This window comes from Streptomyces maremycinicus (assembly GCF_001184025.1).
GTDB lineage: Bacteria > Actinomycetota > Actinomycetes > Streptomycetales > Streptomycetaceae > Streptomyces > Streptomyces maremycinicus.
The window spans coordinates 456,426-503,991 of record NZ_BBYG01000016.1; the positions used below are offsets into that span (position 1 = coordinate 456,426).

A 47,566-nucleotide genomic window follows, 5' to 3' on the forward strand; every position below is an offset into this window, starting at 1 on the left:
CGCGACCGCGGGACGCCGACCACCGAGGCCCCTCCCGGGTCGGGGCCCGGCCCAGGGCCCGGGGCGGCCGCCGGCCGCGTCGCGCCACGCGCCCTCGGCATGCTCCTCGCCCCCCTCGGCGCCGCCGGATACGTCCTGTGGGTCGGCCACCGCACCGGCGGGGGCCCGCTCGGCTACCTCGACGTCCAGGCGGGCTGGCGCAACGGCTTCGACGGCGGCTACGCCTTCGCCCGCTTCGTCGCCGACAAGTTCACGTCGTTCCCGTCGGCCCTCGCCGGTCTCGGGCTGATCGTCGGTGTCGCCCTGCTGCTGTGGCTGTACGTCGTCTGTGTGCGGCAGCGCCAGCCGCTTCCGCTGCTGGTGTACGCGGGTACGGTCCTCGCGCTCGCCCTGTGCGCGTCGAGCTACTTCGGCTCCAAGCCGCGCCTGCTGCTGCCCGGCTTCCCGCTGCTGCTGCCGCTCGCGCTGGCGCTGGCCCGGCTGCGGACGTCCAGGTCGGCGTCGGTGGTGGTGTGCCTCGCCGTGGTGTCGGCCGGGTACGGCGCGTGGTGGCTGAACGGCAGCGGTCCGCCGTAAGGGAATCCGGCTTTTCGGTGAACCCTTTCATACGTTCCCTAAAACTATCTCCTGGAATGATCAAAGGAATTGAAGGGAACAGTGTTCGACGATTAGCGATTCCACAGGAATTAGTGCCCTCCTGAGAGCAATCCCACATCACATCGTCATCACAAACCAGCGGAATCGGCCGGGTCTCGAGCTCACTCGCTGTAACGTCGTTTAGGTGCGTACCGAACAAAACCTCACCCGTCTGGACCGGGTGTTCGCCAGGCTCGACCGGGAGCCGGAACGACCGGCCCACATCGATGTGCCGAAGATGAGCAGGCACCGGGTCGCGCTGTTCCTGGCGACCCTGGCCTTCTATCTGGCGATCGTGTGGCTCGTGGTGATCACCTCGTGGCTGGTCCGCCTCGACTGGCTGGTCATGTTCTTCCGGCCGTACCAGCAGTGGTCCGGCATCCACTGGTTCGTCGACTACTACGTGGTCCTCGGCCAGCGCGGCCCGACCGCCGTCATGGTCGCCGCCTGGCTCGGCTGGAGATCCTGGCGGCAGCACACCCTGCGCCCGCTGCTCACGCTCGGTGCCTCGCTGCTGCTGCTGAACCTCACGGTCGGTGCCGCCAAGCTCGGCATGGGCCGGCTCGGACCGCACTACGCGACCACCATCGGCTCGAACGAGATGGGCCTCGGCGGCGATATATTTCCCAGCGGCCATACCGCCAACGCGGTCGTGACCTGGGGAATCCTGGCGTATCTGGCCTCCACCCCGAGGGCCCGCCGCTGGCTGTCCGCGCTCTCCGCGGTGACCTCGCTCGGCGTCGGCCTCGCCACGGTCTACCTCGGCACGCACTGGCTCAGCGACGTCGTGCTCGGCTGGGCCGCGGGTCTGCTGATCCTGCTGGCGCTGCCCTGGTGCGAGCCGCTGATCGCGCGCGCCGAGGTCGCGATCTTCGACCTGCGCGACCGCTGGCGCGACCGCCGCGCCGCTACGGCCCCGGCTCCCGCCCCGGCCCCGGCCCCGGCCGCGCCCGTCGCCGTGCCCGTGCCGTTCGCCTCGGGTGCGCCCGCCCAGGAGGAGGCCTCCGCGGCCCGCGAGCCGGCCGCACCGGCCCGTTCGCCGCGCGCGCCGGTCTATCTGGCGCCGGGCCCGCACACGACCCGCTCGGAGCGCACCCCGGTCACCCCGGTCGGCAGCCGCCGTCCACCGCACGCCGACCGCCTCCCGCGCGGCACGGCGGCCTCCGCGGCCCGCCCCCTCCCGGGCGGCTGACCTGCCAGGACAGCGGGACCCCGGTACGCACAACCCGGTTCCGCACCCGAAGGCCCCGGTTCCCGACGACGGGAACCGGGGCTTTCGTCGTCCTCGTCCGGCCTCCTCGGGCTCTCAGCCCTTCCAGGCGCGGGCCACGATCCCGTCGCTCACCTCGAGGTTCAGCCGCCCGAAGCGGTACTCCATGGTGACGATCGTCCCGGGGGCCAGCGCACGCACGGTCGACCACCCCCGTTCCCGCGCGAGCCGCTCGGCGCGGGAGGCCTCGAGGCCGACGTATCCGTCCGGATTGTCCTGGGGCTCCGCTGGCGGAGTGGGATTCGGTGCCATACCGCCACGCTAGGCGGCGAGTCCCGCTCCGGGAACCCCGGACGGGCGATACGGATCACTCCGGTCACACTTCTGTCACAGGATCACGACAGGTGTTTCGGCCACCGTCACATCGGCTTCCGTGCCGTGGTCCCTCATACGGACGAGCGGTTTCGTGCGCCTTCCGCGCGAATTCGAACGTAATTCCCGCGTGTCGCCCGGGCGCCCAGAATAAGCCGTCGGAAAGTTCGCGGGGTACCGTCCCAGGACGCCACCGCATTACCATTCCGTGCGGGATCACGGGAGCTGACTGCTCATAGGAAATACACGGCTCCCCCACACATCCTCCGTACGCACCCGGGACGTCGGCGGGCCCGGGACAGGGCGAGCGAAGGGGCGAGCGATGGGGACGCAGACCGTGGCGGCGGCGCGGGCCGGGGACACCGGGCCCCGCGGCGGTCGGGTGGTCGTCGACTGGCTGACCACCACCGACCACAAGAAGATCGGCCACCTCTACCTGATCACGTCCTTCGCCTTCTTCCTCGTCGGCGGGGTCATGGCGCTGCTGATGCGGGCCGAACTCGCCCGGCCGGGGCTCCAGATCGTGGACAACAACCAGTTCAACCAGCTGTTCACGATGCACGGCACGATCATGCTGCTGCTGTTCGCGACCCCGTCCTTCGCGGGCTTCGCCAACGAGCTGATGCCGCTCCAGATCGGCGCCCCGGACGTGGCCTTCCCGCGGCTGAACATGCTCTCGTACTGGCTGTTCCTGTTCGGCGGGCTGACCGTGCTCGGCTCGCTGCTGACACCGGACGGCGCGGCGGCCTTCGGCTGGTTCGCCTACGCGCCGCTGAACAGCGGGCAGTTCTCGCCGGGGATCGGGCCCGACCTGTGGATCATGGGCCTGGCCCTGGCCGGCTTCGGCACGATCCTCGGCGCGGTCAACTTCGTCACCACGATCATCGGGATGCGCGCGCCCGGTATGACGATGTTCCGGATGCCGATCTTCACCTGGAACACGCTCTTCACGTCGATCCTGATCCTGATGGCGTTCCCGGTGCTGGCGGCCGCGCTGCTGGTGCTGGAGGCGGACCGGCGGTTCGGTTCGCAGGTGTTCGAGGCGGCCAACGGCGGGGCGCTGCTGTGGCAGCACCTGTTCTGGTTCTTCGGGCATCCCGAGGTCTACATCATCGCGCTGCCGTTCTTCGGGATCATCACCGAGATCATCCCGGTCTTCAGCCGCAAGCCGATCTTCGGCTACCTCACCCTGGTCGGCGCGACGATGGCGATCACCGGGCTGTCGATCGTGGTGTGGGCGCACCACATGTTCGTCACGGGCGCGGTGCTGCTGCCGTTCTTCTCCCTGATGAGCTTCCTGATCGCCGTCCCCACGGGCGTGAAGTTCTTCAACTGGACCGGGACCATGATCAAGGGCTCGATCTCCTTCGAGACGCCGATGCTGTGGGCCACCGGGTTCCTGGTGACGTTCCTGTTCGGTGGTCTGACCGGGGTGATCCTGGCGTCGCCGCCGATGGACTTCCACGTCTCCGACTCGTACTTCGTGGTCGCCCACTTCCACTACGTCGTCTTCGGCACGGTCGTCTTCGCGATCTTCGGCGGCTTCTTCTTCTGGTGGCCCAAGTTCACCGGCAAGCTGCTCGACGAGCGGCTCGGGAAGATCCAGTTCTGGACGCTGTTCGTCGGCTTCCACACCACGTTCCTGGTGCAGCACTGGCTGGGCGCCGAGGGCATGCCGCGCCGGTACGCGGACTATCTCGCCGCCGACGGGTTCACCGCGCTCAACACCCTCTCGACGATCGGCTCGTTCCTGCTGGGGCTGTCCACCCTGCCCTTCCTCTACAACGTCTGGAAGACCGCCAAGTACGGCACCAGGGTGGAGGTGGACGACCCCTGGGGCTTCGGCCGTTCGCTGGAGTGGGCGACCTCCTGCCCGCCGCCCCGGCACAACTTCACGACGCTGCCGAGGATCCGCTCGGAGTCCCCGGCGTTCGACCTGCGCTATCCGGAGTACGCGGCCGAGATCCCGCAGCCCGAGCCAAAGCGCCATCAAGCCGGTCACGAGCCGTCCTGATCGCCTCGATCAGCTCCACGGGCTCCAGCACCTCGAACTCGAAGCCCGCCATCATCACGTGGATCACCATCACGTCCAGGCTCGCGGCGCCGGTGCGCAGCACACAGGCCCGGTCGCCGTCGGGCTCCAGCGTCCCGGCCGAGGGCGAGATCCGCTCGGCGGCCTCGGCCAGCGGCACGAACAGCCGGACGGTGGCACGGGTGGCGTACGCGCGCGTGGAGACGCCCCGCGAGACATAGGCGGCGAGGTCCTCGGCGGGCGGCTCGCGCGGGGTGAAGCGCGGCCCGTGCGGCGGCCTCGGCGTGAGCCGGTCCACACGGAACGTGCGCCAGTCGGCGCGGTCCACGTCCCAGGCCACCAGGTACCAGCGGCGCTCGGTGCACACCAGGCGGTGCGGTTCGACGGTGCGGCGGGTCGCCGTACCGTCGTGCCCCCGGTAGTCGAAGCGCAGCCGTTCGGCGTCCCGGCACAGATGCGCGATCTCGGTGAGGACGGCCGGGTCCACGGCGGAGGACCGCGGGCCGCGCAGCATCGGCACGGTGAAGGCGTTCAGCGCGCCCACCCGGCGCCGCAGCCGGTGCGGCAGCACCTGTTCCAGCTTCGCCAGGGCCCGTACGGAGGTCTCGCCGATGCCCTCGATGCCCTGCCCGGCGGCCGTCCGCAGCCCCACCGCCACGGCGACGGCCTCGTCGTCGTCCAGCAGCAGCGGCGGCAGCTCGGCGCCGGCGCCGAGCTGGTAGCCCCCGCCGGTGCCGGGGCTGGCGTTGACCGGATAGCCCAGCTCCCGCAGCCGGTCCACGTCCCGGCGCACCGTGCGCGCGGTGACACCCAGCCGGTCGGCGAGCTGGGCGCCCGACCACTCACGGTGGGCCTGGAGCAGGGACAGCAGGCGCAGCAGTCGGGCGGAGGTCTCCAGCATGCGCCCAGTGTGTCCCACGAGGCTGAGGGGCCCCACCCGGCCGTCCCGCCGGACGGGGCCACCGTGGCCCGGAGCGGGAGCGGCTCAGAGCGTGAGGCGCTGTCCGGGCACGATCAGGTCGGGGTCGCCGCCGACGACGGCCTCGTTGGCGGCGTAGACCCGCTGCCAGGTCAGCCCGTGGCGGGCCGCGATGGTGCTGAGGGTGTCACCCGCGCGGACGGTGTAGTCACCCCGGCCGGTGCCGCGCGAGGTCTGGCCGGTGGGGCGGTCCGGGGCGTTCGAGGAGCCCGACCGCGCGGAGTTCGCGCTGCCGGAGTCCGCGGCACCCGGCGCCGAGCCGCCCGGCTTCGACGAACCGGAGCGCGACGAACCGGACTTCGAGGAGCCCGACTTGGCGGAGGACCCGGCGGCGCCCGACCCGGAGGAGGACGATCCGGCCCCGGGTGCGCTGCCGGACGCCCCGGCGCGCGCCGAGCAGGTCGGCCACGCGCCCCACCCCTGGGCGTTCTGCACCTTGGTGGCGACGGAGATCTGCTGTGCCTTGCTGGCCTTGTCGGCGGTCGGCGCATAGGCGGTGCCGCCGTACGCGCGCCAGGTACCGGCGGAGAACTGGAGCCCGCCGTAGTAGCCGTTGCCGGTGTTGATCGACCAGTTGCCACCGCTCTCGCACTGGGCGATGCGGTCCCACACCCCGCTGTCGGCCGCCGAGGCGCTGCCGGTCGCGGAGAGCAGTCCGAGGGGGGCGAGCAGGATCGCCCCGGCGAGGACCGCCGTCTTGCGCGACGAGGTGCGGGTGTGGATATCGGCACATTCGGACATGTAGATCCCTCTCTACGGACCCGGGCTCCCCCTGGCCGGACGGTGGCGATCGCGCAGGGACGCGGTCGACACGCCTGGCCCCGTCCGTCGGCGGTGGTGCTGCGCGGTGTCTGGCTCTGCGCGGCCGGCGGACGTACCCGAGCGGTGCTCGTTGCACACGGCGGAGGAATCTAGGCAGCAGAGGGACCGATATCAACCAACTCCCCGTCTTCCCAGGCCAGTTGGCAGTTACCGTAGGTAGCGGCGATTTCCGGCCACCTACTTCGTTCCCTCATTTCCTGATTTGTCGACCAGAGCCCCGAGCGGACTGTGAGTCAGCTCACCGGATCAACTTCCGTGACCTCTCCGTTACTTGACTTGGAGTGGCGGATTCCGCACGCATCGTGACCCCGCGCGCAGGACGGTTCGATTCCGTTCGCCTTCCGGCGTGACCCCGGCCACAGATCGCCCGTTGTCTCTTCATGAGCCGGGGACCGCCCGGACCACGAGCCGGGGGCCACCCGCCTCGCCCAAGCACCGCATCCGAGGGAGTCACCCGTGCCGCGCATGCTCGACGTCAGCGACGAGGTACGCGCCGAGATCGGCAACGAAGAAGCCGACCGGCTGCTCGCCGGAGACAACGCCCCTGGCAGTTACGACTGCACGTCCTGCCGCACCCCGGGCGACTCCGAGAACGAGCGCACCAGCACCGTCCTGTTCATCGGGGACGAGACCGCCGTCCTCGCCTTCGCCCACTCCACCTGCCTGCCCTCGCAGGTCGTCCAGGTCACCGAGGAGCAGCTCCAGGGCGCCGTCCGCTCCATCAGCGGCGACACCGTCGACCTGGACCCCGACAAGGTCGCGCCCGAGCAGGCCGTGCTCGGCGTCACGAGCGGACTCGTCCTGATCGCCGGGGAGTTGCACCCGGCCCTGGTCGTCGAGCCGACCGCGCCCATCGTGCGGCCCGGTACCACCGGCGCCGGGGACGACTTCCTGCCGCTGCTCATCGAGCAGGGCTTCATGCCGCTGTCCGAGCTGACCGAGGTGCCGCCGGTGCAGCACGGCTGGTCCGTCCTGCTCGCGATGGGCCAGCTGCACGCGGTGCTCCAGCCCTCGGCCAACGGCGGCCAGCCGGTCGCCTGGTGGCAGGCGCACCAGCCGCTCCAGGTGACGGAGGGCTGGCGGGCCGCCGCCAACAAGCACCAGCAGGTGCTGATGTTCGCGGCGCCGGTGGGCTCCATCGGGCGTCAGCCCCGGGAGGACCTGCTGCGCGACGCGCTGGACAAGGCCGCGGCCAACGGGCAGTTGGTCGGCGCGGCGCTTCCGCTGGCCGGCACCTGAGGCAGCGCCACGGGCGGGGACTGCGGTCGTACGGCGGCTCGACGGCCGTCCGCGGACGCAGCCCCGCGCCCCTGAGGAGCGCCTGCCGGGCCGCATCCCTTCCCGTGCCGCGTCGTTTGGACATACGTGCACACCTACGACGTTCCCCGCCGCCCGTCCTTCCAGTCGATCCCGTCCGCTCGACCGGCCCAGGACGCGTCCGGCGGCCCATCGGCCACGCCGATCTACGACGCGCTCTACGCCGAGTACGTCAAGACGTTCCGTTCACTGCCGGGCGATCGCAGCGGCGAGGACGAACTGGGGTTCACCGCCTTCGGGAACATCCCGCACAACCACCGGCCGAGTTCCTACCCGGCGCCCCGCCCGGGGTCGTTCAGCAGCTCCTACAGCGCGTACAGCGCGGGGGCGCAGAGCGCGCGGGTCGGACAGCAGTCGCAGTGGCAGCGGGTCGGGCCGCTCGGCCAGCAGCCCGCGTCGACCACGACGCAGCACGTCCCGGCGGCACTTCCGCCGGCCCCCCGCAGAACCTTCTGAGCACTGATAACGGCTGGAGGGCGGCACCCATGACGGGTGCCGCCCTCCAGCCGTGTCGCCGTTACTTCTTCTTGTTCGTGCCGCGCTTCTCGCGCACCCGCACCGAGATGTGGATCGGGGTGCCCTCGAAGCCGAACTCCTCGCGCAGCCGGCGCTCGATGAAGCGCCGGTAGCCCGCCTCGATGAACCCGGAGGCGAAGAGGACGAACCGCGGGGGCTTGGTCCCGGCCTGGGTGCCGAAGAGGATGCGCGGCTGCTTGCCGCCGCGGACCGGGTGCGGGTGGGCGGCGACCAGCTCGCCCAGGAAGGCGTTGAGACGGCCCGTCGGGACGCGGGTCTCCCAGCCGGCCAGGGCGGCCTCGATCGCCGGGACCAGCTTCTCCATGTGCCGGCCGGTGCGCGCCGAGACGTTCACCCGGGGCGCCCAGGCGACCTGGGCGAACTCGGTCTCGATCTCCCGCTCCAGGTAGTAGCGGCGCTCCTCGTCGAGGGTGTCCCACTTGTTGTAGGCGATGACCAGGGCGCGGCCCGCGTCGACGGCCATGGTGACGATGCGCTGGTCCTGCACCGAGATGGACTCGGAGGCGTCGATCAGGATGACCGCCACCTCGGCCTTCTCCACGGCGGCCGCGGTACGCAGCGAGGCGTAGTAGTCGGCGCCCTGCTGGAGGTGGACGCGCTTGCGGATGCCCGCCGTGTCGACGAACTTCCAGGTCACGCCGCCGAGTTCGATCAGCTCGTCGACCGGGTCGCGGGTGGTGCCCGCGATCTCGTTGACGACGACGCGCTCCTCGTTGGCCACCTTGTTCAGCAGCGAGGACTTGCCGACGTTCGGGCGGCCGATGAGCGCGATGCGGCGCGGGCCGCCGACGGCGGTGCCGAAGGTCTGCGCGGGGGCCTCCGGCAGCGCCTCCAGGACGGCGTCCAGCATGTCGCCGGTGCCGCGGCCGTGCAGCGCGGAGATCGGGTGCGGCTCGCCGAGGCCCAGGGACCACAGGGCGGTCGCGTCGGCCTCGCCGCTCAGACCGTCGACCTTGTTGGCGGCCAGTACCACGGGCTTGCCGGCCTTGCGCAGCAGCCGGACGACCGCCTCGTCGGTGTCGGTCGCGCCGACCTTGGCGTCGACGACGAAGACGACGGCGTCGGCGGCCTCGATCGCGTACTCGGCCTGGGCGGCCACGGAGGCGTCGATGCCGAGGACGTCCTGCTCCCAGCCGCCGGTGTCGACGAGCTTGAAGCGTCGGCCCGACCACTCGGCCTCGTAGGTGACGCGGTCGCGGGTGACGCCCGGCTTGTCCTCGACGACGGCCTCGCGGCGGCCGATGATGCGGTTCACCAGAGTCGACTTGCCGACGTTCGGGCGGCCGATGACGGCGAGCACCGGGAGCGGCCCGTGCCCCGCGGCCTCGATCGCCCCCTCGACGTCCTCGATGTCGAAGCCCTCGACGGCGGCGAGCTCCATGAACTCCGCGTACTCGGCGTCGCCGAGCGCCCCGTGATCGTGCTCGAAGGCTTCCGAGCCGTCGGGCTGGATGTGGTCGTTCATGAAGTCCGTACCTCGTCGTTCATTCGTGGTGATCGGTGGAGCAGCCGTTTTGTTCGGTTTGATCCACTACTCGGTATTCAGTGTCGCTCAGCGCCCGGTCAGGCGCCTGGCGTTTTCCAGGTGTGCGGCCAGTTGTTTCTGGATGCGTTCGGTGGCCGCGTCCAGCGCCCTGCGGGTCCGCAGCCCGCTGCCGTCGCCCGCGTCGAACGGCTCGCCGAAGACGACGTCGACGCGGGAGCGCAGCGGGGGCAGTGCCTTGATCAACCGTCCGCGGCGCTCGGAACTTCCCAGCACGGCGACGGGCACGATCGGTGCCCCGCCGCGCACCGCGAAGTACGCGAGCCCGGCGCGCAGCGCGGCGAAGTCGCCCTCGCCGCGGGTGCCCTCCGGGAAGATCCCGAGGACCCCGCCGCTCTCCAGCACGCCCAGCGCGCGGGTGATGGCCGCCCGGTCGGTGGTGTCACGGTCGACCTTGAGCTGGCCGATGGCGGTCAGGAACGGGTCGAGCGGGCCGATGAACGCTTCCTTCTTGATCAGGAAGTGCGTCGGCCGGGGCGCCACGCCCATCACCATCGGGCCGTCGACGTTGTGCGAGTGGTTGATCGCGAAGATCAGCGGGCCGCTCGCCGGCACCTTCCAGGCACCCAGCACCCGCGGCCTGAACAGCCCGTACATCAGGCCGACGCCGATGCGCCGCCCGACCTCGGCGCCCTTCTCCGAGGGCACGGGAGCCGTACTCACTTCGCGGCCCGCTTCTCCTCGACGAGGGTGACGACGCACTCGATGACCTGGGCCAGCGTCAGCTCGGTGGTGTCCACCTCGACGGCGTCGTCCGCCTTGGCGAGCGGGGAGGTCTTGCGGGAGGAGTCGGCCGCGTCCCGCTTGATCAGCGCCTCGCGGGTGCTGCGGACGTCCGCGCCCTTCAGCTCGCCGCTGCGCCGGGCGGCACGCGCCTCCGGGGAGGCGGTGAGGAAGATCTTCAGGTCGGCGTCGGGCAGCACGGTCGTACCGATGTCCCGGCCCTCGACGACGATCCCCCGCTCGGTGGCGGCCGCCAGCGAGCGCTGGAGCTCGGTGATCCGGGCCCGCACCTCCGGAACCGCGCTCACCGCGCTCACCTTGGCGGTGACCTCCTGGGTGCGGATCGGTCCGGCCACGTCGACGCCGTCGACGGTGATCGTCGGGGCGGCCGGGTCGGTGCCGGAGAGGATCTCCGGCTTGCCCGCGACGGCGGCGATCGCCGTGGGGTCCTCGATGTCGATCCCGTTGGTCACCATCCACCACGTGATCGCCCGGTACTGGGCGCCGGTGTCCAGGTAGCTCAGCCCGAGCCGGGCGGCGACGGCCTTGGACGTGCTCGACTTGCCCGTGCCCGAGGGGCCGTCGATGGCGACAATCACGGGCTGGGCGGCGCCGTTTTCCACGGGGGGACACCTTCCTGGTGCGAGGCGGTGGGTGTGCGGGACGCGACCGCGCCCCGCACAAGGTTACCGGCCGCGCGTCACTCGTCCGGCCGGTACCTGGTCCGCGCCGGGCGCCCGGGGCCGTGGAACGCCCTACTGCCGGATCGCCCAGCCCCTCTCGCGCAGCGCCGAGGACAGCACCACCGCGGACTTCGGCTCGACCATCAGCTGCACCAGACCCGCCTGCTGCCCGGTCGCGTGCTCGATGCGGACGTCCTCGATGTTGACGCCCGCCTGTCCCGCGTCCGCGAAGATGCGGGCCAGCTGACCGGGCTGGTCGTCGATGAGCACCGCCACCACCTCGTACGCCCGCGGAGCGGCTCCGTGCTTGCCGGGGACGCGGACCTGGCCCGCGTTGCCGCGGCGCAGCACGTCCTGGACGCCGTCGGCGCCCGCCCGGCGCTTGACGTCGTCGGAGGACTGGAGGGAGCGCAGGGAGCGGACCGTCTCCTCCAGGTCGGCGGCGACGTCGGTGAGCAGGTCGGCGACCGGCCCCGGGTTCGCGGACAGGATGTCGATCCACATGCCGGGGTCGGAGGCGGCGATCCGGGTGACGTCCCGGATGCCCTGCCCGCACAGCCGTACGGCGGCCTCCTCGGCGTGCTCCAGCCGCGCCGCGACCATGCTGGAGACCAGGTGCGGCATGTGGGAGACCAGCGCCACCGCGCGGTCGTGGGCGTCGGCGTCCATGACCACCGGGACGGCACGGCAGTGCGAGACCAGCTCCAGGGCGAGGTTCAGCACCTCGGTGTCGGTGTCCCGGGTCGGCGTCAGCACCCAGGGGCGGCCCTCGAAGAGGTCGCCGGTCGCGGCCAGCGGGCCCGACTTCTCCCGGCCGGACATGGGGTGGCTGCCGATGTACGCCGACAGGTCGAGGCCGAGGGCCTCCAGCTCCCGGCGCGGCCCGCCCTTCACGCTGGCCACGTCGAGGTAGCCGCGGGCCACCCCGCGGCGCATGGCGTCGGCGAGCACGCCGGCCACGTGCGCGGGCGGCGCGGCGACGATCGCGAGGTCCACCGGGCCCTCGGGCTCCGCGTCGGTGCCGGCGCCGAGCGCCGCCGCCGTCCGGGCCTGTCCCGGGTCGTGGTCGGTGAGGTGCACGACGACGCCCCGCTGGGCGAGGGCCAGCGCGGCGGACGTGCCGATCAGCCCGGTCCCGATGACGAGCGCGGTCCTCACTGGGCGATGTCCCTGCGCAGGGCGGCCGCGGCACCGAGGTAGACGTGGTTGATGTCGGCGCGCGCCTTGTCGGACTCGACGTGCGCGAGGATACGCACGACCCGCGGCATGGCGCCCGCGATGTCGAGTTCCTGGGCGCAGATCAGCGGCACGTCGACGATGCCGAGCTTGCGGGCCGCGGCCGCCGGGAAGTCGCTGTGCAGGTCGGGCGTGGCAGTGAACCAGATGCTGATCAGGTCGTCGGCCGCGAGCGAGTTCCGCTCCAGGACGGCGGTGAGCAGGGCTCCGACCTGCTCGTCCATGTGGCCGGCCTCGTCCCGCTCGAGTTGGACGGCTCCCCGGACCGCTCGTACCGCCACGGCGCTGCTCCTTGCTGACGTACCGACTGCCGACTACGGCTCCTGACGCAGCCAGCCTAGTCAGCCCGCGCCGGTCCGGGGCGTGCCGCCCGCGTGCCGAGACGGGAACGCCTCCGTACGCCCTTTACTGCGGGTGCGGCCTGCGCTCTCATGACACTCTGACGGCAGGACACCCGCATCGGGGAAGGCCCGACATGAAGCGTCCAGGACCCCTGCTCACCCTTCTCGCGGGACTGGTGCTCGGCCTGTTCCTGCTGACGCTCAACGCGACCACGGGGACGAGGACGGCGTCGTCCTCGTACGAGGAGAGTTCGCCGAGCCCGGCCCCCGTCGCGAGCACGGCCTCCCCCGCACCCACGCACACCCCGTCCCCCTCCCGGGTGCCGGCCGTCGACGCCGACTACGCCGGCCGCACGGACGACGACGCCGCGTCGGTCGCCGTCTCGGTCGACGACGGCAAGGCGATCGCGTACTACTGCGACGGGCGCACGGAGGAGTCCTGGCTCAAGGGCGACGTCGAGGACGACGGCACGCTGCGGCTCACCGGCAAGGACGGCGCGAAGCTCGACGGCACCCTCGAGGACGGCGAGCGCGTCGAGGGCTCGGTGACCGTGGGCGGCGGCCGGCACGCCTTCTCGGCGGACCGGGCGACGAAGCCGTCCGGCCTGTGGCGGGCGACGGCCACCGTGCGCTCCGCGAAGATCGACGGCGGCTGGATCGTGCTGAAGGACGGCACCCAGGTGGGCATCGTCACCCGCGACGGCAAGCCCTCCCCCGCGCCCCGCATCGACCCGGAGACCGGCGCGGTGACGGTCGACGGACAGCAGCTCACGGCCCGTCCCGCCACGCCCTGACCCCTTCGAGCAGGGAGCCATCATGACCGTCGACCCGAACGCCGCCACCCAGGGTTTCCCCGGCCCCGAGCCCGCGCGGCACGACCCGGGTGCGGCCCGCTATCTGGTCCCGGCGCTGGTCGCCGCCGCCGTGGCGGTCGTCCTCGGCGTGTACGGCAAGGTCCACGACCCGGCCGGGACGGCCTTCAACCTGGCCGGCTTCAGCAGCACGGGCGCGGTCAAGTCCTGGCTGGCGACGGCCGCGATGTTCTTCGCGCTGGTCCAGCTCGTCTCGGCCGCGATGCTGTACGGCAGGCTGCCGGGGCCCGCCTGGTCCGGCACGCTGCACCGCTGGTCGGGCCGCGCCGCCTTCCTCGTCGCGGTCCCGGTTGCGGTGCACTGCCTGTACGCGCTTGGCTGGCAGACGTACGAAACGCGCGTGATGTGGCACTCCCTCCTGGGTTGCTTCTTCTTCGGCGCATTCAGTGCCAAGATGCTGCTGCTCCGTTCGGAGCGACTCCCGGGGTGGCTGCTGCCGATCGTCGGCGGGCTCGTCCTCGCCGTACTCACGGTCATCTGGCTGACCTCGGCCCTCTGGTTCTTCCGCACGTTCGGAGTGACGACATGACCCTCCCCGCGACACGGCGCACGGTTCTCCTGGCGACGGGCGGCGTGGCAGCCGCGCTCGCCACGGGCTGCGGCGAGTACGGCAACGAGGACGACACCTCGTCCGAGCAGTCCCCCAAGGCCTCCGCCGGCCAGGAGCTGGCGAAGACCACCGACATCCCCCTCGGCGGCGGCAAGATCTTCGCGGAGGAGAAGGTCGTCGTCACCCAGCCGACGAAGGACGACTTCAAGGCGTTCTCCGCGGTCTGCACCCACCAGGGCTGCACCGTCGGCAGCGTCGCCGACGGCATGATCCACTGCCCCTGCCACAAGAGCGAGTTCCGCATCGCCGACGGCTCGGTGGCCGGTGGCCCGGCGACGAAGCCCCTGCCCGCGGAGCAGATCACGGTCCAGGGCACTTCGATCAAGCTGGCCTGAGCCCGGGGAGGGCCACCGGCACCGGAGCGCGGGTCACTGGTCCCAGAGCGCGCCGAGCGTCACCAGCTCCCCCTGGTACTCGATCCGGTCCGCCCACTCCCTCGGCCAGGCGTCGGCCCCGGCGTACGCGCCCGCGAAGGCGCCGGTCAGACAGGCGATGGAGTCGGAGTCCCCGGAGGAGCAGGCGGCCCGGCGCAGCGCGGTCACCGGCTCGTCGGGGAAGAGCAGGAAGCACAGCAGACCGGTCGCCAGGGCCTCCTCGGCGATCCACCCGGCCCCGGTGGCGAGGCACGGGTCGTTCTCGGGCGCGGGGTCGCGCAGGGTCTCCTGGAGGCGGTCCAGCACACCGAGGCACTCGTCCCAGCCACGCGCGATGAAGTGCTCCGGGCCGGGGTCCTGGCTGCGGGTCCACAGGTCGCCGAGCCAGCGGTGGTGGTAGCGGGAGCGGTTGTCGACGGCGTAGGCCCGCAGGAGGCCGACCAGGGCGGCCGGCTCGGCGCCCTGGGTGAGCAGCCGTACGGCGTGGGCGGTGAGGTCGGAGGCGGCGAGCGCGGTGGGGTGCCCGTGGGTGAGGGCGGACTGGAGCTGGGCGGCCCCGGCCCGCTGCTCCTCGCTGAGCCCGGGGACGAGGCCGACGGGGGCCACCCGCATGTTGGCCCCACAGCCCTTGGAACCGATCTGGCTCGCGTCCCGCCAGTCGCGCCTGTCGTCCTTGAGCAGATTGCACGCGGTCAGGCAGGTCCGCCCGGGGGCACGGTTGTTGTCCGGCGACTGGTACCAGTCCACGAACTCCGCGCGCAGCGGCCGCGTCAGGGACGTCGGCACGAGCAGCCCCCGGTCCATGGCCGTCCGCAGGGCGCGCCCCACGGCGAGGGTCATCTGGGTGTCGTCGGAGACGAACGCGCGCTTCGGCAGGTCCATGTCCCGCCAGGGCCCGCACTTGGCGAGGATCGACGGAACGTCGTCGAACTCGGTGGGATACCCGAGCGCGTCCCCCAGCGCGAGTCCCAGCAGGGACCCGGTGGCCCGCTTCCTGACGGTGGTCGAGGTGGTCATGCGGATCGTCCTTCCCGGGGCGGTCGCAGCAGGGGCGGGTGGAGCGCGGTGGCGGCGCCCGCCCGGTAGAGGGCGGCGGGCTTGCCGCGGCCGCCGGTGAGGCGCGCGCCACCGGGCACGGGCTCGACGAAGCCCGGGGTGGCCAGCACCTTGCGGCGGAAGTTGGGCCGGTCCAGGCCGGTCCCCCACACCGTCTCGTAGACCTGCCGGAGCTCGCCGAGGGTGAACTCCGGCGGGCAGAAGGCCGTGGCGAGGCAGGTGTACTCGAGCTTGGCGCCGACCCGGTCGTGGGCGTCGGCCAGGATCCGGTCGTGGTCGAAGGCGAGCTGCTTCGCGTCGTCGTACGGCAGCCAGCGCGCCCGGGCCGCGTCGCCGCCGCCCGTCGGCTCGGGGGCGTCGGGCAGCAGCGCGGCGAAGGCGACGGACACGACCCGCATCCGGGGGTCGCGGCCGGGTTCGCTGTAGGTGCGCAGCTGCTCGAGGTGCAGTCCGGAGACGTCCTTCAGGCCGGTCTCCTCGGCGAGTTCCCGCCGGGCGGCGGTCTCGGCGGACTCGTCCGGCCGCACGAATCCCCCCGGCAGCGCCCACCGGCCGGCGTACGGCTCCTGGCCGCGCTCGACGAGCAGCACGTGCAGGCTGCCCGCGCGCAGCGTGAGGACGGCGAGGTCGACGGTGACGGCGAAGGGTTCGTGGGCGTACTTGTCGTAACCCCGCACGACGAACACCCCCTTTTAATAGTCACCACGACTATAAAAAGGGGGTGCGGTCCCGCACAAGCCCCGGGAGCCCCCGGAAACCTGCCGGATACGGCCTAGAGCTCGACTTCCTTCATCAGCATGCCGACCTCGGTGTTGGACAGCCGGCGCAGCCAGCCCGACTTCTGGTCGCCCAGGGTGATCGGGCCGAAGGCGACGCGGACCAGCTTGTCGACAGGGAAGCCGGCCTCCGCCAGCATCCGGCGCACGATGTGCTTGCGGCCCTCGTGCAGGGTGACCTCGACGAGGTAGTTCTTGCCGGTCTGCTCGACGACCCGGAAGTGGTCCGCCTTGGCGTACCCGTCCTCCAGCTGGATGCCGTCCTTCAGACGCTTGCCCAGGTCACGCGGGATGGGGCCCACGATGTGCGCGAGGTAGACCTTCTTCACGCCGTACTTGGGGTGGGTCAGCCGGTGCGCCAGCTCGCCGTGGTTGGTGAGCAGGATGACGCCCTCGGTCTCGGTGTCGAGCCGCCCGACGTGGAACAGCCGCGTCTCGCGGTTGGTCACGTAGTCGCCGAGGCACTGACGGCCCTCGGTGTCCTCCATCGTGGAGACGACGCCGGCCGGCTTGTTCAGCGAGAAGAACTGGTACGACTGGGTGGCGACGGTCAGGCCGTCGACCTTGACCTCGTCGTTCTCCGGGTCGACCCGCTTGCCCTGCTCCAGGACGATCTCGCCGTTGACCTCGACCCGAGCCTGCTCGATCAGCTCCTCGCAGGCGCGCCGGGAGCCGTAGCCCGCGCGGGCGAGGACCTTCTGGAGCCGCTCGCCCTCCTGCTCGGCACCCGGGAAGGTCTTGGGCAGCTTGATGTCCTTCTTGCCGGCGTACCGGTCCCGGTTGCGCTCCTCGGCCCGCGTCTCGTACTCGCGGGAGCGGGCCGGCTCGGTGCGTCCGCCACGCTGCTGGCCCTGCCGGGGGCCGCCCTTGGCGCCGCCCCGGGCCGCGCCGCCGCGCCCGGCCTTCGGGCCCTCGTGGGTGGCGTTGGGGCCTACGTCGTAGCGGCGCTCCTCGGGACGCGGCTTGCCGGGACGCTTCGGCCTGTCGTCACGGCCTCCCGCGCCCGTCGGCCTGTCGTCACGGCCTCCGGAGCCGCCCCTGGACCTGTCGTCGCGGCCTCCCGAGCCGCCCCTCGGCTGGGAACCGCCCCCGCCGGTCCCCCGGGGCTTGCCGCGCCCGTTGTTCCTGCCACTGCCACTGCCACTGCTTCGCATCAAAGTTCCGTCGTCGTCGTGTCGTCTGCATCTGCATCCGGTGCGTCCGGATCGAACGACGGGACCCCTTCCAGCATCTCGGCCTCGATCGCCTCCGCCTCGGGGAGAAAGGGCGCGAGCTCCGGGAGCTCGTCCAGACCGCGCAGGCCCATCCGCTCCAGAAAGTAGTTCGTCGTCACGTACAGGATCGCACCTGTTTCGGGTTCCGCGCCCGCCTCCTCGACCAGACCGCGCTGGAGCAGGGTGCGCATCACGCCGTCGCAGTTCACTCCGCGCACCGCGGAGACCCTGCTGCGGCTGACCGGCTGGCGGTACGCGACGACCGCCAGGGTCTCCAGCGCGGCCTGGGTGAGCCGGGCCTGCTGGCCGTCCAGCACGAAGCCCTCGACGGCCGCCGCGTACTCGGGCCGGGAGTAGAACCGCCAGCCGCCCGCGATGAGCCTGAGCTCGAAGCCGCGCCCCTGCACGGTGTACTCGTCGGCCAGCTCGCGCAACGCGTCCGCGATCCTGCGCCGGGGCCGCTGGAGGATCTTCGCGAGGTGCTCCTCGGTCGCGGGCTCGTCGACGACCATCAGCACGGCCTCCAGGGCCGGCTTGAGGTCGAGCGCGGCGACGGTCTCCTCACTCACGTCTTCGTCTCCTTCTCGGGCTCCTCGGGCGGCCGGTCGAACTCGTCCGTGACCATCGGCTGCGCGTCCCCCTCCCCGCCGGTCCAGCGCACCAGCAGCTCACCGAGCGCGCTCTCCTGGTCGAGCGCGACCGCCTTCTCCCGGTACAGCTCGAGCAGCGCCAGGAAGCGGGCCACCACCGTGAGGGTGTCCTCGGTGTCCGCCACCAGCGTGCGGAAGCTGGCCTCGCCGAGCTCCCGCAGCCGTGCGACGACGATCCCGGCCTGCTCCTGCACGCTCACCAGCGGCGCGTGGATGTGGTCGACGTACACCTGCGGCTTCGCCCGGGGCTGCATCGCCTTGACCGCGAGCTTCGCGAACCCCTCCGGGCCGATGCTGATGACGACCTCGGGCAGCAGCTCGGCGTGGTGCGGTTCGAGGCCGACGGTACGGGGGTAGCGCCGGGCCTCGCTCTCCAGCCGGTCCGTGAAGATGTCGGCGACCCGCTTGTAGGCCCGGTACTGGAGCAGCCGGGCGAACAGCAGGTCCCGGGCCTCCAGCAGGGCCAGGTCGGCCTCGTCCTCGACCTCCGCGGCGGGCAGCAGCCGGGCCGCCTTGAGATCGAGCAGGGTGGCGGCGACGACCAGGAACTCGGTCGTCTGGTCCAGGTCCCAGTCGGGGCCCATCGCCCGGATGTGCGCCATGAACTCGTCGGTCACCTTCGACAGCGCGACCTCGGTGACGTCCAGCTTGTGCTTGGAGATCAACTGGAGCAGCAGGTCGAAGGGCCCCTCGAAATTGGCGAGGCGCACTTTGAACACACCGTCGGAGGATTCCCCGGGCTCGGCACCATCCCCAGAACCGACGGGCTCCGGCCCCCGGGGTCCCGGATCGACGGGCTCCGGCCCCCCGGCTTCCGCATCCCCGGGCGCCTGCCATACGGATTCCGCACCCGCAGGCTCCGGCTCTACCGACTCCGGTCCTACGGATCCCGCATCTCCGGGCTCCGGTTCCACCGATTCCGGCAGGACGGGTTCCGGAGCGGACGGATCCGTTACGACGGGTTCCGGTACGACAGGGTCGGCCACGACAGGATCAGGTACGACGGGATCCGGTTCCGGTTCCGGTGCTGCCGGCTCGGGCTCCGGTCCGGCGGGTACCGGTGCCGTCCCGGGGCCCCGCCCCAGCGCACGCCGACGGCCGGCTGCTGAGCCGGGGCCGGGGACGGGAGCGTCGTTCGAGGTCATGGCCCCCGCAGGCTACCGCTACCGCCCGCGAAGTCGTCGTACGAGGATGCTGGCGTCCCCTCGGCTCTCCAGGTCGGCGAGGACCACGGCGACCGCCTCGCGGACGATGCGCCCCCGGTCCACGGCCAGCCCGTGCTCGCCGCGGAGCACCAGCCGGGCGTGCTCCAGGTCCATGAGCTCCTCGGCGGAGACATAGACGGTGATCTTCTCGTCGTGCCGCTCCCGGCCGCTGGGCCTGCGGGACGGCTGCCGTGCGCGCTTGCGCGACTGGCCGTCGGCGGCGGAGGCAGAACCTTCCTGCGGGCCCTGGCGCCGCTCGGAGCGGTCCGCGGGGCCGCCCCTGGAGTGGGACTCCCCGGCGTCGCCCTGGCCCGCGTCGGCCGCCGCGTGCTCGGCGCCCTCGCCGTCACCGCCCTGCGCGGGCACGGCCTGCGGCGCGTCCTGCGCACCGCCGGCCGCCACCCCGTCGCTCTCGCCGGCCGGCGCCGGCACCCGGGCCTCGCCGTTGGCGGGGCGTCGGGGCGCGGACGGCTGAAGCGCCATTCCCCCTGTCGTACGGAAGAGTTCGTCGGCCCCCGGCAGACTCACTCGGCGTGACACCGGGCGAGCACCTCCCTGGCGAGCTGGCGGTAGGCGGCGGCGCCGACGGAGTTGGAGGCGTACGTGGTGATCGGCTCACCGGCGACCGTGGTCTCCGGGAAGCGGACCGTGCGTCCGATGACCGTGTGGTACACGTGGTCGTCGAAGGCCTCGACGACCCGCGCGAGCACCTCACGGCTGTGCACGGTGCGCGAGTCGTACATCGTGGCGAGGATCCCGTCGAGTTCCAGTTCCGGGTTGAGCCGTTCCTGGACCTTCTCGATGGTCTCGGTCAGCAGCGCCACACCCCGGAGGGCGAAGAACTCGCACTCCAGCGGCACGATCACCTTGTGAGCGGCCGTCAGGGCGTTGACGGTGAGCAGACCGAGCGAGGGCTGACAGTCGATGACGATGTAGTCGTAGTCGTCCATCAGCGGCTTGAGGGCACGCTGGAGCGTGGACTCGCGCGCGACCTCGGAGACCAACTGGACCTCGGCGGCCGACAGGTCGATGTTGCTGGGCAGCAGGTCCATGTTCGGGACCGCTGTCTTCAGGAGCACCTCGTCCGCCGCCATGCCCCGCTCCATGAGCAGGTTGTAGACGGTGAGGTCGAGCTCCATCGGGTTGACGCCGAGACCGACCGACAGCGCGCCCTGCGGGTCGAAGTCCACGAGCAGCACGCGCCGGCCGTACTCCGCGAGCGCGGCACCCAGGTTGATGGTCGACGTCGTCTTGCCCACGCCGCCCTTCTGGTTGCACATCGCGATGATCGTCGCGGGGCCGTGCTGGGTCAGCGGGCCCGGGATCGGGAAGTACGGCAGCGGGCGTCCGGTCGGACCGACGCGCTCACGGCGCTGTCGGGCCGCGTCGGGCGCGAGCGTGGCCGCGTACTCCGGATCCGGCTCGTACTCGGCATCGGGGTCGTAGAAATGCCCGTCGGGCAGTTCGTCGTAGTCGGCGAAGTGGTTGCGGGGCGCGCCACTTCCGTCGCCGGCCATGGCGTTCACGTAATGGCCATCCATGCTCTGGTGTGCTGACAGAGCCACATGGGTGCTGCGCTGGCTCTGGTGGGCTGCGAAGGTTCGGACAGCGACGGAGCCGACAGCCTCTGGCCCCGCGGAGACCTGGGCCCGCGTCGGCATTCCTGGTTGACCACCCCCGGGAGCAAATGTCGACTCATTCACAAGTCGTCTTACCTCCTTGGTGACCAGGAAACTTCTAGACAAGGTCAGCGTGGCACCATGCCGACAGTCGGCGACTCTATGGCGTGTCGGGCGTTCGCAGCAACACAATCCGCCGGACCCGGCCCGATGTGTCGGCAATGAAACATCCCGCTGTCAAGGGCGTACGACCGTCGCACGGCAGGTTTCGCCGGTGTACGAATCGGTCGAAGCGTTACGTTCGAGGCGAGTTGGCCGAGAGCCGCAAAGTGACCATACACACATCCGGCCGGACCTTGTCGGGCAAGGTCCGGCCGGGTGTGCGGGGTTGACGACCTGTGTTGACGTATCGCCTTTTCCCGCAGGGTGACTTGGCCGAGCGGCTCGGCGGGGGGCTCAGCCGAGCAGCTGGTCGAGCTCCAGGTGCTCCAGGCCGTGCGCCTCCGCGACCTCGCGGTAAACGACCTTGCCGTCATGGGTGTTGAGACCCTTGGCCAGCGCGGCGTCGCGGCGCAGCGCCTCCACCCAGCCCTTGTCGGCGAGTTCGACGATGTACGGCAGCGTGGCGTTGGTGAGCGCGTAGGTGGAGGTGTTGGGGACCGCGCCGGGCATGTTGGCGACGCAGTAGAAGACCGACTCGTGCACCGAGAAGGTCGGCTCGGCGTGCGTGGTCGGACGGGAGTCCTCGAAGCAGCCGCCCTGGTCGATCGCGATGTCGACAAGGACACTTCCCGGCTTCATCCGGGACACGAGCTCGTTGGTGACCAGCTTGGGGGCCTTGGCGCCCGGGATGAGGACGGCGCCGATGACGAGGTCGGCCTCGAGGCATGCCTTCTCCAGCTCGAAGGCGTTGGAGACGACCGTCTGGATCTTCGTGCCGAAGACCTTGTCGGCTTCCTTGAGCTTGTTGATGTCGCGGTCGAGCAGCGTCACGTGGAAGCCCATGCCGATGGCGATCTGCGCCGCGTTCCAGCCGGAGACGCCGCCGCCGATGACGACCGCCTTGGCGGCCAGCACGCCGGGCACGCCGCCGGGCAGCACACCGCGGCCGCCGTTCGCGCGCATCAGGTGGTAGGCGCCGACCTGGGGGGCCAGCCGGCCCGCGACCTCGGACATCGGGGCGAGCAGCGGCAGCGCGCGGTTCGGCAGTTCGACGGTCTCGTAGGCGATCGCCGTGGTGCCGGACTCGACGAGGGCGTCCGTGCACTCCTTGGAGGCGGCCAGGTGCAGGTAGGTGAAGAGCGTCTGGTCCTTGCGGAGGCGGTGGTACTCCTCGGCGATCGGCTCCTTGACCTTGAGCAGCAGGTCGGCGGTGGCCCACACCTCGTCGGCGGTCTCGAGGATGCGCGCGCCGGCGGCCACGTACTCCTCGTCCGTGATGGACGAGCCGACACCGGCGTTGCGTTCGACGACGACCTGGTGGCCGTGGCGCACCAGTTCGTGGACACCGGCGGGGGTGATGGCCACCCGGAACTCGTTGTTCTTGACCTCGCGGGGGATGCCGACCTTCACGTGGATCACGGTCCTTGGCTCAGTAGGTGTGGGGGCACAGCAAGACATACCCGGGGATACGGGGCACACCGGGATGCACCGCAGGAGAACGTGCGGCAGAGCCAGTCTAATGAAGGTGTTCCCGCTGTCTAGCCTTTCATTGCATCAATCTCCAGCGGATGTACTACGGATTTCGCAGGTGTTAGCGCGGTGTTCCAGGAGATCAGGCCGTTCCTGCACCGCCACCGGCCCTGTCACCGGCCCCGACGCGGGCCCTGGCTCCGGCTGCGATCGCGGCCCCGGCCCGGGTTCCGGCCCCGATTCCGGCTCCGATTCCGCTTCCGATTCCGGGAGCGGTCCCGACGCCGGTCCCGGCAGCGGATCCGGTGGCGGTTCCGACGGTGATCCCGATTCCGGCGATCCCGGTTCCGGCGGTCCCGGCTCCGGATCGCGTTCCGGGAGCTCCTCTCCCAGGATGCGCTCGGCCGCGCTCCGGTGCAGGCCGGCCGCCACCGGGTCGCCGAGGCGCTCGAGGGTGTCGGCCAGTCGCAGCTGCACGGCGGCCTGGAGACGCGTGTCCTCGGCGCGCCGGGCCCACTCCATCGCCTCCTGGCAGGTGCGCAGCGACTCCTCGGGGCGCCCCGCGTACTCCTGGACCCGGGCCAGCTCGCCCAGCGCCCGCGCGTGGGCGCCGACGTCGCCGTTCTTGCGGTGCCCGGCGGCCGCCGCCCGCCAGGACCGCTGCGCCTCGCCGTAGCGGCCCGCGTAGGTCTGCGCGGTGGCGATACGGCCGTAGAGCCGGGCGGCGTCCGGGCGCTCGTCGCGGGCCAGCCGCTGGGCGAGGGCCCGTCCGAACCAGTCGGCGGCCCGGTCGTAGTCCCCGAGCTCGAGATGCGCGCCGCCCACGGATTCCATCGCGCGACCGATCGCATACGGATCGTTCGCCTCGCGTCCGGCGTCCAGGGCGGCCCGGTAGCGCACCAGGGCCTCCGCCGTGCGGCCGGTCCTGGCGTCGACGTCGGCGAGGTTCAGCAGGGCGGCGGCCTTCTCGCGGGGCAGGTCGCGCCGCTCGGCCACGTCCAGGACGAGCTGGTGGACGCCGTACAGGTCGGGCGCCGCCGCCTGGGTGCCGAAGTGCGCGACCATCGCCCTGACCAGCTGGGACATCAGACGGCGGGCCAGGGTGTCCAGCTCGCCGTCGGCGACCGCGAGACGGGCCGAGGCGAGCAGGGCGGGCCGCCGGCCCCGCAGCCAGTCGGCGGCCGCGCGCGGGGTGGGGAAGCGCAGGGCGCTGGGCAGGCCCTGGAGCCGCTCGCGGGCCTGGGGGTTGTCGGTCTCGGTGATGGCCCGGCAGGACTGGAGCAGGCGCACCGTGCGCTCCAGCATGCGGGCGCGGGCCAGCTGGAGCTCGGCGGGGCGGTCGTGGGTCTCGGCCGCGGCGCGCAGCAGGGGGTGCAGACAGGCCGGCACCTCGTACTGCGGCAGCGGGGAGTCCACGGCCCGCAGCAGCCCCAGGGCGGCGAGGTCGTCCAGGGTGGTGCGGGCGGCGCCCACCGAGCAGCCGGCCAGCGCGGAGGCGGTGTGCGGGTCCGCCAGGCCGGCCGGGGCCAGGCAGAGCAGTCGCAGTATCCGGTCGGCGGGGGCCGGCAGCGCGGCGTGCACGAGCCGGAAGACCCGGCTGAGCGGTGAGCCCTCGTCGCCCTCCGCGTGGAGCTGCTTGGCGAGGTCGGCGACGGCCGCCTTGGGGCGGGCGGCGAGCCAGCCGCCCGCCAGGTTCAGCGCGGCCGGCTGGCCCTGGCAGGCCTCCACGAGGCTCTCGGCGGAGCGCGGGTCGACGGTGATGCGGACCGAGCCGGTGTACCGGCTCAGCAGTTCGAGGGCGGACTTGGTGTCCAGGCCGCCCAGGGTGCAGGGGCGGACGTCCGCGATGCCGGTGAGCGGTCCGGCGGAGACGGCGACGAGGAGGCACTGAGGGGTGTCCGGGAGCAGCGCGTCGACCTGTTCGGCGCCGGCCGCGTCGTCGAGCAGGAGCAGCACGCGGCGCTCCGCGAGGGCCTGGCGGAGCAGGGCCGCGAGTTCGTCCTCGTCGGCGCCCGGCGGGGTCGGCACGTCCAGCGCGGTGAGCAGTTCACGGGCGGCCCGCTCGACCGGCACGGGGGTCCCGTCGGGCTCGGCGAGGCGGGCGCGCAGGACGCCGTCCCGGTAGCGGCCGGCGACCTGCCTGACGAGTTCCTCGGCGAGCGCCGTACGCCCGGATCCGGGCCGCCCGGCGATGAGGAGCACGCGCGCGCGTGGCGCCTTCTTCCCGGAGATGGTGTCCAGCCCGGCGCGCTCGATGTCGGCGCGCAGTTCCTTCAACTCCCGGACTCTGCCCAGGAAATGGCCCTCTGTCGCAGCGTGTCCCGACAGCTGCACGCCGCCTGTGTCCACTGCCTGATCCGTCACGGGCCACACTCCCGTCCCACCGCACACGCAAGCCCGCCGGGACTCCGGATCGGGTGATTCCAGAGCCTAGTTCACGCTCTGCGACGTTCCGGGTGGAGTACGGCGGCACGACCGGGAGGTCCCCCGATCGGATCAGCCGATGGTCACACCGGACGGGGGCGGAACGGTCTCAGCAGGGGCACCCCAGCGGAGGCGTGCGCAGAGGGACGGGGAGGATGCGGAGCGCGGCGAGGATGCGGAGGGCGGAGAGGAGGGCGAAGGGCGTCAGGCCTCGAAGGGGCGGGCCGGCCAGGGCGCCTCGGCCCGGCGCAGCGCGTCGAGCCCGTCGCCGGTGCGCGCGGCGATCAGGGAGAGGACGCCCACGACGAGACAGTTGCTGTGCAGCTCGCCGGCGAGCACGCCCCGGACGAGCTCGCCGACCGGCACCCGCGCGTGTTCCATGTCGGCCTCCTCGTCCTCCACGGCGAAGCGCTCCCCGTCGGCCTCGGACAGATCGCGGGCCAGGAAGATGCGTACCGACTCGTCGCAGCCGCCCGCGGTGGGGTAGACGTCGGTCAGCACCCGCCAGTCCTCGGCCTTGACGTGTGCCTCCTCGTACAGCTCGCGCTGGGCCGCGTGCAGCGGGTTCTCGCCGGGCACGTCGAGCAGACCGGCCGGGATCTCCCACAGCTTCTGCCGCACGGGGTGCCGGTACTGCTTGATGAGCAGGACCCGGTCCTCCTCGTCGAGGGCGAGGACGGCCACGGAACCCGGGTGGACCTGGAAGTCCCGGCGGACCACCGAGCCGTCGGGCATGACCACCTCGTCCGTGCGGACGGAGGTCTTGTTGCCGACGAAGGGGGTCTCGGTCGACCGGACCTCCCACGCCTCGGGGGTGTCCTTGATCGTCATGCCATGCGTCCTTCCACGTGCCACGTGCGCAAACGAAAACCGGGGTGCCCACCCTTGAAGGTTTGCACCCCGGCCACCGTACAACTGGTGTGTTACTTCGACGTCTTCCCCGCCTCGACGGTCCGCTGGACCGCGGCCTTCACGAGGCCGGCGAACAGCGGGTGCGGGCGCGTGGGCCGCGAGCGCAGCTCCGGGTGGGCCTGCGTGGCGACCAGGTACGGGTGGACGTCGCGCGGGTACTCGACGTACTCGACGAGCTTGCCGTCCGGCGAGGTGCCGGAGAACAGGATGCCCGCCTTCTTCTCGAGCTCGGCGCGGTAGGCGTTGTTCACCTCGTAGCGGTGCCGGTGGCGCTCCTCGACGTACTCCTTGTCGTCGTAGACCTCACGGACGATGGAGCCCTCGGCCAGCTTGGCCGGGTACATGCCCAGGCGCATCGTTCCGCCCATGTCGCCCTCGCCGGCCACGATGTCGAGCTGCTCGGCCATGGTGGAGATGACGGGGTGACCGGTCGCCGGGTCGAACTCGGTGGAGTTGGCGTCGCCGATGTCGGCCAGGTTGCGCGCGGCCTCGATCACGATGCACTGGAGGCCCAGGCAGAGACCGAGGAGCGGGATCTTGTTCTCGCGGGCGTAGCGGATCGCGCCGACCTTGCCGAGCACACCGCGGTCGCCGAAGCCGCCCGGGATGCAGATGCCGTCGACGTCCTCGAGCTGCGCCTTGGCGCCCGCCGGGGTCTTGCAGTCGTCCGAGGTGACCCACTTGATCTTCACTCGGGCCTTGTTGGCGAAGCCGCCGGCGCGCAGCGCCTCGGTGACCGAGAGGTAGGCGTCGGGCAGGTCGATGTACTTGCCGACCAGGGCGAGGGTGATCTCGTGGTCGGGGTTGTGGACGCGGTCGAGCAGGTCGTCCCAGGTCGTCCAGTCCACATCGCGGAACGGCAGGTCCAGCTTGCGGACGACATAGGCGTCCAGGCCCTCGCCGTGCACGGTCTTCGGGATGTCGTAGATCGAGCGGGCGTCGGGACAGGCCACCACCGCGTCCTCGTCGACGTCGCACATCAGCGAGATCTTGCGCTTGATCGCGGTCGGCACCTCGCGGTCGCAGCGCAGCACGATCGCGTCCGGCTGGATACCGATGTTGCGCAGCGCCGCGACCGAGTGCTGGGTCGGCTTGGTCTTCAGCTCACCCGAGGGACCGATGTAGGGCAGGAGCGAGATGTGCACCACGAAGACGTTGTCCCGGCCGACCTCGTGACGGACCTGGCGGACCGTCTCCAGGAACGGCAGCGACTCGATGTCGCCGACCGTGCCGCCGACCTCGGTGATGACGACATCGACCTCGTCGGTGGCCATACGGCGGATGCGGTGCTTGATCTCGTTGGTGATGTGCGGGATGACCTGCACGGTGTCACCGAGGTACTCGCCACGCCGCTCCTTGGCGATCACCGTCGAGTAGACCTGGCCTGTAGTGACATTGGCGGAGCCGTCCAAGTCACGATCGAGGAAGCGCTCGTAGTGTCCGATGTCCAGGTCGGTCTCGGCGCCGTCGTTGGTGACGAACACCTCACCGTGCTGGAAGGGGTTCATCGTGCCCGGGTCGACGTTCAGGTACGGGTCGAGCTTCTGCATCACGACGCGCAGACCACGCGCCTTCAGCAGCATGCCGAGGCTGGAGGCCGTCAGACCCTTGCCGAGCGAGGAGGCGACACCCCCGGTGACGAAGATGTGCTTGGTCGTCGTGGATTTGGGCGTCATGGCCAAGAGGGGGCTCCCGTGGTCGCGATTCGGAGGTGCGGTTCGGGGGCTTCGAGACCACCGGTCCACGGGCTACCAGGGTATCAGCGCCTCAGGGAGATGGCTTCCGGCCACGCTCCGCGCACGGCTCGACACGGGCGGCCCCCGCGCACCGGTTTCTCACCCGTTGCTCACCCGTTCGGCCCACCCGCGTTGTCCGGAGCGGCACGCAGATCATCTACGTGCGTCGTATCCTGCTCGGACACTCGCTGCCGAGCCCGGTCGGCAAGACGGCACACCCCAGTCCGTATCCCCACCGGAACAACGAGAGCTCGTCAGTTCGTTGAGCAGGAATCGGCGTTTTGCCTATATGGCTGAGCGGCTGCTTTGCTTCAGCGCTCAACGACGCATTACAAACGACCCCTTGACCGCACTAGCGACAGCCCCCGTTCCGCATGGGGGTGACGTGGCCGTTCGACTGGAGTTGCACGTGGCCGGGCGCATCGAAGATTACGCACTCATCGGAGACATGCAGACCGCCGCACTGGTCTGCCGGGACGGCACAGTCGACTGGCTGTGCCTGCCCCGCTTCGACTCGCACGCGATCTTCGCAGGTCTGCTCGGCACCGAGGAACACGGTTTCTGGCGCCTCGGCCCCGCGCACGCCTCCGACGCACAGCCGCCGACCGCGGCCCGGCGCACCTACCGGGGCGACTCGCTCATCCTGGAGTCCGAGTGGGACACCCCGCGCGGCACGGTCCGGGTGACCGATTTCATGCCCCCTCGTGACGGCGCGCCCCAGCTGATCCGGATCGTCGAGGGCGTCTCGGGCCGCGTCCCGATGCGCTCCGCGCTGCGGATGCGGTTCTCCTACGGCCGGGTCGTGCCGTGGGTGCACAAGCACGAGGGCCGTACGGTCGCCGTCGCGGGCCCGGACTCCGTGTGGTTCGACACCGAGTGCGAGACCTACGGCAAGTCGCTGACCACGTACGCCGACTTCACGGTCGCTCCGGGTGACCGGATCGCGTTCACGATCTCCTGGGAGCCCTCGCACAAGGAGCCGCCCGCGCTGCCCGAGCCCGAGCAGTCGCTCCAGGCGACCGAGGACTTCTGGCGCGAGTGGGTCGAGCACTGTACGTACCACGGCCCCTACCGCGAGGCCGTGATCCGCTCGCTGATCACGCTCAAGGCGCTGACGTACGGCCCGACCGGCGGCATCGTCGCCGCGCCCACCACCTCCCTGCCCGAGGACATCGGCGGCGTCCGCAACTGGGACTACCGCTACACCTGGCTGCGCGACGCGGCCATCACCCTGTCCTCGCTGCTGCGCACCGGCTACCGCGAGGAGGCCCGCGCCTGGCGCGAGTGGCTGCTGCGGGCCGTCGCCGGCGACCCCGAGAACCTCCAGATCATGTACGGCATCGCGGGCGAGCGCGAGCTGGGCGAGGCCGAGCTGGACTGGCTGCCCGGCTACGAGCACTCCGGCCCGGTCCGGGTCGGCAACGGCGCCGCGCACCAGCTCCAGCTGGACGTCTACGGCGAGGTCACCGAGGCCCTGCACCTGGGTCACATGACGGGCCTGGCCCGCAACGACTACGCCTCCCTGCTCCAGCTGAAGCTGATCCGCTACCTGGAGCAGCACTGGGACGAGCCGGACGAGGGCATCTGGGAGGTGCGCGGTCCGCGCCGGCACTTCGTGCACTCCAAGGTCATGGCCTGGGTCGCCGTCGACCGCACGATCAAGCTGATCGAGTCCGGCGACGCGGACGGCCCGCTGGAGAAGTGGCGCGAGCTGCGCGACGACATCCACCGGGACGTCTGCGAGAAGGGCTACGACAAGGAACGCAACACGTTCACGCAGTCCTACGGCTCCAAGGAGCTGGACGCGTCGCTGCTGCTCATCCCGCAGATGGGCTTCCTGCCCCCGGACGACAAGCGCGTGATCGGCACCATCGAGGCGATCCAGCGCGAGCTGTCCACCCCGGACGGCTTCATCCTGCGCTACCCGACCTCGGGCGGCGACGAGGGCGTCGACGGCCTGCCCGGCGACGAGGGCGCCTTCCTGGCCTGCTCGTTCTGGATGGCCGACGACCTCGCGATGATCGGCCGGGTGGACGAGGCCCGCAAGCTGTTCGAGAAGCTGCTCTCGCTGCGCAACGACCTCGGTCTGCTCGCCGAGGAGTGGGACCCGCGCCTCCAGCGCCAGGTCGGCAACTTCCCGCAGGCCTTCAGCCACGTGCCGCTCATCGACACGGCCCTGCGCCTGACGGCGTCGGGGGCGTACGGCGGCTGAGCCGCCCCCGCCGGACCGCACGGACCCGTGACGCGCGGCCGCCGGACAGGACCGGGCGGCCGCGCACGCCTAGGCTGGAGGCATCTGCCCCTGCACGGAAGGGGGCGCCCCATGGCCTCCCCATCGAAGGCGGGCGCGGCCCTCGCCGCGCTGCGCGAGGAACTGGTCGGCGACGTGTTCGCCCCGCAGGATCCGGGCTACGACGAGGCCCGTGCGGTCTTCAACGCGATGATCGACCGCCGTCCGGCCGTGATCGCCCAGTGCGTGGACGAGGCCGACGTCGTTCGGTCGGTGCGCTTCGCCCGTGACCTGGACCTGGCCGTCGCGGTGCGCGGCGGCGGCCACAGCGTCGCGGGCATGGCGCTCGGCGACGGGGCCGTGGTGGTGGACCTGCGTCACATGCGCGCGGTCACCGTCGATCCCGCCGCCGAGGCGGTACGGGTCGCGGGCGGGGCCACGATGAGCGACCTGGACCGCGCCTGCCGGCCCCATGGTCTGGCCACGACCGGCGGGCGGGCCTCCACCACCGGTGTCGGCGGCTTCGTCCTCGGCGGCGGTACGGGCTGGCTGGACCGCTCGTGCGGGCTGGCCGTGGACAACCTGCTCGGCGTCGAGCTGGTCACCGCCGACGGCCGGCAGGTCCACGCGAACGCCGACGAGAACCCGGAGCTGTTCTGGGCCCTGCACGGCGGCGGCGGCAACTTCGGCATCGCCACCGCGCTCACCCTGAAGCTGCACGAGCTGCCCGAGTTCTCCATCGCGCTGCTGCTGTACCTGCCCGAGTTCGGCGCCGAGGTCACCCGCACCTACCGGGACATGATCGAGGCCGGCCCGGACGAGGCGTCCGGCGCCGTCATCTACCTCACCGGGCCGCCCGAGGAGTTCGTCCCGCCGCATCTGATCGGCACGCTGCTGTGCGGGGTGCTGCTGACGTACGCCGGCTCCGAGGAGGACATGCGCAAGCTCGCCGAACCGCTGCTGGCGATGCCGCACGAGAGCGAGGTCGTCGGCGCGATGCCGTACGCCGATGTCCAGTGCATGATCGACGATCCCCCCGGGATGCGGAACTACTGGTCGGCGGAGTACCTGACGGGCGCCCCGGACGACTTCGTCGACGTCTACTGCGCCCGCGGCCGGGCCCTGCCCGTGCCGACCGGCACCATGCACGCCCTGTTCCCGCAGGGCGGCGCGATCGCGGCAGGCCCGCACGAGTACCCGGTGCCCTACCGCGACGCTCCCTGGGGCGTGCACCCCTTCGGGCTGTGGGAGGACCCCGCGGACGACGAGCGGTGCGTGCAGTGGGTCCGCGACGTCCGGGCCGCCGTACAGCCGTGGAGCACGGGCGCGGTCTACCTCAACTTCATCGGCGACGAGGGCGCCGACCGGGTCGTGGCGGGCGTGGGTGAGGCGAACGCCCGGCGGCTCGGGGACGTGAAACGGCGCTACGACCCGGACAACGTCTTCCGCTTCAACCACAACATCAAGCCGGCCTGAGCATCCACCACGACAGCCGCCCCGTGCCGGACGCGGCTGTCACCGGGCCGTTCGCGCAGGTAGCGTCCGCTGCATGGACAGCCGCACCGATCACCGATTCGACAGCCAGAGCGCCGGCATCACCGTCCGGCGCGCGCTGGAGCTGCCCGGCCTGCGCAGCGGGCTCCCCGAGATCCTCGCGGGCGCCGACCGGCTGGGCCGCACGGTGCGCTGGGTGCACGCGGGCGAGGTCCCGAACATCGCCTCGCTGCTCAAGGGCGGCGAGCTGCTGCTGACCACGGGCTACGGCCTCGGCACCCGTCCGGCGGAGCAGCGGGCGTTCGTGCGCACCCTGGCCGAGCGGGGCATCGCGGCCCTGGTGATCGAGCTGGGCCCGCGCTTCACCCGGCTCCCGGCGGCCCTGGTCGAGACGGCGCGCGCGACCGGGCTCCCCCTGGTGCAACTGCACCGCGAGGTGCCGTTCGTGACGGTCACCGAGGAGATCCACACCGAGATCGTCAACGGGCACTACGCGCTGCTCCAGCAGGCCGAGGAGGTGCACCGGCGCTGTACCGAAGCGCTGCTCGGCGGGGGCGGGATACCGCAGGTCCTGGGCATCCTGGCGGACTTCAGCGGCAACCCGGTCTTCCTGGAGACGACGGAGGGCCAGCTCCTGTACGCCGCCGGAGCGGGCCCCGAGGGCGCGGACCCGCTCCAGGTGTGGGAGGGCCTTCGCGGGCCGCACAAGGACGCTCCGCCGCCGGCCGGCTCGGTGCTGGTGGATGTACCCGGGGGCGGGCCGGGGGCGGGTTCGGTGCGCGCCCGGCTCGTGCTGTTGCCCGTGCGCGCCCCTCTCGCACCGGTGCACCGGATCGCCGCCGAACGGGCGGCCGGGATCCTGGCCGTGGTGCTGATGCAGGCCCGCCAGGAGGAGGAACTCGCGGCACGCGGCCGGGGCGACTTCCTCACCGACCTCGCCGAGGGCCGGATCGCCGCGGAGGACGCCCCGGCGCAGGCGCGCGTCCTCGGTTTCAAGCCCGGCGGCAGTCCGCTGCTCCCGGTCGTCATGCGGCTCGGCGACGGCCTCTCGCCCGGCGGGGGCTGGGCGGTCCTGGCGCGGGCGGTCGCCGAGGAACTGGCGTCAGTGGGGGTGCCCGTGCTGCTGGGCGTGCGGCCGGTGGAGGGCCGGGTGCCGTTGCTGCTGGGCCTGCGGTCGGAGTCCGAGCGGTCGGCGGTCGCGGACCGGGTCGCGGCGGCGCTGCGGGCCGGGGTGGAGCGGGCCGGGATGCAGCGGCCGGGAGCCCAGCCGCCGGTGGTGGTGGTCGGGGTGGCGGGCGGCTGGGCGGCCGCCTCGGCGGGTCTGCGGCACGCGGCGGAGACCGCGACCGCCGCACAGGGCCTGCCGGACCGCCCCTGGTACGACGCCCGCCGTCTGGACATCGACCTCCTGCTGTGGCGGCTGCGCGACCACCCCGACCTGGCGGCGTTCGTGGACCGGGCGATCGGCCCGGTCCGCGACCACGACCTCCGCTCCAAGCCGCCCCTGCTGCCCACCCTGGAGACCTACCTGGCGCACGCCGGCCGCAAGGCGGAGACGGCCCGCGAGCTGCATCTGAACCGCCAGACGCTGTACAACCGCCTCGCCCGCATCGGCGAGTTGCTCGGCACCGACCTCGACGACCCGCAGACGGTCCTGGCGTTGAGCCTGGCGCTGCGGGCCCGGCGGCACGTGGCGTGAGGGCTCAGATCATCGGCCGGGGCCGCGTCAGCTCGTCGTAGACGCTGAGCACCTGGGCGACGGTCTCGTCCTCGGTGGGCCAGTCGGCCGCCTGCCGGGTGCCCAGGTCCCGCAGGAGCGCGGCCCGTGCGGGGTCGTCGAGGAGGCGTACGGCGGCCGCGGCGAAGGCCTCCGGGTCGTGCGGCGGCACCAGTTCGGCCGCGTCGCCGACGAGTTCGCGGACGCCCCCGGTCAGGGCCGCGACGAGCGGGACGCGCGCGTGCAGGGCCTGCTGCGCCAGGACCGACCGCGACTCCCCGCCACCGGGCAGCAGCGCGAGGTCGGCGGCGGCGAGCAGTTCGCTCACGTCGTCGCGTCGCCCCAGCAGCCGGACCGGCAGTTCCTCGTCCTCGATGCGGCGCTGGAGCTCCGCCCGCAGCGGCCCCTCCCCCGCGATCACGACCAGCGGTACGGGGTCCAGGGCGCGCCACTTGCGCGCGGCGTCCAGCAGCAGCTGGTGACCGCGGTGACCGTCCAGGGCACCGACGGTCACGAACAACGGCCGGCCCATGGCGCCGAGTTCGGCCCGGAACTTCGAGGACGGCGGCTCGGACTCCTCGTTCCCCTCGGCCCGGTGGGGCCGGGGCAGCGCCACGGCGGCGAGCCGCGCGTCGCGCGCGCCGGTCCCGCGGGCCCGGTCGACGAGGTCGGAGGTGGTGCCGAGGACCACGGTCGCCGCCCTCGCGACGCGCCGTTCCAGCAGTCGCAGCAGATGGGCCCGGGCCCCCTCGGCGTGTGCGCGGTTGTGCCAGGTCACGATGAGCGGCGTGCGCCGGCCGCCGAGCGCGAGGACGGCCCGGAACGAGGCGTGCAGCCCGTGCGCGTGGACGAGGTCGGCGTTCGTGCAGGCCGCCCGGAGCGCCGCGACGGACCCCGGGTCGCTGCTGCGCGGCACGTGTACGTGTTCGGCCCCGGCACCCGTGAAGTCGTAGGTGTCATCCGCCTCGCCGGGGGCGCACACCGTCACCCGCACGCCCCGCGCGACGAGCCCCGCGGCCAGGGAACGCACGTGCGCGCTGCTGGCGGGGTTGCCGCCGCCCAGCACCTGCACGGTGCGCAGCGACGACTGGCCGTGCGGTGAGTGGCTGCTCACGTGGCCGGGGCTCCTGGTTCGGCGTCGGACGGTCACGAAGAAACGTACAGAAGTGCCGGGCGGAGGGGTGGACCGCTGGCATTCCTCCACGTACTACCCCCAAGGATGCCAGCACGTACGGGTGTTCCGTGCCGCCGACCGCCCTGACACCCGGTCACAAGGTCCCGCGCGCCACCCACACGGGTGAGAGAAGTAGGGGTTCCGTTCGATTACCCGAGCGCCGACCTCGCCACCTCGCTCACCCGCTCCCCGTGCACCGCCGCGGCCACCACGGCGGCGGCGTGCGCGATCAGGCCCGCACGGCCGGCGCCGGCCACCACCGCCGCCCCGAGCAGCGCGCCGAGGGCGTGTGCCCCGCTGTCGCCGAGCATCTCCCGGCCGCCCAGATCGTCGGGCGGCACGGCCGCGGCGGCTCCGACCGCCACGGCGGACAGCTCGCCCGCAGCACCCGCGCGCGGCAACCCGGGGGCGCCCAGGGCGAGTACGGCGCCGGCGGCCCGGCCGGGCCGCACGTCCACGAGGTTGACGAAGTGCGCGGCCCCGGCGATCACCACCCCCGCCAGCACCTTGTCCAGGGGCCGTTCCTTGAGCAGCGCCCCCGCCACCAGCCCGGCCGCCGAGACACCGAACAGCCTCACGGCCCCGCTCGTGATCTCGCCCTCCCGCAGCGCGCCCAGGTGGGCCCGGAAACCCCGGCGCGCGTCACCGGCGCCGACGACGTCGTCGTACGCCCCGCAGGTCCCTGCCGCGGCCACGGCGAGCGCGGCGGCCGGGGCCGTCCGCCCGGCCACGAGCGCGACGGCCAGGGCGGCGGCGGGGCCGGAGTACAGCCCGACCGTCCGCCCCGCGTGGTTCTCGCGCTCCCGGCGAGCGCGCCCGCCGGGCGCAGCGGCGCGCAGGGCCGCCGCCGTCCCCCAGGTCGGTCCGGCCGCCGCCGCGAACGCGGATCCCCGTCCCCTCGGTGTGAACATGCCCTCACCCCGGAAAACCCTGGCGGGGCACCGACGCCCGGTCCGGGCGGGGCCCACGCGGCAAGCCGACGGGGCGGCCGCCACGAGTCACCTCGTACCGCCCGCCCCGTCCGACGTGTGCGCAACCCGCACCCTCCATGCCCCGAGCGGCCGCCCCGCCGGGCTGCCGCCGACCGCCGCTAGCCGTCGGCTCGGGCCGTGGCCAGCAGCTCCTCGGCGTGCGCCCGGGCCGTCTCGGAGTCCTCCTGGCCGGCGAGCATCCGGGACAGTTCGCGGATGCGGTCCTCGCCCTCCAGCACCTTCACGCCGGACCGGGTCACCGATCCGTCGTTGGTCTTCTCGACCAGCAACTGCCGGTCGGCGAACGCGGCGACCTGCGGGAGGTGGGTGACCACCACGACCTGAGCGGTCTTGGCGAGCCGCGCGAGGCGCCGCCCGATCTCCACCGCCGCCTTGCCGCCGACACCCGCGTCGACCTCGTCGAAGAGATACGTCGGCACGGGATCCGTACCCGCGAACACGACCTCGACGGCCAGCATCACGCGCGAGAGCTCACCGCCGGACGCGCCCTTGGCGATGGGCCGCGGCGGCGCGCCCGGGTGCGGGGCGAGCAGCAGCTCGACCTCGTCCGCGCCGGCCGGCCCGTAGGCGACCGCACGGCCGCCGACCTCGACGCCCTCCGCGTCCTCGGTCTGCCGGATGTCGAACGACACCCGCGCGTGCGGCATGGCGAGCGAGGCCAGCTCGGCCGTCACCGCGGCGGCGAACCGCTCGGCGGCCTCCGTGCGCGCGTCCGTCAGCGCCTGCGCCAGCCCGCCGAGTTCGACGCGCAGGGCGTCCCGCTCGGCGGTCAGCTCGTCGATGCGCTCGTCGTCGCCGTCCAGCTCGGTGAGCCGGGCGGCGCTCCGCTCGGCCCAGGCGAGCACGGAGTCCACGTCCTGCCCGTACTTGCGGGTGAGCGCGGTGAGCGCGGCCCGCCGCTCCTCGACGGCCGACAGCCGCAGCGGATCGGCGTCGAGGTCGTCGGCGTACCCCGCGAGCTCGCCCGCCACATCGCCCAGCAGGATCCCGATCTCCCCGATCCGGTCGGCGAGCGCGGCCAGCGCCGGATCGTGCGACCTGACGGCCTCCAGGGCCCGCTGCGCGCCCGCGACGAGCGTGGTGGCCTCGATGCCCTCGGGGTCCTCCGGGTTACCGGCGAGGGCCGCGTGGGCGGCCGTGGCCGCGGACGACAGCGCCTCCGCGTGCCCGAGGCGCTCGGCCTCCTCCGCCAGCTCCACGTCCTCCCCGGCGCGCGGTTCGACCCCGGCGATCTCGTCGAGCCCGAAGCGGAGCATGTCGGCCTCCTGGGCCCGCTCACGCGCCCGGGTGACGATCTCCTCCAGCTCGACGGCGACGGACCGCAGCCGCCGGTAGGCCTCGGTGTACTTGGCGAGCGGCACGGTCACCGCGTCCCCCGCGTACCGGTCGAGCGCCTGCCGCTGCCGGGACTGCTTCAGCAGCCCCTGCTGGTCGGTCTGCCCGTGGACGGCTACCAGCTCGTCGGCGAGCTCGGCGAGCACGCCCATCGGCACACTCCGCCCGCCCACGTGCGCCCGCGACCGCCCTTCGGCGGAAACGGTACGGCTGATGAGCAACGCCCCGTCGTCGAGCTCGGCCCCCGCCTCCTCGGCCCGTACCACCACCGGGGCGTTCGGGGGCATGGCGATCCGCCCCTCGACGACCGCCTTCTCGGCGCCGATCCGCACGAGCGCGGGATCAGCGCGCCCGCCCAGCAGCAGCCCGAGGCTGGTGACCACCATGGTCTTGCCCGCGCCCGTCTCACCCGTGACAGCGGTGAAGCCTGGCGACAGCTCGACGACAGCGTCGTCGATGACTCCGAGCGACCGTATCCGCATCTCCTCCAACACGGACAAGACCTTACGAGGTCGGGGGGAGGAAGTGCGACGCCCCCCGGCCCCGGAAGGGGAACCCGCAGGTGAAGAATGTGTATCGACGGTGCCGTGTCACCCGGGTGAGTGGAGTTGCGCCTGGGGCGCCGGGCGTGCGAACCGCTAGTGACGGGCCCCTCGCCACCCGGAGACGGGCAGCGCGAACTTCGCCACCAGCCGGTCCGTGAACGAGGCGTGGTGCAGCCGGGCCAACCGGACCGGCACCGCTCCCCGCCGCACCTCCACCCGGGCCCCGGCGGGCAGCTCGACGGTCCTTCGCCCGTCGCACCACAGCACGCCCGGCGGGATGTGCGGCAGCACCTCCACCGCGAGCACGGAGTCGGGCGAGGTCACCAACGGCTTCGCGAACAGCGCGTGCGCACTGATCGGCACCATCAGCAGCGCCTCGACCTCGGGCCACACCACGGGTCCGCCCGCGGAGAAGGCGTAGGCGGTCGATCCCGTCGGCGTGGACAGCACGATCCCGTCGCACCCGAAGCCGGTGACCGGCCGCCCGTCGATCTCCAGCACGACCTCGAGCAGCTTCTCCGCGCCCGCCTTCTGCACGGCCGCCTCGTTCAGCGCCCAGTCGGTGTGCACGATGTCCCCGTTGCGGTGCACGACGACATCGACGGTCATCCGCTCCTCGACCTCGTACGCCTTCGTCACCACCCGGTCGACGACCTTGTCGAGGTCGTCGCGCTCGGCCTCGGCGAGGAAGCCGACGCTCCCGAGGTTGACGCCGAGCATCGGCACCCCGGACGCCCGCGCGAACTCCGCGCCGCGCAGCAGCGTGCCGTCGCCGCCGAGGACGATGAGCAGCTCACACCCCTCCAGGCACTGCGGAGTGGCCTCGGAGACCAGCTCCACCTCCTCCGGCAGGGGCAGGTCGGCGGCCTCGTACTCCAGGACGCGCACCCCGATGCCCTCACGCAGCAGCCCCTTGACGACCAGCTCGGCGCTGCGGATGGCCGCGGGCCGCCCGGTGTGGGCGAGCAGGAAAACAGTACGAGCTCGGTTCTGAGTCAACGCGGCCCCTCCGCAACTGCACGGTCAACGTCGGCCGGGTCGAGGGCAGGCGCCCCGGCCCGGAGCCACAGAAAGTACTCGACATTGCCGGAAGGACCGGGCAGCGGGCTGGCGGTGACGCCCTTCACCCCGAGCCCCAGGTCCCACGCCTTCCCGGCGACGCCCCGCACCGCTTCCGCCCGCAGCTGCGGACTGCGTACGACGCCCCCGCTGCCGAGCCGTTCCTTCCCCACCTCGAACTGCGGCTTGACCATCATCACCAGGTCCGCGTCCGGCCCGGTGCACTGGGCCAGGGCCGGCAGCACCAGCCCCAGCGGGATGAAGGACAAGTCCCCCACGACAAGATCCACAGGCTTCCCATCGATCGCTTCAAGCGTCAACTCGCGTACGTTCGTACGGTCCTTGACGGTGACGCGTTCATCGCTTCGCAGGGACCACGCGAGTTGTCCGTATCCGACGTCGACGGCGACCACGTGCGCGGCCCCCGCCCGCAGCAGCACATCGGTGAACCCGCCGGTCGACGCGCCGGCGTCCAGCGCCCGCCGCCCCTCCACCACGAGCCCCAGCGGCATGAACGCGGCCAGCGCGCCGGCGAGCTTGTGCCCGCCCCGGGACACGTAGTCGGGGTCGTCGCCGTCGACGGAGACGACGATCGCGGCCGCCGTCTCGACCTGGGTGGCGGACTTGGTCGCGACGGTCTTGCCGACGGTGACCCTCCCGGCCGCGATCAGCTGGGCGGCGTGCTCACGCGAGCGCGCGAGCTTGCGGCGGACCAGCTCCGCGTCCAGACGGCGTCGTGCGACTCCTGCCACGTTCGGTTCAGCTCCTGTGTTGATACGACACCGGGGGCGCCGGAGGTCCCGGGCGGGCGTCGAGCGCGGTGAGCGCGTCGCGCAGCCCCCGGTGTACATCCTCGTACACCTCGACGTGTCCGTCGGTGGCGAGGTGGTCGGCGTCGGCCAGCCGGTCCAGCAGGGCGTCCACCTCCGCGTTGCCGGTGGGGGTGCGGACCACGCCCAGCGCGGCGGGAGCCGCGGGATCATGCTCCTGCTCGCGCGCCTGCTCCTGCTGCTGCTCGCGCGCCTGCTCCTGCTCGCCGGGCACGGTCTCCGGGGTGGTCCGCGTCCCCGGCTCCGGCGCTGTGTCGCTCATGCGAAGACGCTACCCCGAACGCCTGGGGTACCGTCGAGCGCGATGGCCACGATCGAGGAGTGCCGCGCCGCACTCGAGAAGCTCTCGGACACGATGCGCAACGCCGAGGGGGACGTGCGGACCGCCGCCGCCCTGGACCGCTCGGTGAGCTGCCGGATCACCGACCTGAACGTCACGTTCGTCGGCCGGATGACGGACGGCCGGATCGTCGTGCAGGACACCCTGCAAGGACCCCCGGCTGAGAAAGCCCAGATCAGGCTGGCCATGACCGGCGACGATCTCGTGGCCCTGGTCGCCGGCGAGCTGAACTTCGCGAAGGCCTGGGGCTCGGGACGGGTGAAGCTGGAGGCGGGCCTGCGCGACCTGTTCCAGCTCAGGAAGCTTCTCTAGCGACGGCCCGCTCGGCCCGCACCCGCGCCTTGCGGGCCGCCGGGACCACCAGCGGGGTCCCCGTCTCCGGGTCGTCGATGACCTGGCAGCGCAGCCCGAAGACCTCCTCGACCAGCCCGGCCGTGACGATGTCGTTCGGCGCGCCCTGCGCGATGACCTCACCGCCCTTCAGCGCGATCAGATGCGTGGCGTACCGGGCCGCGTGGTTGAGGTCGTGCAGCACGGCGACGAGCGTGCGCCCCTGCTCCTCGTGCAGCTCCGCGCACAGATCGAGCACGTCGATCTGGTGCTGGATGTCGAGGAAGGTCGTCGGCTCGTCGAGCAGGAGCAGCGGTGTCTGCTGGGCGAGGGCCATGGCGATCCACACCCGCTGGCGCTGCCCGCCGGACAGCTCGTCGACATAGCGGTCGGCGAGCTCGGCGACCCCGGTCTGCGCCATGGACTCCCGCACGACCCGCTCGTCCTCGGCCGACCACTGCCGCAGGATGCCCTGGTGCGGGTAGCGGCCGCGGCCCACGAGGTCGGCGACGGTGATCCCGTCGGGCGCGATCGACGACTGCGGCAGCAGCCCCAGCGTCCGCGCGACCTTCTTCGCGGGCATCGACTGGATGACCTGCCCGTCGAGCAGCACCCGGCCCTGACTCGGCTTCAGCATCCGCGACAGCGCCCGCAACAGCGTCGACTTGCCGCAGGCGTTCGGGCCGACGATCACCGTGAAGGAGTTGTCCGGTATCTCCACCGACAGCTGTTCGGCGATGACCCGCTGGTCATAGGCGAGGGTGACGTTCTCGGCGGACAGGCGGTTCACGGTGCTCCTTCGGTTGTTCTGATCGGCCGAGCGGTTGTTCTGACCGGCCGAGCGGTTGTTCCGGTCGGCCGGGCGGCCGCGGTCGCCGCCCGCGGCGGTCATATCCGGCCCGCCCTGCGCTCGGTGACGAGGAGCCACAGCAGGTACACCCCGCCCAGCACACCGGTGACCACCCCCACGGGCAGCTGCCCGTCACCGAAGAGCCGTTGCGAGGCCCAGTCGGCGGTGACCAGCAGGGCGGCGCCCATGCACAGGGACGGCACGAGGTTGGGTCCGGGCGAGCGGGTCAGGCGCCGGGCCAGCTGCGGCGCCGTCAGCGCCACGAAACTGACCGGGCCCGCGGCGGCGGTGGCGGCCGCGGTGAGCAGCACCGCGGAGACCATCAGCACCAGCCGGACCCGCTCCACGCGCACGCCCAGCGCGTGCGAGACGTCGTCGCCCATCTCCATCATCCGCAGCCCGCGCCCGTTGGCGAGGACGAGCGGCACCAGCACACAGGCCAGGGCGAGCAGCGGCCAGACCTGCTTCCAGTCCCGGCCGTCGAGCGTGCCGGTCATCCACACGACGGCGCGGGCCGCGTCGACGAAGTCGGCCTTGGTCATCAGATAGCCGTTGATCGCCGTCGCGATCGCCGAGATGCCGATGCCGACGAGCACCAGCCGGTAGCCGTGGACGCCCCGCTGCCAGGCCAGCAGGTAGATGAGGGTCCCGGTCACCAGGCCGCCCACCAGCGCGCCGATGGTCACCTGGTTGGCGCTCCCGGAGAACAGCACGATCATCACGAGCGCGCCGGCCGTCGCGCCCTGGCCGAGCCCCAGCACGTCCGGGCTGCCCAGCGGGTTGCGCGACACGGCCTGGAAGAGCGCGCCGCCGAGCCCCAGCGAGGCACCGACGAGCAGGCCCACGAGGACCCGCGGCAGCCGCAGTTCGTTGACGATGAACTCCTGGCCGGCGTTGCCGTCGCCGAGCAGCGTCCTCACGACGTCCGCGGCCGGGATCGGGAAGTCGCCGGTGCCGATCAGCACCACGCTCGCGGCGAGCGCGGCCACCACCAACGCGGCGACGACGATCAGCGCGCGCGGCTCCAGCCGGAAGGAGAACCCGCCCGGGGTGCGCAGCGCCCGGGGGCGGCCGTGGGGGGTCTTCTGCGCGGTCTTCACAGCTGGGCCGTCCTCCGCCGTCGTACGAGAAAGATGAAGACCGGGCCGCCGAGGATCGCGGTGATGATGCCGACCTGGACCTCGGAGGGCCGGGCGACGACCCGGCCGATCACGTCGGAGCCCAGCAGCAGCACCGGCGACAGGACCGCCGCGTACGGCATGATCCAGCGCAGGTCGGGGCCGGTGAACGAGCGGACGATGTGCGGGACCATCAGCCCGACGAACACGATCGGCCCGCAGGCGGCGGTCGCGGCACCGCACAGCACCGTCGCGGCCAGCATCGACAGCGCCCGGGTGCGGTTGAGGTTCGCGCCCAGCGCCTTGGCGGTGTCGTCGCCCATCGCCACGGCGTTCAGCGGCCGGGCGAGGGCGAACGCGAGGAGGGAGCCGACGACCAGGAAGGGCAGCACCTGCCGGATGGTCTCGTCGGTCGCCGTGGACAGCGAGCCGACCGTCCAGAACCGCATCCGGGCGAGCGCCGCGCCATCCATGATCATCACGGCCTGGAGATAGCCGTAGAGCGCGGCGCTGATCGCCGTGCCGGCGAGCGCCAGCCGCACCGGCGTGGCCCCCCGGCTCCCTCCGAGGAACCAGACCAGCGCACCGACCGCGGCCGCCCCGAAGAAGGCGAACCACACATAGCCGGTCAGGCTCGTGACACCGAAGAAGGTGATGGCGGTGACGACGGCCGCCGAGGCGCCCGCGTTGATACCGAGCAGTCCGGGGTCGGCCAGCGGATTGCGCGTCAGCGCCTGGAGCACGGCGCCGGACAGCCCGAGCGCGGCCCCGACGAGCAGCCCCAGCACGGTCCGTGACACCCGCTCGTCGACCACGACGTCGGCATAGGTCCCCGAGTCCTCGAACAGCCCGTGCAGCACCTGCGCCACGGACAGTTCCTTGGCGCCGACGGCGATACTCGCGACCGCCACCAGCAGCAGGACCGCCACGGCGGCGAACAGCCCGACGGACCGTATCGCCAGGCGGTTCGGAGGCGCGGGGGCGGTCTCCGCGCGCTGTTCGGGAACACTGTCGACCAACACGCAGTTAGGTTAGCCTACCCTGCCAACTCGTCCAGATCCCTGGTCACCTGGTCACGTTCCGGGCCGGGGCACACCGGCACCACCGCCTTCGGTATCCCGCCGTGCGGGTCACCTCCATGCAGCATCACCGCCGCGCGGGTCACCGCCCGTGCGGTATCAACTCCGCGCGATCCCACCGCCCGACCCGCTTCCCGCCCGGCGGCTCACAACCCCAGCCGCGCCAGCGCCTTGTCCGCGTCCAGCTCGCAGGTCCCCTCACCGGCCGCCGTCCAGGCCGCCGCGCACAGCGCCCTCAGCCCGTCCACGGGTTCGCCGTCCCCCGCCAGCTCCAGGCTCCCGGCACCCGCGCTCGCCGTCCAGCCCCCGCACCGGAAACCGCCACCGTCGACGGTGACTTCGGGCTGGCCGGTGAGCATCCCCCGCAGATCGGCGTCGACATACGTCGGCCGGTGCTGCGGCGGCGCGGCGAGCAGCTGCGCCCCGTCGGTGACCCCGGTGAGGACGAGCAGGGAGTCGACCTCGCCGTTGAACGCCCCCTCGATGTCCGTGTCCAGCCGGTCACCGACGACCAACGGCCGCTCGGCGCCGGTCCGCAGGATCGTCTCCCGGTGCATGGGAGGCAACGGCTTGCCCGCCACCTGCGGCTCCGCGCCGGTCGCGATCCGCACCACCTGCACCGCCGCGCCGTTGCCCGGCGCGATGCCCCGCCCGCTGGGAATCGTCAGGTCGGTGTTGGACGCGAACCACGGCACCCCGCGCGCGACGGCGTACGAAGCCTCCGCGAACCGGCCCCACGGCAGATCGGGACCGCCGAACCCCTGCACCACGGCCGCCGGATCGTCGTCCGCCGACTCCACCGGCTCCAGCCCGCGCTCGCGCAGCGCGACCCGCAGCCCCTCCCCGCCGATCACCAGCACCCGCGCACCCGCCGGCACCTGTTCACTGATCAGCCGCGCGACCGCCTGCGCCGAGGTGATGACGTCGTCGGCGCCCGTCGGTATCCCCAGCTCCGTCAGATGCCCGGCCACCGCGTCCGGCGTGCGCAGCGCGTTGTTGGTGACGTACGCGAGACGCATCCCGCCCGCACGGGCGGTGGCCAGCGACTCGACGGCGTGCGCGATCGCGTTGCCTCCCGCGTACACCACCCCGTCCAGGTCGAGCAGCGCCGTGTCGTACGCCTCGCTCAGGGCCTGCCCACTGGCCTCGGGCCTCGTCCTGACGCTCCGGCTCATTCCGCATCGCTCCTCGATCGCTCCGCTTTCCCTCGATCATCCCGCATGCCACCGACAGACACCGACAGACGTACGATGCCGGGATGAACTCAGCAGGTCACTCGGAAGCAACGGCGCCCCGAGGCCTGGAACTCACCCCGTTCCGAGGCCTGCGCTACGACCCCGACCGGGTCGGCAGTCTCGCCGCCGTCACCTCCCCGCCGTACGACGTCGTGGTCCGTCCCGACGGCCTGCACCACCTCCAGGACGCGGACCCGCACAACATCGTCCGCCTGATCCTGCCCCAGGCCACCACTCCCGCCGCCCGCAACGAACAGGCCGCCGACACCCTGCGCGGCTGGCTGTCGGAGGGCGTCCTGAGCGCCGACCCCGAGCCCGCCCTGTACGTCTACGAGCAGCGGCACGCGGACGGCATGCTCCAGCGCGGCCTGATCGGCACCCTGCGCGTCTCGGAGCCGTCGGAGGGCATCGTCCTACCCCACGAGGACGTCATGCCGCACATCGTCGAGGACCGTGCCGCCCTGATGCGCGCCACGCACGCGAACCTCGAACCCCTCCTCCTCACCTACCGCGGCAACGGCACCGCGGCCGAGATCGTGGACCGCGCGGCGGAGCGGCCCCCGCTCCTGTCCACCACCACCGAGGACGGCTACAGCCACCGCCTCTGGTCGATCACCGACCCCACCGAGACGGCACGCGTCCTCGCGGACCTCGCCGACCACCAGGCCCTGATCGCCGACGGTCACCACCGCTGGGCGACCTATCTGCGTCTACGCGCGGAGCATCCCTCCCCCAGCCCCTGGGACCACGGTCTGGTCCTGCTGGTCGACACCGCCCGCTACCCCCTGCGCGTCCGCGCCATCCACCGTCTCCTGCACGGCTTCCCGGTCGCCGACGCCCTGGCCGCACTCGACGGCCTGTTCCGCGTCCGGCGGCTGGACGTCCCCCTCCCGCAGGCCCTCGACGCCCTCGCGGACACGGCCTGCGCGGGCAACGGGTTCCTCCTCGCCGGCGACGGCGCCTTCCACCTCGTCGACCGACCGGACCCGGCGCTCCTCGACCGCACGATCCCCGCCGGCTTCCCCGAGGCCTGGCGCACCCTGGACGCCACCGTCCTGCACGCCACGCTCCTCGACCACATCTGGCGCATCCCCGAGGACGACCCCACCCGCATCGCCTACATCCACGACACAGCCGCGACGGTAGGCAAGGCGGAACGCGACGGCGGGACGGCGGTCCTCCTGCACCCCGTCCGCGAGGAGGTCGTCCGCGACCTCGCCCGGCAGGGCGTCACCATGCCCCGCAAGTCGACGTCGTTCGGCCCCAAGCCCGCATCGGGCCTGGTCCTGCGCGCACTCGACATCTGACGGCGTCGCGCACCCCCGAACGCAAGAAGGGGCGGGACCCGGTGGCCACCGGGTCCCGCCCCTCACTCCTGCTACCGCCCTGCGTCAGTCCTCGTCACGATCGGCCGCACGGCGCTCGGCCGTATCCCCGACCGTGTCCTCGACCGCGTCCGCCTCCGCCGCCTTCTCGACGACGGCCTCCTCGGACCCGTTCGCGACCTCGACCTCGGAGTCGTTCTCGGTCTCGTTCTCGTTCTCGTCCAGGGCGTCGACGAAGTCCACCCCGTCCAGCTCGGCGAGCCGGTCGGAGGCGTCCGTGCTGCCGTCCCGATCGGCCTCGAGAGCCTTCGCGAACCACTCCCGCGCCTCGCCCTCACGCCCGGCGGCGAGCAGGGCGTCGGCGTACGCGTACCTCAGCCGCGCGGTCCACGGCTGGACCGAACCGGCGGCGAGCTCGGGACTCTGCAACGTCACGATGGCCGCGTCCAGTTGCCCCATGTCACGCCGGGCGCCCGCCGCGACGAGCCGCATCTCCACCTGGCCGGCCTTGTCGAGCTTGTTCACCTCGGGGGCGCCGGCCATGTCGAGCGCCTTCTCCGGCCGCCCGAGCCCACGCTCGCAGTCGGCCATGACGGGCCACAGCTCGACACCGCCGGTCATCCGCCGCGCGGCCCGGAACTCGGCGAGCGCCTCGCTGTACTTCTGGGTGGCGTACGCGGCGAACCCGCCCGCCTCACGCACGGCGGCGACACGTGACGCGAGCCGCAGAGCGATCTTGGAATACGCGTAGGCACCCTCGGGGTCCTCGTCGATCAGCCGGGCGACCATCACGAGGTTCTTGGCGACGTCCTCGGCAAGCGTCTTGGGCAGGCTCTGGAGCTCCTGCCGTACGTCCTTGTCGATCTCGTCACCGGTGACGTCCTCCGGGATCGGCAGCCGCTTGATCGGCTCACGGTCCCGGTCCCGCTCGTCGCGGAAACGCGGCCCGCCACCCCGCCGGTCGTCCCGACGATCGTCGCGCCCGTCACGGCCCCGGAAGCCACCGGACCCACCGGGCCGTCCACCACGGTCGTCCCGACGCGGCCCACGGTCACCCCGGTCGTAGCCGCCGCCACGGTTGTCGTCCCGACGGAAGGCGGGGCGATCACCGCGGTCATCACGCCGGTCATCACGCCGGTCGTCCCGACGGTCGTCACGGCGGAACGGAGGCCGCTCACCACGGTCGTCACGGCGCGGACCACGGTCGTCCCGCTGGAACGCCGGACGCGAACCCCGGTCGTCACGCCGGTCGTCCCGACGTCCGAAGCCACCACGGTCCCGGTCACCGGATCCACCACGGTTGTCGTCCCGCCGGAAACCACCCCGGTCGTCACCCCGCCGATCGTCCCGACGGTCGTCACGACGGAACGGAGGCCGCTCACCACGGTCGTCACGGCGCGGACCACGGTCATCCCGCTGGAACGCCGGACGCGAACCCCGGTCATCACGCCGGTCGTCCCGACGGTCGTCCCGACGGTCGTCACGACGGAACGGAGGCCGCTCACCACGGTCGTCCCGACGGGGACCACGGTCATCCCGCTGGAACGCCGGACGCGAACCCCGGTCATCACGCCGGTCATCCCGACGGTCATCACGCCGGTCATCGCGACGGAACGGGGGACGCTCACCGCGGTCGTCACGGCGCGGACCACGGTCATCCCGCTGGAACGCCGGACGCGAACCCCGGTCATCACGCCGGTCGTCCCGACGGTCATCACGACGGAACGGAGGCCGCTCACCACGGTCGTCCCGACGGGGACCACGGTCATCCCGCTGGAACGCCGGACGCGAACCCCGATCGTCACGCCGGTCGTCCCGCTGGAACGCCGGACGCGAACCCCGGTCATCACGCCGGTCGTCCCGACGGTCGTCCCGACGGAACGGGGGACGCTCACCACGGTCATCGCGACGCGGACCACGGTCGTCGCGCCGGTCATCACGCCGGCCGGCCCCACCGCGGTTGTCATCACGCCGGAAGCCGCCACGGTCCCCGCGGTTACCGCCACGGTTGTCACGGTCCCCACTACTGTCCCGTCGCCGCGGGTCGCGCTCCGGTCGATCGTCGGGAGAGTTGGTGGACATCGGTGACTCCTGTCTTCGGTACCGCAAACATTCTCGCGCACCCGGGTACCCGGCGCGCTCCAGAAAAACAAAAAGGACCCCTGGTCCCAGCTGAACGCTGGGACCAGGGGTCCTTCCAAAGATTGTTCGGCGGTGTCCTACTCTCCCACAGGGTCCCCCCTGCAGTACCATCGGCGCTGTAAGGCTTAGCTTCCGGGTTCGGAATGTAACCGGGCGTTTCCCTCACGCTATGACCACCGAAACCCTAATGGTTTCGAGCGAACAAGCACACTTTTTACTTGTTTTCAGCTCTAACCGGCAACGGTCGTTGCCTCAGAACT

At 72.3% G+C, this 47,566-nt stretch carries 43 protein-coding genes, 1 rRNA gene and 1 pseudogene (1 of these 45 running past the window's edge); 13 read left to right on the forward strand and 32 right to left on the reverse strand.

Annotation, left to right across the window (positions count from 1 at the left end; genetic code table 11):
- Both AOQ37_RS25290 and AOQ37_RS25295 read left to right on the forward strand, forming a co-directional pair.
- On the forward strand, positions 1-576 hold the end of the coding sequence (locus AOQ37_RS25290; RefSeq protein WP_062647138.1) for a mannosyltransferase family protein. Its footprint begins 633 nt before the window's first position; 576 of the gene's 1,209 nt are visible here — the last part of the coding sequence; its start codon lies off the left edge, out of view; its stop codon occupies positions 574-576.
- Between the two features lie 205 nt (positions 577-781).
- Positions 782-1,828 (forward strand): phosphatase PAP2 family protein, encoded by a 1,047-nt coding sequence (locus AOQ37_RS25295; RefSeq protein ID WP_062647140.1) that lies wholly within the window; start codon positions 782-784, stop codon positions 1,826-1,828.
- Between the two features lie 114 nt (positions 1,829-1,942).
- Here AOQ37_RS25295 and AOQ37_RS25300 read toward each other — a convergent pair whose 3' ends face one another.
- The gene (locus tag AOQ37_RS25300; RefSeq protein ID WP_062647142.1) at positions 1,943-2,158 is read right to left on the reverse strand and encodes an I78 family peptidase inhibitor; all 216 of its coding nucleotides are present in this window, start codon (positions 2,156-2,158) and stop codon (positions 1,943-1,945) included.
- Between the two features lie 382 nt (positions 2,159-2,540).
- Between AOQ37_RS25300 and ctaD the strand changes: the two are divergent.
- Positions 2,541-4,112, forward strand: a pseudogene (gene ctaD, locus AOQ37_RS25305) (aa3-type cytochrome oxidase subunit I); the annotation flags it as partial.
- Here ctaD and AOQ37_RS38990 read toward each other — a convergent pair.
- Together AOQ37_RS38990 and AOQ37_RS25310 are read right to left on the reverse strand one after the other, a co-directional pair.
- Complete coding sequence (locus AOQ37_RS38990) at positions 4,111-5,151, reverse strand: helix-turn-helix transcriptional regulator (protein WP_078890344.1); 1,041 nt, start codon at positions 5,149-5,151, stop codon at positions 4,111-4,113. The pseudogene ctaD and the gene AOQ37_RS38990 sit on opposite strands and share 2 nt — an antisense overlap.
- An 84-nt stretch (positions 5,152-5,235) precedes the next feature.
- A complete protein-coding gene (locus AOQ37_RS25310) occupies positions 5,236-5,970 on the reverse strand; it encodes a LysM peptidoglycan-binding domain-containing protein (protein WP_062647146.1) in 735 nt (244 codons plus the stop codon).
- Between the two features lie 537 nt (positions 5,971-6,507).
- On the opposite strand from AOQ37_RS25310, the gene AOQ37_RS25315 reads away from it, so the two are divergent.
- Together AOQ37_RS25315 and AOQ37_RS25320 are read left to right on the forward strand one after the other, a co-directional pair.
- Complete coding sequence (locus tag AOQ37_RS25315) at positions 6,508-7,290, forward strand: DUF8842 C-terminal domain-containing protein (protein ID WP_062647148.1); 783 nt, start codon at positions 6,508-6,510, stop codon at positions 7,288-7,290.
- 126 nt (positions 7,291-7,416) lie between these two features.
- Complete coding sequence (locus tag AOQ37_RS25320) at positions 7,417-7,824, forward strand: hypothetical protein (RefSeq protein WP_062647150.1); 408 nt, start codon at positions 7,417-7,419, stop codon at positions 7,822-7,824.
- A 61-nt stretch (positions 7,825-7,885) separates the two neighbouring features.
- Here the strand turns inward: AOQ37_RS25320 and der are convergent, their stop codons facing one another.
- The 5 genes from der to aroH all read right to left on the reverse strand — a co-directional run bounded on the left by der (position 7,886) and on the right by aroH (position 12,371).
- Positions 7,886-9,370 carry a ribosome biogenesis GTPase Der gene (gene der / locus AOQ37_RS25325; RefSeq protein ID WP_062647152.1) on the reverse strand — a complete coding sequence of 495 codons (1,485 nt, stop codon included), beginning with the start codon at positions 9,368-9,370 and terminating at the stop codon, positions 7,886-7,888.
- An 87-nt stretch (positions 9,371-9,457) separates the two neighbouring features.
- A complete protein-coding gene (locus tag AOQ37_RS25330; protein ID WP_234436997.1) occupies positions 9,458-10,111 on the reverse strand; it encodes a lysophospholipid acyltransferase family protein in 654 nt (217 codons plus the stop codon).
- The gene (gene cmk / locus AOQ37_RS25335) at positions 10,108-10,794 is read right to left on the reverse strand and encodes a (d)CMP kinase (RefSeq protein ID WP_062647154.1); all 687 of its coding nucleotides are present in this window, start codon (positions 10,792-10,794) and stop codon (positions 10,108-10,110) included. Before cmk ends, AOQ37_RS25330 begins: the two co-directional genes overlap by 4 nt.
- A 132-nt stretch (positions 10,795-10,926) precedes the next feature.
- Positions 10,927-12,012, reverse strand: a complete 1,086-nt coding sequence (locus tag AOQ37_RS25340; protein ID WP_062647156.1) for a prephenate dehydrogenase — start codon at positions 12,010-12,012, stop codon at positions 10,927-10,929.
- Positions 12,009-12,371: a chorismate mutase gene (gene aroH, locus AOQ37_RS25345; RefSeq protein ID WP_062647158.1), complete on the reverse strand. Its 363-nt coding sequence runs from the start codon at positions 12,369-12,371 to the stop codon at positions 12,009-12,011. Before aroH ends, AOQ37_RS25340 begins: the two co-directional genes overlap by 4 nt.
- 194 nt (positions 12,372-12,565) lie before the next feature.
- Here aroH and AOQ37_RS25350 point away from each other — a divergent pair, with 194 nt between their 5' ends.
- Genes AOQ37_RS25350 through AOQ37_RS25360 form a run of 3 tightly spaced genes read left to right on the forward strand, consistent with a single transcriptional unit; the run spans position 12,566 to position 14,248 of the window.
- Positions 12,566-13,225, forward strand: coding sequence for a hypothetical protein (locus tag AOQ37_RS25350; protein ID WP_062647159.1), 660 nt, complete (start codon positions 12,566-12,568; stop codon positions 13,223-13,225).
- Positions 13,226-13,247: 22 nt separating this feature from the next.
- Positions 13,248-13,832, forward strand: coding sequence for a DUF6529 family protein (locus AOQ37_RS25355; RefSeq protein ID WP_062647161.1), 585 nt, complete (start codon positions 13,248-13,250; stop codon positions 13,830-13,832).
- Entirely contained in the window at positions 13,829-14,248 is a 420-nt protein-coding gene (locus AOQ37_RS25360; RefSeq protein ID WP_062647163.1) for a Rieske (2Fe-2S) protein, read from the forward strand. The genes AOQ37_RS25355 and AOQ37_RS25360 overlap by 4 nt, the downstream gene beginning before the upstream one ends.
- 33 nt (positions 14,249-14,281) lie before the next feature.
- Here AOQ37_RS25360 and AOQ37_RS25365 read toward each other — a convergent pair whose 3' ends face one another.
- The 11 genes from AOQ37_RS25365 to pyrG all read right to left on the reverse strand — a co-directional run bounded on the left by AOQ37_RS25365 (position 14,282) and on the right by pyrG (position 27,451).
- Positions 14,282-15,304 (reverse strand): ADP-ribosylglycohydrolase family protein, encoded by a 1,023-nt coding sequence (locus tag AOQ37_RS25365; RefSeq protein WP_062647164.1) that lies wholly within the window; start codon positions 15,302-15,304, stop codon positions 14,282-14,284.
- Entirely contained in the window at positions 15,301-16,020 is a 720-nt protein-coding gene (locus AOQ37_RS25370; protein ID WP_062647251.1) for an NUDIX hydrolase, read from the reverse strand. Before AOQ37_RS25370 ends, AOQ37_RS25365 begins: the two co-directional genes overlap by 4 nt.
- Before the next feature lie 95 nt (positions 16,021-16,115).
- On the reverse strand, positions 16,116-17,276 hold the full coding sequence (locus AOQ37_RS25375; RefSeq protein ID WP_374701542.1) for a pseudouridine synthase: 1,161 nt from the start codon (positions 17,274-17,276) through the stop codon (positions 16,116-16,118).
- Entirely contained in the window at positions 17,273-17,845 is a 573-nt protein-coding gene (gene scpB / locus AOQ37_RS25380; RefSeq protein WP_230196340.1) for an SMC-Scp complex subunit ScpB, read from the reverse strand. The genes AOQ37_RS25375 and scpB overlap by 4 nt, the downstream gene beginning before the upstream one ends.
- A gap of 53 nt (positions 17,846-17,898) precedes the next feature.
- A complete protein-coding gene (locus AOQ37_RS25385; RefSeq protein ID WP_078890346.1) occupies positions 17,899-19,128 on the reverse strand; it encodes a segregation and condensation protein A in 1,230 nt (409 codons plus the stop codon).
- Positions 19,129-19,146: 18 nt separating this feature from the next.
- Positions 19,147-19,728 (reverse strand): hypothetical protein, encoded by a 582-nt coding sequence (locus tag AOQ37_RS25390; RefSeq protein ID WP_078890347.1) that lies wholly within the window; start codon positions 19,726-19,728, stop codon positions 19,147-19,149.
- Positions 19,713-20,849 (reverse strand): ParA family protein, encoded by a 1,137-nt coding sequence (locus tag AOQ37_RS25395; protein WP_078890348.1) that lies wholly within the window; start codon positions 20,847-20,849, stop codon positions 19,713-19,715. Before AOQ37_RS25395 ends, AOQ37_RS25390 begins: the two co-directional genes overlap by 16 nt.
- A 414-nt stretch (positions 20,850-21,263) precedes the next feature.
- Positions 21,264-22,388 carry an alanine dehydrogenase gene (gene ald, locus AOQ37_RS25400; protein ID WP_199825079.1) on the reverse strand — a complete coding sequence of 375 codons (1,125 nt, stop codon included), beginning with the start codon at positions 22,386-22,388 and terminating at the stop codon, positions 21,264-21,266.
- A 135-nt stretch (positions 22,389-22,523) separates the two neighbouring features.
- Positions 22,524-24,803 (reverse strand): tetratricopeptide repeat protein, encoded by a 2,280-nt coding sequence (locus AOQ37_RS25405; protein WP_234436998.1) that lies wholly within the window; start codon positions 24,801-24,803, stop codon positions 22,524-22,526.
- 264 nt (positions 24,804-25,067) lie between these two features.
- Complete coding sequence (locus tag AOQ37_RS25410; protein ID WP_062647174.1) at positions 25,068-25,694, reverse strand: NUDIX domain-containing protein; 627 nt, start codon at positions 25,692-25,694, stop codon at positions 25,068-25,070.
- Between the two features lie 92 nt (positions 25,695-25,786).
- Entirely contained in the window at positions 25,787-27,451 is a 1,665-nt protein-coding gene (pyrG, locus tag AOQ37_RS25415; RefSeq protein WP_062647176.1) for a CTP synthase, read from the reverse strand.
- A gap of 469 nt (positions 27,452-27,920) precedes the next feature.
- Here pyrG and AOQ37_RS25420 point away from each other — a divergent pair, with 469 nt between their 5' ends.
- The 3 genes from AOQ37_RS25420 to AOQ37_RS25430 all read left to right on the forward strand — a co-directional run bounded on the left by AOQ37_RS25420 (position 27,921) and on the right by AOQ37_RS25430 (position 32,934).
- On the forward strand, positions 27,921-29,723 hold the full coding sequence (locus AOQ37_RS25420; protein ID WP_062647178.1) for a glycoside hydrolase family 15 protein: 1,803 nt from the start codon (positions 27,921-27,923) through the stop codon (positions 29,721-29,723).
- 111 nt (positions 29,724-29,834) lie between these two features.
- Positions 29,835-31,217, forward strand: coding sequence for an FAD-binding oxidoreductase (locus tag AOQ37_RS25425; RefSeq protein WP_062647180.1), 1,383 nt, complete (start codon positions 29,835-29,837; stop codon positions 31,215-31,217).
- A gap of 73 nt (positions 31,218-31,290) precedes the next feature.
- Positions 31,291-32,934 (forward strand): PucR family transcriptional regulator, encoded by a 1,644-nt coding sequence (locus AOQ37_RS25430; RefSeq protein ID WP_062647182.1) that lies wholly within the window; start codon positions 31,291-31,293, stop codon positions 32,932-32,934.
- 4 nt (positions 32,935-32,938) lie between these two features.
- Here the strand turns inward: AOQ37_RS25430 and AOQ37_RS25435 are convergent, their stop codons facing one another.
- From AOQ37_RS25435 to AOQ37_RS25460, 6 genes are all read right to left on the reverse strand, one after another.
- Complete coding sequence (locus AOQ37_RS25435; RefSeq protein WP_078890349.1) at positions 32,939-34,066, reverse strand: glycosyltransferase family 4 protein; 1,128 nt, start codon at positions 34,064-34,066, stop codon at positions 32,939-32,941.
- 209 nt (positions 34,067-34,275) lie between these two features.
- The gene (locus AOQ37_RS25440; protein ID WP_062647186.1) at positions 34,276-35,037 is read right to left on the reverse strand and encodes a hypothetical protein; all 762 of its coding nucleotides are present in this window, start codon (positions 35,035-35,037) and stop codon (positions 34,276-34,278) included.
- Positions 35,038-35,216: 179 nt separating this feature from the next.
- Positions 35,217-36,935, reverse strand: coding sequence for a DNA repair protein RecN (recN, locus tag AOQ37_RS25445; RefSeq protein WP_062647188.1), 1,719 nt, complete (start codon positions 36,933-36,935; stop codon positions 35,217-35,219).
- A gap of 156 nt (positions 36,936-37,091) precedes the next feature.
- Positions 37,092-37,997 (reverse strand): NAD kinase, encoded by a 906-nt coding sequence (locus AOQ37_RS25450; RefSeq protein WP_020128151.1) that lies wholly within the window; start codon positions 37,995-37,997, stop codon positions 37,092-37,094.
- Entirely contained in the window at positions 37,994-38,809 is an 816-nt protein-coding gene (locus AOQ37_RS25455; RefSeq protein WP_062647190.1) for a TlyA family RNA methyltransferase, read from the reverse strand. Before AOQ37_RS25455 ends, AOQ37_RS25450 begins: the two co-directional genes overlap by 4 nt.
- A gap of 7 nt (positions 38,810-38,816) precedes the next feature.
- Positions 38,817-39,149, reverse strand: a complete 333-nt coding sequence (locus AOQ37_RS25460) for a hypothetical protein (protein ID WP_062647192.1) — start codon at positions 39,147-39,149, stop codon at positions 38,817-38,819.
- Positions 39,150-39,191: 42 nt separating this feature from the next.
- On the opposite strand from AOQ37_RS25460, the gene AOQ37_RS25465 reads away from it, so the two are divergent.
- Positions 39,192-39,539 carry an SCP2 sterol-binding domain-containing protein gene (locus tag AOQ37_RS25465; RefSeq protein ID WP_062647194.1) on the forward strand — a complete coding sequence of 116 codons (348 nt, stop codon included), beginning with the start codon at positions 39,192-39,194 and terminating at the stop codon, positions 39,537-39,539.
- Here AOQ37_RS25465 and AOQ37_RS25470 read toward each other — a convergent pair.
- The 4 genes from AOQ37_RS25470 to AOQ37_RS25485 form a co-directional block, all read right to left on the reverse strand.
- The gene (locus AOQ37_RS25470; RefSeq protein ID WP_062647196.1) at positions 39,523-40,449 is read right to left on the reverse strand and encodes an ABC transporter ATP-binding protein; all 927 of its coding nucleotides are present in this window, start codon (positions 40,447-40,449) and stop codon (positions 39,523-39,525) included. The genes AOQ37_RS25465 and AOQ37_RS25470 overlap by 17 nt on opposite strands.
- Positions 40,446-41,507 (reverse strand): FecCD family ABC transporter permease, encoded by a 1,062-nt coding sequence (locus tag AOQ37_RS25475; RefSeq protein WP_062647198.1) that lies wholly within the window; start codon positions 41,505-41,507, stop codon positions 40,446-40,448. The genes AOQ37_RS25470 and AOQ37_RS25475 overlap by 4 nt, the downstream gene beginning before the upstream one ends.
- Complete coding sequence (locus tag AOQ37_RS25480) at positions 41,504-42,547, reverse strand: FecCD family ABC transporter permease (RefSeq protein ID WP_062647199.1); 1,044 nt, start codon at positions 42,545-42,547, stop codon at positions 41,504-41,506. The genes AOQ37_RS25475 and AOQ37_RS25480 overlap by 4 nt, the downstream gene beginning before the upstream one ends.
- Before the next feature lie 203 nt (positions 42,548-42,750).
- Positions 42,751-43,779 carry an HAD hydrolase-like protein gene (locus tag AOQ37_RS25485; RefSeq protein WP_062647200.1) on the reverse strand — a complete coding sequence of 343 codons (1,029 nt, stop codon included), beginning with the start codon at positions 43,777-43,779 and terminating at the stop codon, positions 42,751-42,753.
- Positions 43,780-43,862: 83 nt separating this feature from the next.
- Here AOQ37_RS25485 and AOQ37_RS25490 point away from each other — a divergent pair, with 83 nt between their 5' ends.
- The gene (locus AOQ37_RS25490) at positions 43,863-45,146 is read left to right on the forward strand and encodes a DUF1015 domain-containing protein (RefSeq protein ID WP_062647201.1); all 1,284 of its coding nucleotides are present in this window, start codon (positions 43,863-43,865) and stop codon (positions 45,144-45,146) included.
- A gap of 84 nt (positions 45,147-45,230) precedes the next feature.
- On the opposite strand, the gene AOQ37_RS40505 is transcribed toward AOQ37_RS25490, so the two are convergent.
- From AOQ37_RS40505 to rrf, 3 genes are all read right to left on the reverse strand, one after another.
- A complete protein-coding gene (locus tag AOQ37_RS40505; protein WP_199825081.1) occupies positions 45,231-46,061 on the reverse strand; it encodes a tetratricopeptide repeat protein in 831 nt (276 codons plus the stop codon).
- Positions 45,953-47,170 (reverse strand): hypothetical protein, encoded by a 1,218-nt coding sequence (locus tag AOQ37_RS40900; protein WP_199825083.1) that lies wholly within the window; start codon positions 47,168-47,170, stop codon positions 45,953-45,955. The genes AOQ37_RS40505 and AOQ37_RS40900 overlap by 109 nt, the downstream gene beginning before the upstream one ends.
- A gap of 200 nt (positions 47,171-47,370) precedes the next feature.
- Positions 47,371-47,487 (reverse strand): 5S ribosomal RNA (gene rrf / locus AOQ37_RS25505).
- Positions 47,488-47,566 lie beyond the last annotated feature (79 nt).

Excerpts from the sequence above, each read along its gene's own strand:
- AOQ37_RS25300 (WP_062647142.1), bottom strand. The coding sequence starts at position 2,158 with ATGGCACCGAATCCCACTCCGCCAGCGGAGCCCCAGGACAATCCGGAC.
- AOQ37_RS38990 (WP_078890344.1), bottom strand. The coding sequence starts at position 5,151 with ATGCTGGAGACCTCCGCCCGACTGCTGCGCCTGCTGTCCCTGCTCCAG.
- AOQ37_RS25310 (WP_062647146.1), bottom strand. The coding sequence starts at position 5,970 with ATGTCCGAATGTGCCGATATCCACACCCGCACCTCGTCGCGCAAGACG.
- der (WP_062647152.1), bottom strand. The coding sequence starts at position 9,370 with ATGAACGACCACATCCAGCCCGACGGCTCGGAAGCCTTCGAGCACGAT.
- AOQ37_RS25350 (WP_062647159.1), top strand. The coding sequence starts at position 12,566 with ATGAAGCGTCCAGGACCCCTGCTCACCCTTCTCGCGGGACTGGTGCTC.
- AOQ37_RS25355 (WP_062647161.1), top strand. The coding sequence starts at position 13,248 with ATGACCGTCGACCCGAACGCCGCCACCCAGGGTTTCCCCGGCCCCGAG.
- AOQ37_RS25360 (WP_062647163.1), top strand. The coding sequence starts at position 13,829 with ATGACCCTCCCCGCGACACGGCGCACGGTTCTCCTGGCGACGGGCGGC.
- AOQ37_RS25365 (WP_062647164.1), bottom strand. The coding sequence starts at position 15,304 with ATGACCACCTCGACCACCGTCAGGAAGCGGGCCACCGGGTCCCTGCTG.
- scpB (WP_230196340.1), bottom strand. The coding sequence starts at position 17,845 with ATGGTCGTCGACGAGCCCGCGACCGAGGAGCACCTCGCGAAGATCCTC.
- AOQ37_RS25385 (WP_078890346.1), bottom strand. The coding sequence starts at position 19,128 with ATGACCTCGAACGACGCTCCCGTCCCCGGCCCCGGCTCAGCAGCCGGC.
- AOQ37_RS25395 (WP_078890348.1), bottom strand. The coding sequence starts at position 20,849 with ATGCCGACGCGGGCCCAGGTCTCCGCGGGGCCAGAGGCTGTCGGCTCC.
- AOQ37_RS25410 (WP_062647174.1), bottom strand. The coding sequence starts at position 25,694 with ATGACGATCAAGGACACCCCCGAGGCGTGGGAGGTCCGGTCGACCGAG.
- pyrG (WP_062647176.1), bottom strand. The coding sequence starts at position 27,451 with ATGACGCCCAAATCCACGACGACCAAGCACATCTTCGTCACCGGGGGT.
- AOQ37_RS25425 (WP_062647180.1), top strand. The coding sequence starts at position 29,835 with ATGGCCTCCCCATCGAAGGCGGGCGCGGCCCTCGCCGCGCTGCGCGAG.
- AOQ37_RS25430 (WP_062647182.1), top strand. The coding sequence starts at position 31,291 with ATGGACAGCCGCACCGATCACCGATTCGACAGCCAGAGCGCCGGCATC.
- AOQ37_RS25440 (WP_062647186.1), bottom strand. The coding sequence starts at position 35,037 with ATGTTCACACCGAGGGGACGGGGATCCGCGTTCGCGGCGGCGGCCGGA.
- recN (WP_062647188.1), bottom strand. The coding sequence starts at position 36,935 with ATGCGGATACGGTCGCTCGGAGTCATCGACGACGCTGTCGTCGAGCTG.
- AOQ37_RS25460 (WP_062647192.1), bottom strand. The coding sequence starts at position 39,149 with ATGAGCGACACAGCGCCGGAGCCGGGGACGCGGACCACCCCGGAGACC.
- AOQ37_RS25465 (WP_062647194.1), top strand. The coding sequence starts at position 39,192 with ATGGCCACGATCGAGGAGTGCCGCGCCGCACTCGAGAAGCTCTCGGAC.
- AOQ37_RS25470 (WP_062647196.1), bottom strand. The coding sequence starts at position 40,449 with ATGACCGCCGCGGGCGGCGACCGCGGCCGCCCGGCCGACCGGAACAAC.
- AOQ37_RS25485 (WP_062647200.1), bottom strand. The coding sequence starts at position 43,779 with ATGAGCCGGAGCGTCAGGACGAGGCCCGAGGCCAGTGGGCAGGCCCTG.
- AOQ37_RS25490 (WP_062647201.1), top strand. The coding sequence starts at position 43,863 with ATGAACTCAGCAGGTCACTCGGAAGCAACGGCGCCCCGAGGCCTGGAA.